The organism is Yimella radicis (assembly GCF_054778255.1).
This window is the reverse complement of record NZ_BAAGZR010000022.1, coordinates 1-42934: the sequence shown is the minus strand read 5'-3', so window position 1 is coordinate 42934 and position 42934 is coordinate 1. Positions and strand designations below refer to the sequence as shown.

The 42934-nt window shown below is 66.9% G+C and carries 38 protein-coding genes and 2 tRNA genes; 21 read left to right on the top strand and 19 right to left on the bottom strand.

All coding sequences use genetic code 11. From position 1 onward, the window contains the following. The 6 genes from ACYU8W_RS12005 to ACYU8W_RS11980 form a co-directional block, all read right to left on the bottom strand. On the bottom strand, window positions 1-137 hold a 137-nt coding region (locus tag ACYU8W_RS12005; protein ID WP_499469348.1), incomplete at its 3' end, for a helix-turn-helix domain-containing protein. A gap of 229 nt (window positions 138-366) precedes the next feature. After that, window positions 367-1200 (bottom strand): ATP-binding cassette domain-containing protein, encoded by an 834-nt coding sequence (locus ACYU8W_RS12000; RefSeq protein ID WP_499469342.1) that lies wholly within the window; start codon window positions 1198-1200, stop codon window positions 367-369. Further along, window positions 1197-2234 (bottom strand): ABC transporter permease, encoded by a 1038-nt coding sequence (locus tag ACYU8W_RS11995; RefSeq protein ID WP_499469341.1) that lies wholly within the window; start codon window positions 2232-2234, stop codon window positions 1197-1199. The genes ACYU8W_RS12000 and ACYU8W_RS11995 overlap by 4 nt, the downstream gene beginning before the upstream one ends. A gap of 3 nt (window positions 2235-2237) precedes the next feature. Then, complete coding sequence (locus ACYU8W_RS11990) at window positions 2238-3242, bottom strand: substrate-binding domain-containing protein (protein WP_499469339.1); 1005 nt, start codon at window positions 3240-3242, stop codon at window positions 2238-2240. A 154-nt stretch (window positions 3243-3396) separates the two neighbouring features. Further along, window positions 3397-4281, bottom strand: a complete 885-nt coding sequence (locus ACYU8W_RS11985) for a TIM barrel protein (RefSeq protein ID WP_499469336.1) — start codon at window positions 4279-4281, stop codon at window positions 3397-3399. After that, window positions 4278-5282: a Gfo/Idh/MocA family protein gene (locus tag ACYU8W_RS11980; protein ID WP_129626338.1), complete on the bottom strand. Its 1005-nt coding sequence runs from the start codon at window positions 5280-5282 to the stop codon at window positions 4278-4280. Before ACYU8W_RS11980 ends, ACYU8W_RS11985 begins: the two co-directional genes overlap by 4 nt. A 177-nt stretch (window positions 5283-5459) precedes the next feature. On the opposite strand from ACYU8W_RS11980, the gene ACYU8W_RS11975 reads away from it, so the two are divergent. After that, window positions 5460-5696, top strand: a complete 237-nt coding sequence (locus ACYU8W_RS11975; protein WP_129626340.1) for a biotin/lipoyl-binding carrier protein — start codon at window positions 5460-5462, stop codon at window positions 5694-5696. A gap of 15 nt (window positions 5697-5711) precedes the next feature. On the opposite strand, the gene ACYU8W_RS11970 is transcribed toward ACYU8W_RS11975, so the two are convergent. Then, window positions 5712-7250, bottom strand: a complete 1539-nt coding sequence (locus ACYU8W_RS11970; protein WP_499469333.1) for a CCA tRNA nucleotidyltransferase — start codon at window positions 7248-7250, stop codon at window positions 5712-5714. Window positions 7251-7308: 58 nt separating this feature from the next. Between ACYU8W_RS11970 and ACYU8W_RS11965 the strand changes: the two genes are divergently transcribed. The 7 genes from ACYU8W_RS11965 to trxA all read left to right on the top strand — a co-directional run bounded on the left by ACYU8W_RS11965 (window position 7309) and on the right by trxA (window position 17552). Next, on the top strand, window positions 7309-7788 hold the full coding sequence (locus ACYU8W_RS11965) for an NUDIX hydrolase (protein ID WP_129626344.1): 480 nt from the start codon (window positions 7309-7311) through the stop codon (window positions 7786-7788). 64 nt (window positions 7789-7852) lie between these two features. Next, on the top strand, window positions 7853-10333 hold the full coding sequence (locus ACYU8W_RS11960) for a DUF6049 family protein (RefSeq protein WP_499469331.1): 2481 nt from the start codon (window positions 7853-7855) through the stop codon (window positions 10331-10333). Continuing rightward, window positions 10323-14183: a murein biosynthesis integral membrane protein MurJ gene (murJ, locus tag ACYU8W_RS11955; protein ID WP_499469329.1), complete on the top strand. Its 3861-nt coding sequence runs from the start codon at window positions 10323-10325 to the stop codon at window positions 14181-14183. The genes ACYU8W_RS11960 and murJ overlap by 11 nt, the downstream gene beginning before the upstream one ends. Beyond that, entirely contained in the window at window positions 14180-14740 is a 561-nt protein-coding gene (sigM, locus tag ACYU8W_RS11950; RefSeq protein ID WP_499469327.1) for an RNA polymerase sigma factor SigM, read from the top strand. The genes murJ and sigM overlap by 4 nt, the downstream gene beginning before the upstream one ends. A 235-nt stretch (window positions 14741-14975) precedes the next feature. Further along, entirely contained in the window at window positions 14976-16118 is a 1143-nt protein-coding gene (locus ACYU8W_RS11945) for an RsmA family anti-sigma factor (RefSeq protein WP_499469325.1), read from the top strand. A 105-nt stretch (window positions 16119-16223) separates the two neighbouring features. Next, window positions 16224-17168, top strand: a complete 945-nt coding sequence (gene trxB / locus ACYU8W_RS11940) for a thioredoxin-disulfide reductase (RefSeq protein WP_499469323.1) — start codon at window positions 16224-16226, stop codon at window positions 17166-17168. A 60-nt stretch (window positions 17169-17228) separates the two neighbouring features. Then, on the top strand, window positions 17229-17552 hold the full coding sequence (trxA, locus tag ACYU8W_RS11935) for a thioredoxin (protein WP_129626355.1): 324 nt from the start codon (window positions 17229-17231) through the stop codon (window positions 17550-17552). Between the two features lie 86 nt (window positions 17553-17638). Here the strand turns inward: trxA and ACYU8W_RS11930 are convergent, their stop codons facing one another. The 8 genes from ACYU8W_RS11930 to rpmH all read right to left on the bottom strand — a co-directional run bounded on the left by ACYU8W_RS11930 (window position 17639) and on the right by rpmH (window position 23318). Continuing rightward, on the bottom strand, window positions 17639-18652 hold the full coding sequence (locus tag ACYU8W_RS11930) for a ParB/RepB/Spo0J family partition protein (protein ID WP_499469321.1): 1014 nt from the start codon (window positions 18650-18652) through the stop codon (window positions 17639-17641). 297 nt (window positions 18653-18949) lie between these two features. Then, window positions 18950-20104: a ParA family protein gene (locus ACYU8W_RS11925; RefSeq protein WP_499469319.1), complete on the bottom strand. Its 1155-nt coding sequence runs from the start codon at window positions 20102-20104 to the stop codon at window positions 18950-18952. 1 nt (window position 20105) lies between these two features. Beyond that, window positions 20106-20843 (bottom strand): 16S rRNA (guanine(527)-N(7))-methyltransferase RsmG, encoded by a 738-nt coding sequence (gene rsmG, locus ACYU8W_RS11920; RefSeq protein ID WP_499469317.1) that lies wholly within the window; start codon window positions 20841-20843, stop codon window positions 20106-20108. A 5-nt stretch (window positions 20844-20848) separates the two neighbouring features. Beyond that, window positions 20849-21349 (bottom strand): Jag family protein, encoded by a 501-nt coding sequence (locus ACYU8W_RS11915; protein WP_499469315.1) that lies wholly within the window; start codon window positions 21347-21349, stop codon window positions 20849-20851. Window positions 21350-21445: 96 nt separating this feature from the next. Continuing rightward, entirely contained in the window at window positions 21446-22474 is a 1029-nt protein-coding gene (yidC, locus tag ACYU8W_RS11910; protein ID WP_499469313.1) for a membrane protein insertase YidC, read from the bottom strand. A 22-nt stretch (window positions 22475-22496) separates the two neighbouring features. Next, complete coding sequence (gene yidD / locus ACYU8W_RS11905; protein WP_499469311.1) at window positions 22497-22757, bottom strand: membrane protein insertion efficiency factor YidD; 261 nt, start codon at window positions 22755-22757, stop codon at window positions 22497-22499. Next, window positions 22754-23128, bottom strand: a complete 375-nt coding sequence (gene rnpA, locus ACYU8W_RS11900; protein ID WP_499469309.1) for a ribonuclease P protein component — start codon at window positions 23126-23128, stop codon at window positions 22754-22756. The genes yidD and rnpA overlap by 4 nt, the downstream gene beginning before the upstream one ends. Window positions 23129-23180: 52 nt before the next feature. Continuing rightward, window positions 23181-23318, bottom strand: a complete 138-nt coding sequence (gene rpmH, locus ACYU8W_RS11895) for a 50S ribosomal protein L34 (protein ID WP_129626369.1) — start codon at window positions 23316-23318, stop codon at window positions 23181-23183. Window positions 23319-23808: 490 nt separating this feature from the next. Here rpmH and dnaA point away from each other — a divergent pair, with 490 nt between their 5' ends. From dnaA to recF, 4 genes are all read left to right on the top strand, one after another. After that, window positions 23809-25260 (top strand): chromosomal replication initiator protein DnaA, encoded by a 1452-nt coding sequence (gene dnaA / locus ACYU8W_RS11890; RefSeq protein ID WP_499469307.1) that lies wholly within the window; start codon window positions 23809-23811, stop codon window positions 25258-25260. A gap of 800 nt (window positions 25261-26060) precedes the next feature. Then, window positions 26061-27191, top strand: a complete 1131-nt coding sequence (gene dnaN / locus ACYU8W_RS11885; RefSeq protein WP_499469305.1) for a DNA polymerase III subunit beta — start codon at window positions 26061-26063, stop codon at window positions 27189-27191. Between the two features lie 38 nt (window positions 27192-27229). Continuing rightward, window positions 27230-28252, top strand: a complete 1023-nt coding sequence (gene gnd / locus ACYU8W_RS11880) for a phosphogluconate dehydrogenase (NAD(+)-dependent, decarboxylating) (RefSeq protein WP_499469346.1) — start codon at window positions 27230-27232, stop codon at window positions 28250-28252. A 214-nt stretch (window positions 28253-28466) separates the two neighbouring features. After that, window positions 28467-29711 carry a DNA replication/repair protein RecF gene (gene recF, locus ACYU8W_RS11875; RefSeq protein WP_141927277.1) on the top strand — a complete coding sequence of 415 codons (1245 nt, stop codon included), beginning with the start codon at window positions 28467-28469 and terminating at the stop codon, window positions 29709-29711. Here recF and ACYU8W_RS11870 read toward each other — a convergent pair. Further along, a complete protein-coding gene (locus tag ACYU8W_RS11870; protein WP_499469303.1) occupies window positions 29616-30179 on the bottom strand; it encodes a hypothetical protein in 564 nt (187 codons plus the stop codon). The genes recF and ACYU8W_RS11870 overlap by 96 nt on opposite strands. Window positions 30180-30181: 2 nt before the next feature. Further along, on the bottom strand, window positions 30182-30565 hold the full coding sequence (locus tag ACYU8W_RS11865; RefSeq protein WP_141927279.1) for a hypothetical protein: 384 nt from the start codon (window positions 30563-30565) through the stop codon (window positions 30182-30184). Between the two features lie 83 nt (window positions 30566-30648). On the opposite strand from ACYU8W_RS11865, the gene ACYU8W_RS11860 reads away from it, so the two are divergent. Both ACYU8W_RS11860 and ACYU8W_RS11855 read left to right on the top strand, forming a co-directional pair. Continuing rightward, window positions 30649-31197, top strand: a complete 549-nt coding sequence (locus ACYU8W_RS11860) for a DciA family protein (RefSeq protein ID WP_499469301.1) — start codon at window positions 30649-30651, stop codon at window positions 31195-31197. Window positions 31198-31289: 92 nt separating this feature from the next. Then, entirely contained in the window at window positions 31290-32072 is a 783-nt protein-coding gene (locus ACYU8W_RS11855; RefSeq protein ID WP_499469299.1) for a hypothetical protein, read from the top strand. A gap of 177 nt (window positions 32073-32249) precedes the next feature. Here ACYU8W_RS11855 and ACYU8W_RS11850 read toward each other — a convergent pair whose 3' ends face one another. Further along, window positions 32250-32678, bottom strand: coding sequence for a GlcG/HbpS family heme-binding protein (locus ACYU8W_RS11850; protein ID WP_129626385.1), 429 nt, complete (start codon window positions 32676-32678; stop codon window positions 32250-32252). Next, the gene (locus tag ACYU8W_RS11845; RefSeq protein ID WP_499469297.1) at window positions 32675-34852 is read right to left on the bottom strand and encodes a malate synthase G; all 2178 of its coding nucleotides are present in this window, start codon (window positions 34850-34852) and stop codon (window positions 32675-32677) included. Before ACYU8W_RS11845 ends, ACYU8W_RS11850 begins: the two co-directional genes overlap by 4 nt. 383 nt (window positions 34853-35235) lie before the next feature. Here ACYU8W_RS11845 and gyrB point away from each other — a divergent pair, with 383 nt between their 5' ends. From gyrB to ACYU8W_RS11810, 7 genes are all read left to right on the top strand, one after another. Further along, entirely contained in the window at window positions 35236-37284 is a 2049-nt protein-coding gene (gene gyrB / locus ACYU8W_RS11840; RefSeq protein WP_499469344.1) for a DNA topoisomerase (ATP-hydrolyzing) subunit B, read from the top strand. A 120-nt stretch (window positions 37285-37404) separates the two neighbouring features. Then, window positions 37405-40071 carry a DNA gyrase subunit A gene (gene gyrA, locus ACYU8W_RS11835; RefSeq protein WP_499469295.1) on the top strand — a complete coding sequence of 889 codons (2667 nt, stop codon included), beginning with the start codon at window positions 37405-37407 and terminating at the stop codon, window positions 40069-40071. Then, a complete protein-coding gene (locus tag ACYU8W_RS11830) occupies window positions 40068-40616 on the top strand; it encodes a DUF3566 domain-containing protein (RefSeq protein ID WP_499469293.1) in 549 nt (182 codons plus the stop codon). The genes gyrA and ACYU8W_RS11830 overlap by 4 nt, the downstream gene beginning before the upstream one ends. A gap of 80 nt (window positions 40617-40696) precedes the next feature. Further along, window positions 40697-40773, top strand: a tRNA-Ile gene (locus tag ACYU8W_RS11825). Between the two features lie 27 nt (window positions 40774-40800). Next, window positions 40801-40953 carry a DLW-39 family protein gene (locus ACYU8W_RS11820; protein WP_499469291.1) on the top strand — a complete coding sequence of 51 codons (153 nt, stop codon included), beginning with the start codon at window positions 40801-40803 and terminating at the stop codon, window positions 40951-40953. Between the two features lie 43 nt (window positions 40954-40996). Continuing rightward, a tRNA-Ala gene (locus tag ACYU8W_RS11815) sits at window positions 40997-41069 on the top strand. Between the two features lie 366 nt (window positions 41070-41435). Beyond that, a complete protein-coding gene (locus ACYU8W_RS11810; protein ID WP_499469289.1) occupies window positions 41436-42755 on the top strand; it encodes a hypothetical protein in 1320 nt (439 codons plus the stop codon). The last annotated feature ends 179 nt before the right edge of the window (window positions 42756-42934 follow it).

The following is a 42934-nucleotide window of genomic DNA, read 5'->3' as shown; positions in this document are numbered from 1 at the left end:
GTCCGCTCGTACTTCGGTGGCCCATCCGAGGCCACCGCCTTGATGACGGTCGTGCGTGAGATCCCCAGCCTGCTGGCGATCTGCGCCTTCGGAACTCCCTCGCCGGCAAGCCGACGGATCAACGCCCGGTCCTCCAAAGTGATCACTCTCCGATCGTGGTGAGTGTTCACTTTTCAAGCGTCGCAACTGTTCAGATTTCGAGCGTTGTCGACAGCGGTCATGGAACTAGAGCTCTCCGGGCGAAGGTGTGTCCGTTACCCCCACCCCCGGAGCGCGCAACAGTTGCGCTCCCAGCGCGAAACTTCGACTTGTTTCGAGCCCGGCTCGCAACAGTTGCGAACTGCGGGGGGCAGGACGGACGGGCGGTCAGTCGCGCGGCGAGGACTCCAACTGCTCGAGCTCGTGCGACAACTGCTCCAGCTCCTCCCCGCCGGCCATCTGCGCCGTCAGCTCGTCCAGCGTGATCTGCGAACGCTCTCGATCCAGCGCCACACCTCCGAGCTTCAGCACGACGAAGTGACTGCCGACGAGGTAGGCGTGGTGCGGGTTGTGGGTGATGAACACGACGCCGAGGCCGGCGTCCCGAGCCTTGATGATGTACTTCAGCACCACACCCGACTGCTTCACACCGAGGGCGGCGGTCGGCTCGTCGAGGATGATCACCTTGGCGCCGAAGTAGATCGCGCGGGCGATGGCCACACATTGCTTCTGGCCACCGGACAGCGCACCCACGGGTCGGTCGAGGTCGGGGATCTGAATGCCCATCTTCGACAGTTCGGCGCCGGTGATCTTCTTCATCTCGGCGATCTTCATCAACCCGAGCGGGCCACGAATCTCCTTGCCGAGGAAGAAGTTGCGCCACACCGACATCAACGGTGCGAGCGCGAGGTCCTGGTAGACGGTCGCGATTCCGGCGTCCAGCGCCTCCCGCGGCGACTTGAACCGGGTCGGCTCGCCGTTGACCAGCATCTCGCCGGACGTGTGCTCGTGCAGTCCGGCCATGATCTTGATCAGCGTCGACTTGCCGGCGCCGTTGTCGCCCAGCACGCAGGTGACCTCGCCCTGCCGCACGACCAGGTCGACGCCGGCGAGCGCCTCGACGTTGCCATAGGACTTGCCGACGTCCTTCAGCTCGACCACCGGGCCGCGTCCGGACGCGTCCGGCGTCTTCTCCTCCAGAGGTGCGCCGATGTCGGTCATCGCTTCTCCGCCTGTCGCCGGATGTAGGTGTTCACCAGAGTGGCGAGCACCAGCATGATGCCGAGGAAGGTCTTCAACCAGTCGGGGTTCCAGCCGGCGTAGGTGATGCCGAGGTTGGTCATGCCGTAGATCAGCGCGCCGAGCGAGGCACCGATCACCGAGCCGTAACCGCCGGTCAACAGACACCCGCCGACGACCGCGGCGATGATGAAGATGAACTCGTCGCCGACACCGATGTTCGACTGCACGCTGCCGTAGTTGAACAGCGTGTGCATGCCCAGCAGCCAGGCGCAGAACCCGACGAACATGAACAGGCCGATCTTCACCTTGGTGACCGGGACGCCGACCGCGCGGGCCGCGTCCGCGTCGCCACCCGAGGCGAGGATCCAGTTGCCGAGCCGGGTCTTGGCGAGCACCAGCGCACCGAGCGCGGTGAGCAGGATCCAGAACAGGACGGTGATCTTCAGGTTCACCCGGCCGATGGTCAGCGAGGCCGCGAAGATGTTCTGCGCCGCGTCGAACCCGTCCATGTCCGAGATCCGCGGCGAGGTGACCCCGCCGGTGATCTTCTTGGTCATCGCCAAGTTGAAACCCTGCAGGATGAAGAAGGTGCCGAGCGTCACCAGGAAGCTCGGCAGCTTCGTCCGCACCAACAACAGCCCGTTGAGGAAGCCGACGAGCAACGCGACCGCGAGCGCCACGATCACCCCGACCCACAGATTCGTACTGAACTGCCAGGCGAACATCGACGCGACCAGCGCCGAGGTCGTCATGGCCACACCGGCGGACAGGTCGAACTCGCCGCCGATCATCAGCAACGCCACCGGCACCGCCATCATCCCGATGGTGGACGCGAGGTACCCGATCGTGCCGATCGCCGCCACCGAACGGAACGGGGGCGCGACGGTCAGGAAAAGGACGAGGACGGCGACCGCTCCGATGAGCGCTCCGACCTCGGGCGTGCTGAGCAGACCGGCGAGCGGCGACCGGGCCCTGACCCGGTCGTCACCCTTCGTCGTCGGTGTGGAACTCATGAATCAGCGGATGCCCTGCGAGGCGTACTTCTCGACCGCGTCGACGTTGCTCTTGTCGATGAACGCCGGCCCGGTGAGCGTCGGCTGACCGCCGCCGACCGTGCTGCCGTTGTACTTGTAGAGCCAGATCGACTGGATCGCGAGGTAACCCTGCAGCCACGGCTGCTGGTCGATCGCGAACTCGATCTTGCCGTCCTTGATCGCCTTCACCAGGTCGGCGTTGGTGTCGAACGTGCCGACCTTCGCCTTCGACGACGCCCCGTCGCGGCCCTTCAGCGCGTTCAGCGACACGTCGGCGTTGAGTCCGATGATCCAGTCGATGTTCTTGGCCTGGGAGAGCTTGGCCTGGACGCTGGTGACGATGTTCGGCAGGTTCTTGCCGTCGACGTACAGCGTCTGGGTCGAGGGGACCTTCGCCTTCACACCGGCGCAGCGGTCCTCGAGGCCGACGTTGCCCTGCTCGTGGATGATGCACAGCGGGGTGGTGGCGCCGGCGGCCTTGAGCTTGTCGCCCACCGCTTCACCGGCGGTCTTCTCCGGCTGACCGAAGAACCCGATGAGACCGAACTCCTTGGCCTTGTCGCTGCCGGAGTTCACGCCGACGACCGGGATCTTCGCCTTGGTGGCGTTGCCGACGGTGCCCTTCATGGCGTCCGGCTTGCCCAGGGTCGTGGCCACCCCGGCGACCTTCTTGTCGACGGCGGCCTGCACCAGCGATGCCTGCTTGGTGCCGTCGGGGTCGGCGGAATACTCGAGCTTGATGTTGTACGTCTTCGCGGCCGTCTCGGCACCCTTGCGGACGATGTCCCAGAAGGTGTCGCCGGGACCGGAGTGGGTGACCAGGGCGACGGTCATCGACGGGGTGTCGACGCCACCGCTGCCACCGGCCGCCTTGGAGGACGCCGATTCGGTGGCCTTCTTGCCACCGGAGTCGCTGCTGCACCCGGTGATCGCGAGCGCTGCGGCGGCACCGACGGCCGCCAGTTTGATTGCAGCCTTGCCAGTCATGGCTGTTCCTTTCCGTCACGTCCTTGGGACGGCGATGAAGAAGTGGGACTTTGTCTGCTGGCGACTATCTCAGTCGCCGCGTTCCGGCGGTCGAATCGACACGGGAAGATAACCGACCGTTGCGTGAACGTTCTGGCCCCCTTCCCCTTCCGGATCAGTCCAGCGCGATCGACATCAGGTAGCCGACCGACCGGCTGACGTCGCCGATTGGTTCCAGATCCGACCCGGCCGGATCGACGTCCAGGATCGTGTCCTGTTCGAGCACGTACCAACCGGTGTAGCCGGACGCCTCCAGACTGCGCACGATGCGATCGATCGGCACATCACCGTCGCCGAGCGGCACATACATCCCCTGCGCCACCGCCTGCATGTAGGTCAGCGAGCCCTCCTGCGCCTGCCGGGCGAGGTCGAGGCGCACGTCCTTGAGGTGGACGTGCCCGATGCGGTCGGGGTGTTGTTCGGCGATCGCCACCGGGTCGCCTCCACCGATCAGCAGGTGCCCGGTGTCGAGGCAGAGCGCGATCGACGAACCCTCGACCACCCGCAGCGCTTCTTGCCCGCTCTCGATCATCGTGCCGACGTGCGGGTGCAGCGTCGCGCGCAGACCGTTCTCGGTCGCGGCGGCGTCGATGCGATCGAGATTGTGCAGCAACGATTCCCACTGCTCCTCCTCCAGCACCGGACGGGCGTCGTAACCGTCCTGGCCGGTGGAGGCGGCGATGACGACGGTCGACGCCTGCGCCAACACCAGCGAGTCGATCGCGCTGAGCACTTCCGGCAACGGGTCGTGGTCCGGGTCATGCAGCACGACCGGCACGAACTGGCCGACCGCCCGTAGGTCGTAGGAGACCAGCGTCTCGACCTTCGCGTCCGGGTTCTGCGGCAGGAAACCGTCCGGGCCGAACTCCGTTGCCTGCAGCCCGATTCCACGCATCTGTTCGAGCACCACCTCGGGCGGCAACTGGTAGCCCCAGCCGGGCACCTCGCACACGCCCCAGCTGATCGGGGCGCCGGCGATGCGGGAGGCGAGGGCGCTCATGCCGTGGCGACCTCGTCCATCGACACCGGGCGTCCACGCATCCGCGACAGTTCGCAGGCCTCGGCGATCCGGAACGCCTCCAACGCGTCCCGCACCGTGCACGGGCTCTCCCGCAGCCCGGACGCGACGTCGAAGAACGCGGTGAGTTCGGCCTGGTAGGCGGGCAGGAAGCGGTCCATGAAGTTGGTGTGCACCGGCCCCTTGGGGAAGTCGACGCCGTCCTCGGCGGAGACCATCGCGAGGGTGTCGTCGAGCCCGACGCACATCGAACCCTTGCTGCCGAAGACCTCCGTGCGCACGTCGTGACCCTGGCCGTTGTAGCGGGTGGAGGAGATCTGGACGACGGTCCCGGAGTCGAGCGTGAGCATCGCGCCGCCGGTGTCGTAGTCGCCGGACTCCTTGAAGAACTCGGCCCCCTGGTTACCGCCGGTCGCGTAGACGGTGGCGACCTCGCGTCCGGACACGAAGCGCACCACGTCGAAGTCGTGGATGTTGCAGTCGCGGAAGATGCCGCCGGACGTCGGGATGTAGGACGCGTGCGGCGGGTTCTGGTCGAGGGTGTGGCTGCGGATCGTGTGGATGAATCCGAGTTCGCCGGCGGCGACGGCCTGCTGCACCCGCTGGTAGCCGTGGTCGAAGCGGCGCTGGAAACCGACGTGCACCGGGGTGTCGGACGCCTCCGCCAAGCGGGTCAGGTCGATCGTCTCGTCCAGCGTGGCGGCGACCGGCTTCTCACAGAAGGTCGGGACGCCGGCCGCGATCGCCTTGCGCAGCATCGGCGCGTGCCCCGGCGTCGGGGTCGCGATCACCAACCCGTCCAGACCGGCAGCGAGCAACGCGTCCTCGCTGTCGACCACCTCGGCGCCTATCCCATCGGCTGCCTTGCGCGCCTGGTCGCCGACGAAGTCGTAGAGCACGAGTTCGTCGACGGATGCGAGGGAGTGGAGCGTGGCGGCATGGAACGCACCGATGCGTCCCACTCCCGTCAGGCCGATGCGCATGGGGTGTCCTTCCGAGCCGTTCGAAGCAGTGGAGCGCCCGGCGGCGCCGCACTCCCAAGCTTTTCGGCCGTCCGGGAGGGTGTCAAGGATTTGTCAGAACAATTGATCATCGACCGCCATCTAGGATCCAAAACTGATACCGGCGGGTAAAGCTCCCGTCGTGCCACGATGGCCGGCATGGCCCCGTTCAAACGCCCCGCCCGCCAGGACATCGTCAGCGATCTGGTCGCCAACGTCGCCCAGGTGCAGGTCGCCATCGGCGACAAGGTGGAGGCCGGTCAGGAACTGGTGCTGCTGGAGTCGATGAAGATGGAGATTCCGGTGGTGCCCGAATGGGAGGGCACAGTCACCGATGTCCGCGTGGTGCCGGGCGACGTCGTCCAGGAGGGCGACATCCTCGTCGTCCTGGAGTGACAACCCCGCGCGGAACTAGGAGGTTCGCGAGGACTCGGGCTGCTCGGCCCACCAGCGCAACAACTCCTCGCGCGCGGCATCCTCGCCGACCGGGCCGGCGTCCAGGCGGTAGGCCAGCAGGTGCTTGTACGCGCGGCCCAGCACTGGGCCGGGCGGGATCCCCAACACGGACGCGATCTGGTTGCCGTCCAGCTCCGGACGCACCTTGCCCAGTTCCTCCTGCTCGAGCAGACGGGCGATGCGGCGCTCAAGATCGTCGTACGTCGCCGCGAGGGAGGCGGCCTTGCGCCGGTTGCGGGTGGTGCAGTCGGAGCGGGTCAGCAGGTGCAGGCGCGCCAGCTGCGACCCGGCGTCGGTGACGTAACGGCGCACCGCGGAGTCGGTCCATTCGCCGCCGCCGTAGCCGTGGAAACGCAGGTGCAACTCGATCAACTTGGTGACATCGCGGATGGTGTCCTTGTCGAAACGCAGTTCCCGCATCCGCTTACGAGCGAGCTTGGCGCCGACGATCTCGTGATGATGGAAGGACACCCCGCCACCGGACTCGAACCTGCGCGTCGCCGGCTTGCCGATGTCGTGCAGCAACGCGGCCAACCGCAGTACCAGGTCGGGTCCATCGACGACCGCGGGTGACTCCAGAGCCTCGACCGACCGCGGACCTTCCAGCGCGATCGCCCGGTCGAGCACGGTGAGCGAGTGTTCGTACACGTCCTTGTGACGGTGGTGTTCGTCGATCTCGAGCTTCAACGCGGGCAGTTCGGGGAGCACCTGCTCGGCCAGACCGGTGTCGACCAGCAGTTCGAGGCCGGCGCGCGGGTCGGGCGCCACCATCAGCTTCACCAGCTCGTCGTGAACCCGCTCCGGCGACACGATCTTGATCGTCGCCGCACGCTCGGTCATGGCCTCGACCACTGACGTCGCGGCGGTGAAGCCGAGCTGTGCGACGAACCGAGCCGCGCGCATCATCCGCAGGGGGTCGTCGCCGAAGGACACCTCGGCCGGCGCCGGCGTGACCAACTCCTTGCGGGCCAGCGCACCGAGTCCGTCGTAGGGGTCGATGAACTCCAGCGACGGCAGCCGCATCGCCATCGCGTTCACCGTGAAGTCCCGGCGGATCAGATCGTCGTTCAGGTTGTCGCCGAACGCCACGATCGGCTTGCGGGTCACGCCGTCGTACGCGTCCGCGCGATAGGTCGTGATCTCGACCTTCCACTGCCCCTTCTGCGCACCGATCGTGCCGAAGTCACGGCCGACGTCCCAGGTGGTGGACGCCCACGGTTTCAGCAAGGCCTCGGTCTGCTGCGGCGAGGCAGACGTGGTGAGGTCGATGTCGACGCTTCCGCGCCCCAGGAACGCATCGCGCACCGGGCCACCGACGAGCGCCAGTTCGTGGCCGGCACCGGTGAAGATCTCACCGAGTTCGGTGAGTAACTTCAGATGGGGCGCGAGGTGGGTGACCGCACGCTCGCGAAGAGCGCGCAGCGACGCCGCTGACTGTGCTGCGGACGGCGCGGCGGACTCTGGGGTCGGGGAGGGGGACTGCTGATCGGGCACCTCCAAAGGTTAGGTCGAAGTCTTCTACCGGGCCGCATCGCCTGGTTACAGTGAACAAATGACCCTCCAAGTTCCTCGAGCCAGTCGCCCGCAGCGGCGACTGCCGTCGTTGGAGGAGATTTCCGCGGGTGGAGTGGTGATCGACGTCCGCTCCGGAGCCGCCTGGCTGGCGCTGATCGCCCGCTACAACCGAGCCGGACGCCTGGAATGGTGCCTGCCCAAGGGTCACGTCGAGCCCGGCGAGACGCTAGTCGAGACAGCAGTGCGCGAGGTCGCCGAGGAAACCGGCATTTACGGTCGCGCCCTGGTCACGCTCGGCACCATCGACTACTGGTTCAGCACCCCTCGATTTCGGATCCACAAGCGAGTGCACCACTATCTTCTCGAGGCACTCGACGGCGAGATCACGGTCGAGAACGACCCCGACCAGGAAGCCGTCGACGCGGCCTGGTTCCGGCTGGACGAGGTCGATTCCCGACTGACCTTCGCCAACGAGCGCCGTATCGCCCACATGGCCTGGCGCCGGCTTGCCGGTTGACCGGCCGATCGACCCGCGATCGGAGACCGTGCAGCCCTCCTCGTTCCCGCGACGGGCACGGACGTTGTCCCTGCTCGTCATGTGTCTTGTGGTGCTCGGCGCGCTGTCCGTCCCGCCGACGCTCGCGGCCACGAAACCTGCGACGGCGGCGGCCCAGACCGACATCCGCATCGGACTCGATCCGACCGCCGTGCCGATCGTCACCGGGGACGACGGCGTCGATGTCGTCGGGTCGATCAGCAACGACTCCGACACCGCGATCGACGACGGCACCGTGCACGTGGCTCTGTCCGGAGCGCTGCTCGACACACCAGGGGCCGTCTCGACATGGGAGGCCGGACGCTCCCAGGCAAAACCCGAGACGGTGGCCAGCGTGTCGGTGGGCGCGATCGCACCGGGCGCCGTCCGTCAGTTCCGGGTGAAGATTGCGGCGGCACGCATCCCGTGGAAGTACCAGTTGGCAGCACTGCCGATGACCCTACGGCTGACCGAGGGCCGCACGGTCACCTCCGCGTCCACCCGTTCCTTCACCCGCACCACCCTGCAGATGCAGCGCGGCGCAGTCGATTCCCCGCTGAACATCGGCTGGGTGATCCCGCTGACCCTGCCCGCCGATCCCGCGCTGTTCGGCCCGAGCGGACCGGATCGTGACCAGGCCTGGGCCCGCGCGATCGGGCCGGGCTCCAGGATCGATCAGCTGATCACCGGGCTGGCCGACCAACCGGTCACCTGGCTCATCGACCCGATCCTGCTCGACCCACCGGCCGCAGCCGACGACAACGTCCCGGCCGGCACCATCGACGACCCGGCCACGTCCACCGACACCTCGGTGGGATCCGACCAGGCCCGGCGTGATGACGCATCCCCCACGCCCTCCGCCACTGCTTCCAGTACGCCGTCCGCCGTCTCGTCGACCACACCGTCCGCCACCTCGTCGCCCACCTCGTCGCCCACCTCGTCGCCCACCTCGTCGCCCACCTCGTCGCCCGCTGCGTCGGCGGACCCGAGCCCGTCCACGAGTGCCTCTGCGACGGCGTCTAGCGGCGAACCGGATCCGAGCGAGTCCACACCGACCTCGGACCCGACCAACCCGCCGCCGGCGGACCCCATCCCGTCCAACACCGTCGAGACCCTCACCGCCGAGCTGCTGACCAAGCTGCGTGGCCTGCCGTCGGACCAGACGATCTGGTGGAGCGGCTACGACGACCCGGACGTGCTGACCTTGCTCCAGCGCGATCCCGCTTTGCTGCAACGGGATCTGCGTCGTCCGCTGCCCCCCGCCCTGCGGGCACTGAGCACGCAGCGCGCTGTGTGGCCCCAGGGTGAGGTCGGCGCCGGCGACGTGCGCAGGATCGCCGGCGCATGGACGTCGGCCGGACAGGCGACCCCGATCGTGGTGCTGCCGCGTCGGGCCGCGGCGGACCCGAGCGCACCGGTCACGGGCAGCGTCCGGAAGGTGGCGGGAACCGGAGGCGTCGTGCTGTACCACGAGGACCTCAGCGCCACCGTGAGCTCGGCCGGCGGCGACCCCGGACTGCGGGCGGCGAAGTTCCTTGCGTCGTCGATCGCGATCTACCAGCAGGCGCCCGGCAGCGACCGGAGCCTGACCGTCGCCGTCCCGAGGCAGGCCACGACGTCCCCGGCGGCGATCAAGGCGACGATCGGGGCGATCCGCAGTTCGGCCTGGATCTTCGACCTGGCCGGTGGTGCCATGAACGGCACGGATCCCAAGGCCCTCTCGACCGCACTGCTTCCTGCACCGGCGAGAGGCCCCGCTTACCCACCCGTGGCTGCGAGTGCCCTCAGCCCGGAGTTGATCGACCGCCTGGGGCGCCAGCGGCGGCGGGTCAACACCCTCGGCACCATCCTGGTCGACTCCGGTGATGTGGTCGACGCCCGTCACCGTGCCCTCGATGTCATCGGCTCGACACGGTGGCGCGGCCACCCGGGCGCCCTGCAGATCGTCAGCCGCACCCAGTCCGATTCGCTGCGAGCGATCTCGGGCAAGGTCAGCGTCAACCCCTCGACGGTGAACTTCTTCGCCGATTCAGGACGCCTGGCGATCACGATCGTGAACGATCTCAATCGCGACGTGCACGATGTCGTCCTGCGACTCCAACCCCGCAAGTACCTGCTGCGCATCGGCAGTCAGCCCGCGCCGCTGGACCTGCCGGCAAACTCCCGGATCGCCGTCCGCAGCGAGGTCGAGGCGATCTCGCCCGGACGCGTCCAGGTCGACGCCCAATTGACGAACGCCGACGGTGCACCGATAGGCGACCCGAACGAGGTGACCCAACTCGAGATCAACGTGCGTCCGACGTCCACCTGGATCTACTGGGTGCTGGGTATCGTGGGCGGGCTGGTGCTGATCTTCGGACTGTGGCGCAGCCTGCGCCAGGGCCCGCGACGCACCACGCTCGATCCGACCAGCACCAAGGCGACCCCGCCGGACGCGATCGTCGCGACCGCGCCGAGTCGCATCGGGCAGCCGGACCCCGACGACGAGTCCCCGACAACGAAGGCATCACCACCCGATGAGCGCTGAGGCATCCAGACCGTCCGTTCTGCGTTCGAGCGCGGTGATGGCCGCGGGGACGATGGTCTCCAGAGTTCTGGGTCTGGTCCGCACGATCCTCCTGGCCGGCGTCCTCGGCGCGACCACGCCGGTCGGTAACGCCTTCGCGACCGCGAACACGCTGCCGAACATGATCTACATCCTGCTCGCGGGCGGGGTGCTCAACGCCGTGCTCGTGCCGCAGATGGCGCGGGCGCTCAAGCACGACGACGGCGGCCAGGGTTACACCGACAAGCTGCTCACGCTGGCGATGTCGATCCTGCTCGTGGTGACGATCGTCTTCACGGTCTCAGCCCCGCTGGCGTACTTCGTCATGGACTTCTCGGGCGCCACACCGACGACGCTCGGTATCGCGTTCGCCTACATCTGCATTCCGCAGATCATGTTCTACGGGATCTACACGCTGCTGGGCGAGAACCTCAACGCGCGCGGCCGGTTCGGTGCGTTCATGTGGTCGCCGGTGCTGGCGAACGTCGTCGCGATCGCGGGCCTGGTCTGGTTCTGGTTGGGCACGCACCCGGACGAGGTCGCCGACCCCGAGCGGTGGACCTGGAAGATGATCGCGGTCCTGGCCGGTAGCGCCACGCTCGGCATCGTGGCCCAGGCGCTCGTGCTGATCATCCCGCTGCGCCGTGCCGGGTACACCTTCCGACCCAACTTCCACTTCCGCGGTGTCGGGCTGCGCACGGCCTCGACCATCGCGATCTGGGCGTTCGCCGCGGTCATCGTCCAACAGTTCGGTCTGATCGTCAGCACGAACGTGCTCAACGCCGTGCCGGAGGGGTTCGGCGGAACCCTGGCCCAGCAGACGGCCTTCCTGCTGTTCATGCTGCCGCACTCGATCGTGACGATCAGCCTGGTCACCGCGCTGTACACCCGGTTGTCCCACGCGGCCGCCGAAGGACGCACGACGGCGGTCAAGGACGACCTCGACACCGGGCTGCGGCTGTCGTCGCTGGCCAGCATCGCGGTCACCGTCGGCTCGCTGGTGTTGGTGCGTCCGCTCACCGAGGCTGTCTGGGGTCCGGTCGACGGCGCCGCGATCGGCACCATGACCATCGCAATGATGCTGGGTCTGGTGCCGTTCACCGTGTGCGTGCTGGTGCAGCGCGTGTTCTACGCCTACGAGGACGCGAAGACGCCGTTCTGGATGCAGCTCGGCTGCACCGCGGTGGCCGTGGTGCTGACCATGTTCGCGCTCCTGCTACCGAACGCCTGGATGGGCCCGGGCGTCGCGTTCGCGCAATCGGTCAGCTACCTGGTGCAGGCGGTGATGGGCTGGTTCCTGCTGCAGCGCCGCATCGGACACATCCCGATCACCGGGGCCGTACGCACCTACCTGCGTCTGACGGTCGCCGCGATCGTGGCGGCGTCGGTGGCCGCGATCGCCCGTTTCGGTATCGAGTCGGTGCTGGGCGACGGACGCACCGGCAACATGGTCACCGTCCTGGTCGGCGGCGGGCTGTTCCTGCTGGTCTACATGACCCTCGGCCGCCGGTTCGGGGTGAGCGAGATCAACCAGCTGCTCGACCCGGTGCTGTCCCGCATCCCCGGCCGCGCACGACCCGCCGCCACACCCGCCGCCACACCCGCCGCCACACCGGCCGAACCGCAGTCCGGTACGCCGGAGCAGAACGAACAGACAGAACAGATGCTGGACGAGGCTGCGACCGGGGAAACGGTCGCTGCGGCGGCCATTCCACCGGAACGGCGCTACTTCGCCCCCGACGTCGACTCCACGCAGACCGTCCCCGTGGGCGGCCAGGACTACTCGGGTTCGGCCCGTCCGCTCGACCTGCGGATGCCGTTGCCGCGGGTGACTGCCCGCGTCGACCGGCCGAACTCCGACGATCACACTCGCAGCCACACCCGGAACGGCTCTCCGGAGAACCCACGGTCCGCGGCGGACGCGCCGACGAACCTTAAGATGGGCCAGGCTGCGGCAGGGGAGACGCCGACAGGTGCTCACGAGACGGCTGCGACCAACCGGTCCACGAATGAGGGAGAACACGTGCAGGGCATCGAGTCCGGCCAGGAACTGGCCGGCCGCTACCTCGTGCGTCAGGCCATCGCGTCCACCGATCTGAAGCAGGTCTGGACCGCGACGGACCAGACGCTGAGCCGCGACGTCACGGTCACCGTGTTCGACGCGAACGGCGAACACGCTGCCGCAGCACTCGACTCCGCGCGCCGCGCAGCCGCCGTGGAGGACCGCCACCTGCCGCGAGTTCTCGACGTCGGCACCCAGGACGACATCTCCTACGTCGTGTCCGAAGCGCTCGGTGGTTCGGAATCGATCGCGTCGATGCTCCAGTTCGAGCCGCTGCCGGCCGAGGAGGCCCGCCGCATGGTCGGCGAGGCAGCGACCGGTCTGCACGTTGCCGCCGGGCGCGGTCTGCACCACCTCGCGCTCACACCGCACGAGATCGTCCGCGGACACGACGGTTCGGTCTACGTACTCGGTACCGCCACCGAGTCCGCGCTCGCCGGTGCGGATGACGTGCCGTCGGCCGACGCGTCCCGCCAGGACACCGTCGGGCTCGTCCAGGTGTTGTATGCGGCCCTGACGGGTAAGTGGCCGGGCGAGGACGAGGTTCGCGGAGTACCGTCGGCGGCCCGAAACTCCGACGGTGACGTCGCGCCGGCGACCTCGCTGCGCCGCAATGTCCCCAAGGACATGAACTCCCTGTGCCTCGCGGTGCTCGGCGACGACGCGGGTCCGCGGACACCGGGCGAACTCGCCGCACAACTGGCGCCGTGGTCGTCGGAGATCGTGCGCGACGAACCCCAGGAACAAAGCGTCGCGGCAAAGCCCGACAACACCGACGAACTGTCCAAGGCCGGTGCCGGCAAGACGGGTGCCGGCGGTGCCGCCGGTGCCGCCGGTGCGGCTGCGCTGGGTGCGAGCGCCGCCACGGGTCGCCCGTCCTCGGTGGTAGGTGGCTCCGACCACGACGACAGCAGCGACGACAGCAGCGACGACAGCAGCGACGACAGCAGCGACGACACCGCGCACTTCACCCCCGCGCCGACCGACCCGGACGCGACCCACACGTTCGACGCGACGGCGATGGCCGACCAGCGCCGTGCGGACGACGACTACGACCCGTCGTTCAGTGAACTCGACCCGCCGCTGCCGATGCTCAACACCGGCCACGACGACCCCGACCACGACACCAGCAAGCTGGCTCTGGCGATCGTCGCGGCATTCTTGGTGGCTGCGCTGGTGCTCGGCATCATCGGTATCAGAGGCCTGTTCACCGGTGGTGGGGACGATGCCGACAGCGCCTCACAGCGTCCGGGCGTCACCACGTCCGCGCCGTCCGGATCCGGCACGTCCGGCGCTGCATCACCCTCGACTCCGTCGACTCCCCGTGGTCAGAAGCTTCCCGTTCAGTCGGTCACCAGCTTCGACCCGCAGGGCGATGGTGACGAGCGCAACGAACTGGCGAGGAACGTCCTCGACGGCAACGTCGACACGGTGTGGATGTCTCAGGTCTACGGCCGCGCCGACTACCAGGGCGGGCGCAAGAAGGGCGCCGGACTGCTGCTCGACCTGGGCAAGCCGACACAGGTCGGATCGGTGAAGATCCACACCGTCAACAACCCGTCGACCATCCAGGTCTTCGTGACCGACCGGAAGGATTCCGTCGAAGGGCTGCAGCCGTTCGGTGAGATGACGGACAAGGTCGGCGAATACACGGTCCCGGGAAAGACCCCGGTGACCGGCCGGTACGTCATCCTCTGGGTGACCAAACTGGCCGCCGGCAACCTTGGTGGTTTCCGGGAGCGCATCGCAGAGGTGGAGGTTCTTTCGTGACGCACCTGGAGGATCTGGGGCAGCGGACGGACCGTGACCTGCTCGCGGCCCACTGTGCCGGTGACGCAGACGCCTTCGGCGAGCTGTTCAAGCGGCACAAGGATCGCATGTGGGCTGTCGCCGTACGCACCTGCCGCGACCCGGAACTGGCGGCGGACGCCGTCCAGGACGGCTTCATCTCCGCCTTCCGGCGGGCCGACTCCTTCCGTGGCGACGCGCAGGTGACCACCTGGCTGCACCGGATCATCGTCAACGCCTGCCTCGACCGGTTGCGCCGGGTGAAGCCGACCTCCGAACTGCCGGAGTACGAGCTCGCCGACCGCCGCGACGCGCACTCCAGCACGGTCGTCCGACTGGACGTCCAGGAAGCGCTGGGCAAGATCCCGGAGGCGCAGCGGCTGGCGCTCACGCTCGTCGACATGCAGGGCATGTCGGTCGCCGAGGCGGCCGAGGTGCTCGAGGTCGCCGAGGGCACGATCAAGTCACGCTGTGCGCGCGGACGTGCCGCACTGGCCGAACTGCTGGTCGACAAGCACGGCGAGGGTTACGTCCGCTGACGCTTCTACACCTGTAGTCGAGGGATCCGAGCGTGGCGTCCTTGACCCGCATGGGCGGATCGTCGCGGCGGGCCGACGACATCGGACGACAAAATGAGTTGAACCCGCACGGAACCAAACCGGAACCTGGGAACGTCGGACCACCTGACAGGCCTGGAGCACACCCTTGTGCTGCAGTCACTCGGACCGGTGAACGCGCCGGGACGACGGACATCACGGAAGGAACGACGTGAGCATGAAGCCACCTCAGGGGCTTGACGCTGCGTTCGAGGACGACCCGCACGGCGTCCGCGAACTGCTGCGCGGCCTGCCTGCTCCCGGCCCGATGCCCGCCGACGTGTCCGGCCGTATTCGTGACGCGCTCGCGCAGGAGCGCACTCCTGCCGATGGCGAGTTGCATGGCGTCGACATCGGCCACTACGGCGCACCATCCGATGACGAGCGCGTCCGTGAACTGCTGCGCGAGTTGCCCGACCCCGGCCCCATGCCCGCAGGCATCACCGACAGCATCCTCGCCGCGTTCGCCGCGCAGCGATCGGGCCACCGGTCGACCGACGACAGCACGGACGAGAACGCCGATCCCAGTGGAATCCGCGACCTGCTGCGTGAACTGCCCGACCCGGGTCCGATGCCGACTGCGGTGTCCAAGCGCATCGAGTTCGCGCTGGCCGACGAGCGCGCGACTGCGCACGACGCCGACCCGACCGGAATGCGCGATCTGCTGCGCGAGTTGCCCGAGCCCGGGCCCATGCCGAGTTCGGTCGCCGACCGCGTCGAGGCTGCGCTGGCCCATGAAGCCGGCCGCCGTGACGAGCGCCCGGACAACGTGACCCCGCTGCGCGGCCGTACCGGTGGTTCCCGGGCGGCGTCCACGCCGCCGGCGACTCGACGCACCGGCATGCTGCGGCTGGTCGGTGGCGCGGCTGCGGCCGCTGTCGCGGGTGTGATCGCCTTCGGTGCCTTCCAGTCGATGGACAACGACGCTCCGCCCACCCAGGCTGTGCCCACCAAGTCGGTCGACGCCACCAACGTCGCCGACAAGGTGCACGTCACCAGTTCGGACAAGAACTACACCGCGGCGTCGTTCCGGACCGACGCGGCCGCGCTCGCCAAGGCGGACGTCGGGCCCGGCCTGGCGCCAGCGGACGCGAACAAGCTGGGGTCGGTGGCGACCAAGGACGGCGCGCTGAGCTGCGCGTCCGCCATCGGCAAGGGAGTGCTGGACGAGTCCTCTCGCATCACCGTCGACATCGCCCGGTACGAGAGCAAGCCGGCCCTGGTCGTCGTCGTCACCAAGGACGGAAAGTCGACCGGTTGGGTGCTCAACCGCAACTGCGATTCCAACCAGGCGCCGGTCGCCGGTCCCACCCAGGTCTGATCTGCTCGCGGGTGCTCACCCGGTGATCGGTGGGGGAATGATTCCCGCCTACCATCGGTTGAGCACATCGCCGTCTTCAGCCGATCCGACAGGGGCATTTCTTCCGTGAGCAACGACCTGGTGCGCAACCTCATCATCGTCGGATCAGGGCCCGCCGGTTACACCGCCGCGGTCTACGCCGCCCGCGCCAACCTCGAACCCCTCGTCTTCGAGGGTTCGGTGACTGCCGGCGGCGCGCTGATGAACACCACAGAGGTCGAGAACTTCCCGGGATTCCGCGACGGGATCATGGGACCCGACCTGATGGAACAGATGCGCGCGCAGGCCGAGCGCTTCGGCGCCGAACTCGTGCGTGACGACGTCACCGCCATGGAACTCACCGGTGACATCAAGACCGTCACCGACGGTGAGGGCAACGTCCACAAGGCACACGCGGTGATCCTCGCAATGGGGTCGGCCTACCGAGAGCTCGGGATCGAGGACGAGAAGCGCCTGTCCGGCCACGGCGTCTCCTGGTGCGCCACCTGCGACGGTGCGTTCTTCCGGGACAAGGACATCGCAGTGGTCGGCGGTGGCGACTCCGCAGTCGAGGAAGCGACCTTCCTGACCCGCTTCGGCAAGTCGGTGACGATGATCCACCGTCGCGACGAACTGCGCGCGTCCAAGATCATGGCCGAGCGAGCCCTGTCCAACGACAAGATCCGGTTCGCGTGGAACAGCGAGGTCGTCGGCATCACCGGCGACTCCAAGGTCGAGAAGCTCGCCCTGCGCGACACCGTCACCGGCGACACCAATGAACTGGAGGTGAGCGGCCTGTTCGTCGCCATCGGGCACATCCCGCGCAGCGAGTTGGTCGTCGGACAGGTCGACACCGACGGCGAGGGCTACGTGTTGGTGCAGGGCCGTTCCACCCATACGAACATCCCCGGCGTCTTCGCGTGCGGCGACCTGGTCGACCACACCTATCGTCAGGCGATCACCGCCGCCGGTTCCGGTTGTGCCGCCTCGCTGGACGCAGAGCGTTACCTCGCCGACACAGTCGGCCACTGATCTCCCCAATTCCATTCATCCACAACTGTTTTCACTGACCAACTGATTGGAGATTCACCCATGGGTGCTATCAAGCAGACCTCGGACGCGACCTTCGACGCGGACGTGCTGAAGAACGACAAGCCGGTCCTCGTCGACTTCTGGGCGCCGTGGTGCGGCCCGTGCCGCCAGGTCGCCCCGATTCTGGAGGAGATCGCCAAGGACCACGACGGTATCCAGATCGTGAAGCTGAACACCGATGAGAACCCGAAGGTGTCGGCCAAGTACGGCATCACCGGCATCCCGACGATGAACGTGTACGTCAACGGTGAGGTCGTGAAGACCCTCGTCGGCGCGCTGCCGAAGCCGAAGCTCGTCAAGGAACTCGGCGACTACCTCGGCTGAACTCGACCAACCGAGCACTGAAGGCCGCTGAATCCCACTGGGGGACAGCGGCCTTCGGCGTTTCTTGGGAAGAACTGGTCGGACGCTCAGCCCGTCTTGATGCCCAGTGTGTCCAGGATGCGGTGCAGGTCGTCCGCTCCGGCGAACTCGACGGTGAGCTTGCCCCGGGAGCGGCCCGAAGTGATGGTCACCCGCGTGTCCAGCTTGTCCGCAAGTCCCAAGGCGATGTCGTCATACTCCGGCACATCCTTACGCGTCGACGATGCACGCTTGGCCTTCTCCTGCTGACCACCGAGCGACACGATCTCCTCGGTGCTACGCACAGACAGGCCTTCGGCGACGATGCGCTGGGCCAGACGCTCCATGGCCGCGGCATCCGACAGCGCGAGCAGTGCCCGGGCGTGCCCGGCGGAGAGCACACCGGCCGCGACCCGTCGGGCGACGAGCGGGGGCAGCTTCAACAACCGGATGGTGTTCGAGATCTGCGGACGGGAACGGCCGATTCGACTGGCGAGCTCGTCGTGGGTGCAGGAGAAGTCGTCCAACAACTGCTGGTACGCGGCCGCCTCTTCCAACGGATTGAGTTGGCTGCGGTGCAAGTTCTCCAACAGCGCGTCGCGCAGCAGATCGTCGTCGCCGGTGCTGCGAATGATCGCCGGCACCGTCTCCTTACCGGCCGCCTTCGAAGCACGCAGTCGGCGCTCACCCATGATCAGTTCATGGGTGATCGAACCCTCGGGTTCGGCGAGCGGACGCACCACGATCGGCTGGAGCACACCGATCTCACGGATGCTGTGGGTCAGTTCGGCCAGGTCGTCCTCGTCGAACACCTCACGCGGCTGGCGCGGGTTGGGACGAACCGCCGCGACGGGTACCTCGGCAAAACTGGCGCCCGGCACCTGCTGGAGGCCGTCTGATCGTTCTTCGGGAGCCGGTTTCTCGGCGGTTCCTTCTTCGGACGAGTGGTTCGACGCATGGTTTCCCGTGAAACCAGAGCCGTAGAACACGTCACTCGGCCGAGCCGGCGCCGGACTTCCGTCGCTGGTGGGGATGAGGGCTCCGAGCCCTCGACCTAGTCCGCGCTGCCGCTTGTCACTCATGAGGAGCAAGTTTACGCGGCGTCGTCGACGGCGCTCCTCCGGCCCGTTCCACGTGAAACGGGACCACGAGCAATGGCGCCGCGACAGGAACGCAGGACTTTCGCCGCACGATTGCGCCGGACACCGGCGCGTCCTTGCTGGGTACACGCCTATCTGTGCGCGCTCCTGCGATGTTGGTTGGCGGGACAGCTGGGTGTCGTATCGCCTTCCGGCGGCAGGCCATACGACACCGGTCAGATTCTCAGTTGTCGGCGCTACAGAACTGTCCTGTTTCACGTGCGACCATCCAGCGGTTGGTCAGGCGGGTGCGACTCCGGCCTGAGCGAGTTCGGTGGCAGCCTCGAGGTAGGACAGGGCGCCGGTCGAAGCGGGGTCGTAGGTGATGACCGTCTGTCCGAAGCTGGGGGCCTCGGAGATACGGACCGAGCGGGGGATGCGCGTCTTGAGCACCTGCTCCGGGAAGTGCTCGCGCACCTCGGCCGCCACCTGGGCGGACAGTCGGGTCCGTGCGTCGTACATCGTCATCAGGATCGTGCTGACCGTCAGCGCCGGATTGAGGTGTTTACGAATCAGCTCGATGTTGTTGAGCAGCTGTGACAGACCCTCCAGCGCGTAGTACTCGCACTGAATCGGAATGAACACCTCGGTCGCCGCCACGAACGCGTTCACCGTCAGCAGACCCAGACTGGGAGGACAGTCGATGAGCACGTAGTCGAATCGCTGCTCGTCGGACATCGACTCCAGGTGACGAGTGATGGCCGTCTTGAGTCTGCTCTCCCGCGCGACCAAGGAGACGAGTTCGATCTCCGCGCCGGCGAGATCGATCGTCGCCGGTGCACACCACAGGTTCGTGACATCGGGGCACGGCTGGATCACGGATGCCAACTCGTCGCCCTCGACGACCACGTCGTAGATGCTCGGCACCTCAGCGTGGTGATCGATACCGAGCGCGGTGGAGGCATTGCCCTGCGGGTCGATGTCGATGACCAGTACTTGCAGACCCTTCTGCGCGAGGCCGGCGGCGATGTTGACCGTGGTCGTCGTCTTGCCGACGCCACCCTTCTGGTTCGCAACCGTCATGATCCGGGTCGATGCGGGACGGGGGACGTCTGCTGCCAGGACCTTCTGCCGCCTGACCGACTGGTCGGCCATCGCGGCGAGGATGGGGGAGTCGGCGGCCTCGTCCGTCACCGGAGTCTCAGGAACCTCGGGGACGGACGTGGAGTCGTCCGATGAGAGGGCGGCGAGGGTCGGCTCGACCGATTCGGACGGATCCTCGCAGGCCTGCTCGTCCGCCACCGGCGTTTCACGTGGAACTTCGTGCGCCGGCGCAGCGGAAGGAACGCGGTGGACGTCGTCGGTCACGACGGGCGCCTGCCACCCGATCGGCGTCGGTGAAGCGGGAGCAGTCGATCCCTGCCATCCGGTGGGGCTCTGCGTCTGCACCGTCATCTCACTTCCGCTTGTTCTGTCGGTCGGGACCTCGCTTGGCCGACTGCTTGCCCGCTCGGGACTTCCTGGATGGGGCCGTCCGTCGCTCCAGGCGGTGTTGTACTCGAACACTGACGATCGCGGTCGGTGGGTCGACCACCGCAGCTCCGCAGGTCAGCACCTCGACATCCGAGCCTCCCATGGACTCGATCTGCGAGAGTGCCTCGTCGACCTCCTCCTGGGCTGAGCTGCCTTTGAGCGCGAGCATCCGGCCACCTGAGCGCAGCAGCGGTAGGGACCACTGGGACAAGGTCTCCAGTCGGGCGACGGCACGGGAGGTCACGACGTCGACTTCCAGGTCGGTGCACTGCTCGGCTCGCGACCGGACGATGGTGACATTCTCCAGGCGCAGATCAGAGCGCACGGCGTCCAGCCAGTTCACGCGGCGCAGCATCGGTTCGACGAGCGTCACCTGCAGATCCGGTCGCGCGATCGCGATGACCAACCCCGGCAACCCGGCACCCGAGCCGACGTCGGCCACGTGGATGCCGGGCTCGATGAGTTCCTGCACGCCCACACAATTGAGTACGTGCCGCTCCCACAGACGCGGTACCTCGCGTGGACCGATCAGTCCGTGCGAGACGCCGGTGTCAGCGAGATGCTCGGCGAACCGTTGCATGAGCGCGAACCGATCGCCGAGGTACTCAGCCGCAGCGGCCGGCGCCTCGGGGAGGGGTTCAACCTCGCGATCCGGTTTCACGTGAATCAGGCGGGGAGCACCACGACGTAGCGACGCGGCTCGGCACCCTCGGACTCCGAGGACAAGCCCGCGGCCAGCACGGCATCGTGCACCACCTTGCGCTCGAAGGCGCTCATCGGATCGAGTGATTGCTTCTCACCGGAGTCCTTCGCCTTCGCCACCGCATCCTTGGCGAGTGAGACCAGTTCCTCACGCTTCTGTGCGCGGTAGCCCGCGATGTCCAACATCAGCCGGCTATGGTTGCCGGTCTCGGCCTGGACCGCGAGGCGAGCCAGTTCCTGCAGCGCGTCGAGCACCTTGCCGTCACTGCCGACCAGGCGACGCGGCACGCGTCCCTCCTCGGAGTCGACGATCGAGACCATCGCGCGGTCGCCGTCGACGTCGACGTCGATGTCGCCGTCCAGGTCGGCGATGTCGAGAAGGTTCTCCAGGAAGTCGGCGGCGATCTCTCCCTCACGCTCCAGGATCTCGGCGGCGTTGTCCGTCTGGGTCTTCTGGTCACTCATTGTCAGCTCGCATTCTGCCGGTGATCATCGTTGATCACTCGCTCCAACATCAGGAATGAGGGCGGACGCCGACGCGCCCACCGGGGGTCGATCGGGTCAGCGCTTTCGGCGCTTCTGGTTCTTGCCGCGTTTGTTGCTGGCCGGCTGCACACGCTGGCCGCTCTTCTTCACAGCCGACGATCCGGATCCGGTCTTGGTCAGCGACACCTTCTCGCCGTCCGGTTCCACCGCATCGTCATCGTCGTCCGGGGAGGAGTTGAGGCCCGGGATCGACAGCTTCTTGATCTCCTTGCCCTTGGCGCGGCGACGCGCCTCGAGGGCCTTCTCCGCGTCCGAACCAGGGGTGGGCATGCGGCGGATCACGTAGAACTGCTGGCCCATCGTCCACAGGTTGGTGACCACCCAGTAGATGAGGACACCGATGGGGAAGTTCACACCGGTGATCGCGAAGAACACCGGCATGATGTACATGATGTACTTCTGCTGCTTGGCCATCGGGTTGTCGAGGGCCGCAGCAGGCATGTTGCGCCGCATCAGCTGGTGCTGGGTGATGAACACCGACACCGACATCAGGATGATCATCACGACCGTGAGGATCTTCACCGACAGCTGGTCCGACCCGAGGAAGGTCGAGCTCAGGGACGCGCCGAACAACGTCGACGTCTCTGCCTGGCTGGCGAGGTCCTTGGTCAGCAGACCGATCGGCTCACGCTTGCCGGCCGCCATCTCGTCCAGGTTGTTCAGCACGCGGAACAACGCGAAGAAGAACGGCGACTGCAGCAGGATCGGCATACAGGAGCTGAACGGGTTGGTGCCCGTGCGCTTGTAGAGCTCCATCGTCTCTTCCGTCATCTTCTGACGGGACTCCGGATCCTTCTTGCCCTTGTACTTCTTCTGGATCTTCTGCAGTTCGGGCTGGATCAGCTGCATCCGGCGCGAGCTCTTGATCTGCTTGACGAACAGCGGAATCAGCAGGATTCGCAGCACGACCACGAGACCGGCGATGGACAGCGCCCAGGTCCAGCCGGACTCCGCCCGCATTCCGATGGCGGTGAACAGGTTGTGGAAGCTCACCATGACGAAGGCGACGAACCATTCGAGCGGGAAGAGCAGAGTGTCGAGCATGATGTCCTTCAGTCAGCGGATGTCATGAAGTATGCGGTACGCCCTTGGCGGGCTTTTCGGGCACGTGATCGACCCCACCGGGGTTCCACGGGTTACAACGACCGAGCCGGCGAATCGTCAACCAGCTGCCCTTGATCGGTCCGAATCGCTGCAGTGCCACCAAGCCGTACTCCGAACAGGACGGGGTGAACCGGCAGGTCGGCGGCAGCATCGGCGAAATCAGCTTGCGGTAGATCTGTACCAACCCAATGAGTGGTGCGGCGAGGATCTTGTTGAAGTTCATCGCACACCGGCCAGGACTCGCGGCAGCAGGCGGTCGAGTTCAGCGCCGAGTTCGGCGCTCGTCGCCGTCGCGGCACCCGATTGAGCACGGACCACGACCAGTGACCCGGCAGGCAGCCGGTCCAGTCGAGCGTTCATCAGATGGCGCAGCCGACGCTGCGTGCGGTGCCGCACCACCGAGTTACCGACCGCTTTGGACACGACGAAGCCGACACGGCACGGGACCGTGTCGGCAACATCGGTGTTGACTGAGGTCTCAGGCATCCGCAGGTGCACGACCAGCAGCTTGCTACCGGCGCGTCCGCTGGTCCGTGACCGCAGGACAGCTGCGAAGTCGGCGCTGGAGCGCATCCGGTGCGCGGCCGGCAGCACGATCAGGCGGCCGATACGAGCCGGGCCGGCGAACAGCCGAGGCTGATGTGGCTCAGGCCGACAGCTTCTCGCGGCCCTTGCGGCGGCGCGAGGCGAGGATCGAGCGGCCGGCGCGGGTGCGCATGCGCAGGCGGAAGCCGTGGGTCTTGGACCGGCGGCGGGTGTTCGGCTGGAAGGTGCGCTTGCTCACGTCATTACTCCGTCACATGGGTCGGGCCGGGGCCCGTCGTACTGGCTTGTGGTGTGCCGTTCCGTCGCACACTGACCGCGGTCAGCCACCGCCGAAACTGCGATGTGGGGACGACACAAAAGGTCAGTCGACAACTTTACGGCCCGCCCGGCACGCCGGTCAAACCGAGCGAGCGGGACGGGTTGCGCCGGTCCAGAATCAGCGCCGAACGAACCATCGGAGCATCTCGCGACACGTCGACAAAACCGACACGCCGTGAACTTCCCGGGAATCTTCCGGAGCGGGTTGCAGGGTGCCGGTCCGAGTTGTTAGCGTCGGCGCTTCCGGCCCAGGTCACGGTTTACTCACACTCTGTGTATAACTCTGTGGATAATCGTCGTACCATGGCTGCCGGCCGAGATCCGGTCACCGATGTTCCGCCTGTGCAAGCAGGGAAGAAGCCCAGGTTTCGGCACGTCACGAGACACCTGAATCGAAGGGGAGTCCGGCCTTGACCGAACCTGATGTCGACCTGGCCCACGTATGGCACGCCACACTGCTGGGACTGGAAGATTCAGGAATTCCGGCTCGCGATCGCGCCTTTCTTCGCATCGCCCGTCTGGTCGGCATCGTCGGTGAGACCGCGCTGCTGGCGGTTCCGTACGACCACACGAAGGTCTTCGTCGAACAGACGCTGAACGACCCCGTCTGCGAGGCGATGGGGGCCGAACTCGGCCACCCGGTGCGCCTTGCCGTGACCGTCGACACCTCGCTCGCGACCGTCGAGCCCGAGGACGAACCGGACGGCCCGAGCCTGGTCGAACCGGAGCAGGACGACGAGCACATCGGTCAGACCGAACTCCAGGTCTCCACCTCCGCGCCCCGCCAGAACGTCACCGTCAACCAGTTGGACGACGCCCGCCTGAACCCCCGCTACACCTTCGAGACGTTCGTGGTCGGGCACGGCAACCGGTTCGCGTGCGCCGCCGCGCAGGCGGTTGCCGAAACGCCGGCACGGTCGTACAACCCGTTGTTCGTCTACGGGTCCTCCGGTCTGGGCAAGACGCACCTGCTGCACGCGATCGGCAACTACGTCCGCAGCTACTACCCGCAGCTTCGGGTGTTGTACGTGAACTCCGAGGAGTTCACCAACGACTTCATCAACTCGATCCGTGACGAGGCGGGCCGCTCCTTCCAGAAGCGGTACCGCGACAACGTCGACGTCCTGCTGATCGACGACGTGCAGTTCCTGCAGGGCAAGGAGTCGACGCAGGAGGAGTTCTTCCACACCTTCAACGCGTTGCACAACAGCCAGAAACAGATCGTGCTGTCCAGCGACCAGCCGCCCAAGAAGCTCAACGGGCTGGAGGACCGGCTGCGGTCACGTTTCGAGTGGGGCCTGACCACCGACGTCACCCCGCCCGATCTGGAGACCCGTATCGCGATCCTGCGCCGCAAGGCCGACGCGGAGAAGATGCAGTTGCCGGCCGATGTGCTGACGTTGATCGCCGACAAGGTGGCGACCAACATCCGTGAGCTCGAGGGCGCGCTGATCCGGGTGACCGCGTACGCGTCGGTCTCCAAACAGCCGGTCACGGTCGAGAGCGCCTCGCAGGTGTTGAAGGACCTCATGGTCGGCAACGCCGCCGGTCAGATCACGATGTCGCTCATCATGGACAAGACCGCAGAGTTCTTCGACGTCACGATCGACGACCTGTGCGGCTCCTCCCGCTCGCGCACGCTCGCGAACGCTCGCCAGATCGCGATGTACCTGTGTCGCGAGCTTACCGACGAGACGCTGCCGGCGATCGGCCGGTATTTCGGCGGACGCGACCACACGACCGTGCTCTACGCCGACCGGAAGATCCGTCAGCTGATCGGCACCAAGCCGCACCTGTTCGACCAGATCACCGAGCTGACGTCCCACATCCGTCGCGCCGCGAACGAGCTCGGACGCCGCTGAACCGCAGCCCAGGGCAACACCCGAACCGCGCTCGCATCCGGTCACCGGGGTTCTTTCTCGAGTTGTGCACACAGTTATCCCCAGGTGGGGGTACCCGTCGGTCACCATGGCCATCAGTCGCGGAGTTCTCGGTTCCCACCCGCGTCGGGGCGGCGAAAATCCCGAAACGGTGCGGATCATCGTCCGCAGCGCAGAACGCTGAACGGCCGGGCAACAGGACGCGTCCGACGTGCCGTATCCGAGCAACCACTCACCGCGTCATCAACACCCTGTGGAGAACCGGATCCGCTCCGTCGGCACTCAGCCGCACGGATAAAACTGCGTTGTTCCACACCCGACCTGTGGATAACCACGTGAAACTGTGGAAATCGGCCCAGGTTATCCACAGAATCGGCAGACCTGGTGTGGAGCCGAAATCGTCGTCCACAGCCGATGGTGGTTCACCGACGAAGTTTCCACACGAGTACCAACACCCCGACAGAGCCGCTGACCTGCGCAAACGGGCTTCATCCCCAGGTTTCACAGGTGCTACTACTACGACCAACCTTCTACCAACCATCGATCCGTGCTCCGCGAACTGCGATCGGCTGTGCACAAACGACAGGTCCTGGATGCGATCAGCGCAGATCCGAAGTCATCCCGCAGTGGTGTCCGCAGCAGCCGGAAGGGCTAGTCTCGGCCTGCGACGATGTGACTACCATCGGCGCACAGTTTGTGTGGTGCCTGCGCCCGGTTCGAGCCATCGACGAGATCGCTCGAACCCGGATACCCGGGCACCCAACCCCGATCGAAGGAATGACGTGAAGCTGCAGGTCGAACGCGACGTCCTGGCCGAAGCCGTTACCTGGGCCGTCCGTGGCCTGTCCCCGCGTCCGCCGGTGCCGGTGCTGTCCGGTGTGCTGCTGGAAGCGACGCAGGACGGCCTGACCCTGTCGGCGTTCGACTACGAGGTGTCCGCGAAGGTCACCGTGGCGGCGTCCGTTGACGAGCCCGGCATTGTGCTGGTGCCCGGCAAGCTGCTCGGCGACATCTCGCGCTCGTTCAAGAACAAGCCGGTCACGCTCACCGCCGACGGCAACAAGGTCGAAGTGGTGTGTGGCACGAGCCGGTTCGCGCTTCCGCAGATGCCGGTCGCCGACTACCCGACGTTGCCGACCTCGCCCGAGCCCTCCGGCACGATCGCCGGTGACGTGTTCACCAGCGCCGTGTCGCAGGTAGCAATCGCGGCCGACCGCTCCGACACGCTGCCGATCCTCACCGGCGTCCGGATGGAGATCGAGGGCGAGAAGGTCACGCTGCTGGCCACCGATCGCTACCGCCTCGCGATGCGCGAGTTCACCTGGCAGCCGGCCGCCACCGACGCCTCGCACGTCGCACTCATCCCGGCCCGCACGTTGCATGACACCGCCCGCGCACTCGGAGCCTCCGGCTCGGTCAACCTCGCGCTCGGCACCGCCGCCGGTGGCGAGGGGCTGGTCGGGTTCGAGGCCGGTCAGCGCCAGACCACCACCCGGCTGCTGGACGGTGAGTACCCGAAGGTCACCTCGATCTTCCCCACCAGCGTCGACACCAGCGCCGTCATCAAGACCAGTGAACTGGCCGAGGCGGTCAAGCGCGTCTCGCTGGTCGCCGAGCGCAACACTCCGGTACGTCTGCGCTTCAGCGAGGCACAACTGATCATCGAGGCAGGTCAGGGCGACGACGCCCAGGCCAGCGAGGCCGTTGAGGCCACGCTCACCGGCCCGGACATCGAGATCGCGTTCAACCCGCAGTTCCTGCTCGACGGCCTCGGCGCCGTCGGCACCGACTTCGTCCGCCTGTCGTTCACCCAGCCCAGCCGTCCGGCCGTGATGTCGGGCCAGGCCGAGCAGGACGGCGAGGCCGATGAGAGCTTTCGCTATGTGCTGATGCCGGTCCGCTTCGCCAGCTGACCCAGCCGCACGACGCACCGCACCAAACCGACCACGACATCGACCACAAGCAAGGAGTCAAGAACATGCAGATGGGTCTCATCGGTCTGGGCAAGATGGGCGGCAACATGCGTGACCGCCTCACGGCCGCCGGTCACGCCATCGTCGGGTACGACCGCAACCCCGACATCAGCGACGCCACGGATCTTCGTGACCTCGTCTCCAAGCTGGACGCCCCGCGCGCCGTCTGGGTGATGGTGCCGGCCGGCGACCCGACCCGCGACACGATCAAGTCGCTGGCCGAGCTGTTGGACGAGGGCGACATCATCGTCGACGGCGGCAACTCCAAGTTCACCGACGACCAGGCGAACGCCGACATGCTCAAGGAGCACGGCGTCGAGTTCGTCGACTGCGGCGTCTCCGGTGGTATCTGGGGCAAGGACAACGGCTACGGCCTGATGTGCGGCGGCGAGGAGAAGAACGTCGAGCGCCTCATGCCGATCTTCGACGCGCTGCGCCCCGAGGGTCCCCGCGAGGAAGGTTTCGTGCACGCCGGCGAGGTCGGCGCGGGCCACTACGCGAAGATGGTCCACAACGGCATCGAGTACGGCATGATGCACGCCTACGCCGAAGGCTTCGAACTGCTCGAGGCCAAGGACATCGTCAAGGACGTCGAGGGCTGCTTCCGCGCTTGGAGCCGCGGCACCGTCGTGCGCTCCTGGTTGCTCGACCTCATGGTCAAGGCGCTGGAGGAGACCCCGCACCTCGAGGGCATCAGCGAGTACTCCACCGACTCCGGTGAAGGACGCTGGACGCTGGAGGAGGCCATCAACCTTGCGGTCCCGATGCCCGTCCTGGCGTCTGCACTGTTCGCGCGCTTCACCTCGCGTCAGGAGAACTCCCCGCAGATGCAGGCGATCGCCGCGTTGCGCGGACAGTTCGGCGGTCACGAGGTCATGCAGTTCGGCGACGAGCCGTACCGCAAGGCCGCCAAGGAGGGCCAGGCCGAGGTCAGCCCCGCAGCGGAGAAGAAGGACACGTCCGGCGAGGCGACCCCCGGCGCGAAGAAGTCGGACAACTGAACGACGCAGCTGCGAAGCAGCGCTGTTGATCCTGTGGCTGGTTGAGCCCTACGGATGAGGAACGAATCCGTAGGTGCCGAAACCGGGTTCGCTCGACGGAGCACTCGCCCGCGCCGGTCGAACAACGCAGACGCATAGGCGACCGATCGAGCCCTCGGCGCCCGCTGCTTCGTCGTGGTCTTCCGGGCGACCCGCCCGCGATTACGCTGACGCAGTGCATGTACGCCATCTGTCCCTGATCGACTTCCGGTCCTATCCGGAAGCCGAGGTGGCGTTGGCACCCGGCATCACGACGTTCGTCGGACTCAACGGCCAGGGCAAGACGAACCTGGTCGAGGCGGTCGGCTACCTGGCGACGCTCGGCTCGCACCGTGTCTCCAACGACGCGCCCCTGGTCCGGGCCGGCGCGGAGAAGGCGTACATCCGGGCGGCGGTCGTTCGTGAGACCCACGAGCAGCAACTCGAACTCGAGATCAACCCGGGACGGGCCAACCGGGCCCGTCTGGGTCGGGCGGCGTCCACGCGTCCGCGCGACATCCTGGGAACGATCCGGACGGTGCTGTTCGCGCCGGAGGATCTGGCGTTGGTGAAGGGTGACCCGTCGACCCGCCGTCAGTTCCTGGACGATCTGCTGGTTGCCCGTCAGCCGAAGTGGGCAGGCGCGCGCAGCGACTACGAGAAGATCCTCAAGCAACGCAATGCGCTGCTGAAGGCGGCGCGCACCGGCCAGGACCGCGGCGCACTCGACGCGACCCTCCCGGTCTGGGACGAACACCTCGCCACGGTCGGCGCCAACCTCACGTACGCGCGCCTGCGCCTGCTGCGCGACCTGTGTCCGTTCATCGCGGACGCGTACGACGAGGTCAGCGCCGGGCAGGGCGATGCGCGGTTGACCTACCGCAGTTCGTTGCACGTGAAACTGTCCGATGAACTGGGGTCGGGTGAGGTGCCGCCGGTCGAGGAGATTGCGGCCGGCATGCACGAGACGTTCGATCAGATGCGTCGTGCCGAGGTCGAGCGTGGAGTCACGCTCGTGGGCCCGCACCGCGACGAGGTGGTGCTCGGTCTGGGAGACCTGCCCGCGAAGGGGTACGCCTCGCACGGCGAGTCCTGGTCGTTCGCGCTCGGTATGCGTCTGGCCGCGTTCCAGTTGTTGCGCACCGATCTCGGCACCGACCCGGTGCTGGTGCTCGACGACGTCTTCGCCGAGTTGGACGCCGGCCGCCGGGCCCGGCTGGCGGCGATGGTCGGCGACGCCGAACAGGTGCTGATCACCGCGGCTGTCGCGGACGATGTCCCGAAAGCCTTGAGCGGCAAGCGGTTCGACGTCGTGAGGGGCAAGGTCTCGGCTGCGGACGGGAGCTCAGAAGGGCAGACCGGGCCGGTCGTCGGGAACGATGAGGATGCCGGCGATGCGATCCCACCCGTCCCAGGCGACGCGTCCGTGCCAGGCGCCTGATTCACACTCCAGGGTCGTCGCGACGACGACGTCCCCTGCGAGTTCGGTACCAGTGTCGGCGGGCGTCCGGACCGCAAGTCCGCGGCAGCGCACCAGCGGGCCGTCGGCTCGTTCGACCGCGGCCCAGGTCGCTTCCATGTCGCGCACCGCGAGGACGGCGGCTGCGACCGGCGTCATCCTTTCGACCAGCGAGGCGGCCCGACCGTTCGCCAGGTCGGTGAACACCGCTTCGGTGGCGGCGATGAGTGGTTGCACAGCCCGCACCGGAGCTGCGCCGGTGTGTGGGTCGGGCTGCCCGAAGCGTTTGAAGACAGCCTGGCGCGACATCCCGAGTACCTGCCCGATCGTCTGCCAGGAGGCACCGTCCGCCCGGGCCGCGGCAACCGCCTCGTCCAGTGCGATCCGCGCATGGTCGAGACGTTGGTCGGCCACCAGGACCCGGTCGAGCGACCGGTCGGCATCGGGCACGGTCAGGAACGGTCCTTCCCGGTGGAAGCCGAGGCGGCCGGCAGGAGGACGCCGGCGATGATGAATCCGACAGCCCAGAAGGAGTTCTCGCCGGTGAGTGTTCCGACGATCGATCCGGCGACCACGCCGAGCAGACCGGCGATCGCGTAGGACCTCGGCTCCACGATGCCGCGCCGCTCCTTGTGGCCATAGCTGCCGGCGAGGAGCATCCCCCACAGCGCGAGCGCCAGGATCGCCCCGATCAGTGGGTAGGCCCACCACATGTCACCGTCGCCGCCGTTGATCACGAACATCGCGATGCCGGTGACCGCTGCGATCGCAGTGCCGACCAGCAGGTTGGGGACGGTGGGATTCGTCGTAACAGTCTTCTCGCCTCGTGCCGTCATGACTTCCACTGTGCGCGTCCACCGTCCAAGTGTCAACCTTTGGTTGACATGGTCTGATCGGGGGACGGTCGTACGCTGGGCAGGTGACCGAGGCGAGCGATGCGCAGCAGGACGACGTCATCGGCGACGAGCCGGACGACGTCGACTGGCGTGACGCGGCCCGCGAGGCGCTGGCCCGCGCCCGTCGATCGGCACGGGAGAAGGGGTTGCGACCGGGGCAGCAGCCGGTGCGTCGGCGTCCGTTCGGCGAAGCCGCGCGCACCAAGGACGACGGCCGTGACCCGTCCGCACTGGGTGACCAGATGGAGCGGATGCTGTCCGAGCGCGGGTGGAAGGTCGACGTCGCGGCAGGTTCGGTACTCGCGAAGTGGCCCGAGATCGTCGGCGCCGAAGTGGCCGCGCACGCGCAGGCGACCGGGTTCGAGGACGGCGTGCTGACCGTCCGCGCCGACTCCACCGCCTGGCGCACCCAACTCGGTTACATGACCTCGACCATCCTGGGCCGTATCGAGGAGGCGATCGGTCCGAACATCGTCACCGAGCTGCGTTTCCTGGGCCCGTCCGCGCCGTCCTGGAGCAAGGGGCCGCGTAAGGTGCACGGCGGACGTGGCCCTCGCGACACATATGGCTGATCGGGCCTTGGTGAGTAGACTCGAAAGGATGTAGCCCCGGGGAACGCCGGCTCCAGCAGTCGGCGAATCGAGGAGAAAGCAGGACCGCGATCGTGACCGACCCGAACGACGCCAACAGCCGACCGGACGACACCTTCGACAAGTTCTTCCGCCCGCGCCGCGACGGCAGCTTCGATGACAGCTCGAATGACGGACGCGGCTACGACGACGCCACCGACCCCGGCGTCCCGTCCGCGCCGTACGCCGATCAACGCACTCAGCAGGCTCCGGCGGCGGGCGCGCAGTACTACCAGCAGCCTGACCAGGGTTCGGGTTACCCCGAGCAACCGCCCGCTGCGCAGCAGGGACCCGGTCGCAAGACAGCCTTGTTGCTGCCACTCATGATCCTGCTGGCCTCGCTCGGCGTTCTGTCCTTCGTCGGCTACCTGTTGGTGGTCAACAACGACAAGAACGACGCGTCCGGCAACCAGAACTCTGCACCTGCCGCCACCAGCAGCATCACTGAGGGTACGGGCGCCCCGACGACCGACCGGCCGAGTTCACCGAGCACGGACCCGCGTACGAGTTCGCAACCCAGCAGCCCGACGTCCAGCCCCAGCACGCCGATCGCCCTTCCGGCCGGCAGCGACACCGGCTGTGGCGATGCCGCCTTCTCCACCAGCCCCGGGGTCACCTGTGCCTTCGCTTCCGGAGTTGCATCGCAGGCCCGCGCCATCCAGGCCGGCAGTTCGCAACAGATCGGCGCCAGATCGTCCGCCACGGGCAAGCAGTACGTCTTCGACTGTAACCATCCGGACGGCTCCTTCATCACCTGTGTGGGCACCTCCAAGCCCGACGACGGACGCCGTCCGACGGTCTACGTCGTGCCTGGCTGAGAGCGCCTCCCGGCACCCCAGGTCGAGGTGCCGGCGAAAAGGATGCTGGCGACGGCCAAGGAGGAGCGGTGGAAGACCGCGACGAGATAGGCCGACAGCCCGACCGCCCAGATCACCCAGGCACGCCGGGCCTCGGTCGCGGCGCCCAAGCCCAATCACCCCGGGGTCACCCCGGGGTCACCCCGGGTCGGGAGTGAGGTCGACCGCCTCGATGCCGGCGACGGCGACGGCCTCGTCACGGTCCGAGGTGTCACCCGAGACGCCGACGGCGCCGAGGACGCGCCCGTCGGCATCGCGGACCAGCACCCCGCCGGGGACGGGCACCAGCGAGCCGCCGATCGCCGACGTGACTGCGGCGATGAAGTAGGGCTGCTGCTCGGCCCGCTCCATCAGCGCCCGCGAGCCCATGCCCAGGGACAGCGCCCCGTGCGCCTTGCCAAGGGCGACCTCGAAGCGCTTGTTCGACGACCCGTCCTCACGCTCGACGGCGACGACGTGGCCGCCCGCGTCGATGACGACGACCGTCATGGGCTTGCAGTCCAGGTCGCGGGCGTACTTGCGACCCTGCGTGATGATCGTCCGGGCGGTCTCGAGGTCGATGTTCATCGGGTGCTCCTGGTGGTGGCCTTGTGGGCGAGACGGTGGCGGTGGAGGATCGGCTCGGTGTAACCGCTGGGCTGGTTGCCGCCCGCGAGCAACAGTTCGCGCGCCGCGAGGAAGGCGGCCCCGTCGAACGCTGGTGCCATCGGCTGGTAGGTCGGGTCGCCCTCGTTCTGAGTGTCGACGACGCGGGCCATTCGCCGCAGGGACTCGTCGACCTCCTCGGTGGTGACGACGCCGTGGAGGAGCCAGTTGGCGACGTGCTGCGAGGAGATGCGGCAGGTGGCGCGGTCCTCCATGAGCGGAGTGCCGCTGAGATCGGGGACCTTGGAGCACCCGACGCCGGCGTCGATCCAACGCACGACGTAGCCCAGCGTGCTCTGGACGTTGTTGTCCAGCTCGGCGCGACGCTCTTGCTCCGACCACGACGCCGGGTCGCCCAGCGGGATCGTGAGCAGATCAGTCCTGCTTGCCGGCTCACGGCGGGCGACCCGCTGCTGAACCTCGAAGACGTCGGTCTCGTGGTAGTGGATCGCGTGCAGCGTGGCGGCCGTCGGTGACGGTACCCAGGCGCAGGTGGCGCCGGCGCGCGGGTGCTCGCCCTTCTTGGCGAGCATGTCTGCCATGTTGTCCGGCGCCGCCCACATGCCCTTGCCGATCTGGGCCCGCCCCCGCAAACCGCAGGCGATGCCGACGTCGACGTTGTTCGCCTCGTAGGCGCGGATCCACGCCTCGTTACGCATGTCGTTCTTGCGCACCATCGGCCCGGCGTGCATGGAGGTGTGGATCTCGTCGCCGGTCCGGTCGAGGAATCCGGTATTGATGAAGACCACGCGATCCCGGGCGGCTGCGATGCACGCCTTGAGGTTCAGCGTCGTGCGCCGCTCCTCGTCCATGATCCCGACCTTGATCGTCTGCGGGGGGAGCCCGAGAGTCTGCTCCACCCGAGTGAAGAGCTCGCAGGTGAAGGCGACCTCGTCCGGGCCGTGCATTTTCGGCTTGACGGCGTACATGGAGCCGGTGCGGGAGTTGCGCAGCCGGGTGTTGCCGCGCAGGTCGTGGGCGCTGCCGAGAGCCGTGACGAGCGCGTCGAGGATCCCCTCGGGGACCGCGTTGCCGTCCCGGTCCAGCACCGCGTCCGTGGTCATTAGATGACCGACCTGCCGGATGAACAGCAGGGCGCGGCCGTGCAGGGTGACCGACTCGCCCGACGGGGACACGCAGGAGCGGTCCGGGCTCATCTCTCGGACGAACCTCGCCCCGTCCTTCGCGACCTCGGCCTGCAGCGTGCCCTGCATCAGCCCGAGCCAGTTGCGGTAGCCGACCACCTTGTCGCCGGCGTCGACGGCGGCAACGGAGTCCTCGAGGTCCATGATCGTGGAGACGGCCGCCTCCAGCACCACGTCCTTGACGCCCGCAGCGTCCTGCGAACCGATCGGGTGATCTCGGTCGATGAGGATCTCGACGTGCAGCCCGTGGTGGACCAGGACCACCGCGTCCACCGTCTCCGGCGCACCGCGGTAGCCGACGAGCTGGCCCGGGGACGCCAGCCGCAGCGTCTGGTCCCCGACCTGGACGACCAGGCCGTCCGGGTCGACGGCGTACCCCGTGGCGTCCGCGTGCGAGCCACCCTCGAGGGGAAAGTGCTCATCGAGCAGCGCGCGGCCGCGGGCGATGACCTCGGCGCCGCGAGCAGGGTTGTACGACGACGACCCGCGCGCCAGCTCGCCCTCGTCGGGGATCACGTCGGTCCCGTACAGGGCGTCGTAGAGCGAGCCCCACCGGGCATTGGCGGCGTTCGCCGCGAACCTGGCGTTCAGGAGTGGGACCACCAGCTGCGGGCCGGCCTGGCCGGTGATCTCGGTGTCGACGCCCGAGGTGGTGACCTGGACGTCGGCGGGCTCGTCGGCCAGGTACCCGATCTCGCGCAGGAAGGAGGTGTACACCTGCGGGTCGGGCACGCCCGGACGCGACCGGTGGAACTCGTCGATCTGCGCCTGCAGCTCGTCGCGGCGCGCGAGGAGAGCGCGGTTGCGAGGGGTGAGGTCGTGGATGAGCGCGTCCGCGCCCGACCAGAATGCCGACGGCTCGACGCCGGAACCCGGCAGTGCCTCCTCGGTGATGAAGCGGTGCAGCGGCTCCGCGACGCTCAGCCCACCGATTTGTACCCTTCCCTGCATCCCAAAGCCTCATTCCGTATCGTGGAATCAATGTTCGCACTACGGAAGATATGGTTCTTCGGTCGGCGCTGTCAACGGCCGGGCCGCAAACATGAGGTTTGCTCCAACGACCACCGATCGAGCACCGATCGCACAGAACTCGCCCAGAGCGTTCTGAACCCCCGGTCGACGTATCGGGAGTTGGAGACGGTCCTGAAAATGGCTTCTGGGTGCCCTGCAGCGCGTCAGAGGGTGTCCTGGGGATGGCGACAAGGTAGACTTTCCAAGGTTTGGGTCAGGTCTATTCGAGGAGCACTGTGACCGACAGTTCGCAGCAGGGCAATGGCAAGCAGGACGATCCGGAGGACCTTCCGCAGAACACGGTCGAAGAGGCTGTCGTCCACGTGGGGCCCGACGGCGAAGTCATCTACGACGCGTCCGCAATCCAGGTGCTCGAGGGGCTGGAGGCTGTCCGTAAACGTCCGGGCATGTACATCGGCTCGACCGGTGCGCGTGGCCTGCACCACCTGGTCTGGGAGATCGTCGACAACGCGGTCGACGAGGCGCTCGCCGGGCACAACGACCGCGTGCTGGTCACCCTGCGTGAGGACGGCGGTGTCGAGGTCACCGACCACGGTCGCGGTATCCCCACCGGCATGAACGAGCAGTACGGCATCAGCACCGTCGAGCTCGTGCTCACTCAGTTGCACGCGGGCGGCAAGTTCGGCGGCGGTGGATACAAGGTCTCCGGTGGCCTGCACGGTGTGGGTTCCTCGGTTGTCAACGCGCTGTCGTCCCGGCTCGATGTGCAGGTGCGCCAGAACGGCCGCGTCTTCGAGATGTCGTTCACCAAGGGTGAGCCCGACGCGCCGCTGGCCGACGTCCGCGCGATGGAGAAGGACGAACCGTCCGGCACCACGCTCACCTTTTGGGCGAGCGAGGAAATCTTCGACACCACCGACTACGACTTCGAGACGATCCGCTCCCGCTTCCAGCAGACGGCCTTCCTGAACAAGGGGCTGACGATCTCGCTCACCGACGCCCGGGTGCAGGCCGACGCCGCGGACGACGAGGGTCTGGACGACCTGAAGGAGATCGGCGAGGAGGCGTCCGACGCCCCCGAGGAACAGGCCTCCGCCAAGGACAAGAAGCGCACGGTCACCTACCGCTACGACAACGGCCTGCTCGACTACGTCAGGCACCTCAACAGCTCCAAGCGCAACGAGCCGGTCAACGACGAGATCATCGCGTTCGAGACCGAGGACGCCTCGCGCATGCTGTCGGTCGAGATCGCGATGCAGTGGACGACCTCGTTCAGCGAGTCGGTGCACACCTACGCCAACGCGGTGAACACCCACGAGGGCGGCACCCACGAGGAAGGCTTCCGCGCGGCGATGACCAAGCTGGTCAACGACTTCGCCCGCGACCAGAAGCTGCTCAAGGAGAAGGACGACAACCTCACCGGTGACGACATCCGTGAGGGTCTGACCGCGGTCATCTCGGTGAAGCTCGGCGAGCCGCAGTTCGAGGGTCAGACCAAGACCAAGCTCGGCAACTCCGAGGTCAAGGGTTTCGTCCAGGCCGCGGTGCGTGACGAGTTCGGGCACTGGCTGCAGGCGCACCCCAACGACGGCAGGAACATCGTCCGCAAGGCGATCCAGGCGTCCGCCGCCCGGATGGCCGCCCGCAAGGCGCGGGAGGCCACCCGCCGCAAGGGCCTGCTGGAGTCCGGTGGTCTGCCCGGCAAGCTCAAGGACTGCCAGAGCAACGACCCCACGATCTCCGAGGTCTACATCGTGGAGGGCGACTCCGCCGGCGGTTCGGCGGTGCAGGGGCGCAACCCCTACAACCAGGCGATCCTGCCGATCCGCGGCAAGATCCTCAACGTCGAGAAGGCCCGCATCGACAAGGTGTTGGCCAACAACGAGGTGCAGGCGTTGATCTCCGGCTTCGGCACCGGCATCGGCGAGGACTTCGACATCAGCAAGGCGCGCTACCACAAGATCGTGCTGATGGCCGATGCCGACGTCGACGGCATGCACATCCGCACCCTGCTGCTGACCCTGCTGTTCCGTTTCATGCGTCCGCTGATCGAGGCCGGCTACGTCTACCTCGCTCAGCCGCCGTTGTACCGCATCAAGTGGAGCAACCACGAGCACCAGTTCGTGTTCTCCGACAAGGAGCGCGACGCTGCGGTGCGCGAGGGCCTGTCGCAGGGCTGGCGGATGCCGAAGGACAACGGGGTGCAGCGCTACAAGGGTCTCGGCGAGATGAACTACCAGGAACTCTGGGAGACCACCATGGACCCCGACCACCGCACCCTGCTGCAGGTCACGCTCGACGACGCCGCCGCGGCCGACGAGATCTTCTCGATCCTGATGGGCGAGGACGTCGAGAGCCGGCGCGGGTTCATCCAGCGCAACGCCAAGGACGTCCGCTTCCTCGACATCTGAGTTCATGCACTCCGGTTTCGCCGCGGACCAGCGAGAACTGACCAACTCCGCAGGTGCCGAAACCAAGGTGACGCGCCACGCAAACCTCAACGCATTTCGCTTCTCTGACAAGGGAATTCAATGACTGACAATGACGGCACCGGCAACAACACGATGGACGAGAACGGCGTCGTGACCGGCAACCGGGTCGACCCCGTCGACCTGAACACCGAGATGCAGCGCAGCTACATCGAGTACGCGATGAGCGTGATCGTCAGCCGCGCGCTGCCCGACGTCCGCGACGGCCTGAAGCCGGTGCACCGCCGGATCATCTACGCGATGTACGACGGGGGTTACCGCCCCGACCGCGGTTACAACAAGTGTTCGCGCGTGGTCGGTGACGTGATGGGTCAGTACCACCCGCACGGTGACTCGGCGATCTACGACGCGATGGTGCGCCTGGTCCAGCCGTGGTCGCTTCGGTACCCGCTGATCGACGGCCAGGGCAACTTCGGTTCGCCGGGCAACGACGGTGCGGCCGCCCCGCGATACACCGAGTGCAAGATGGCGCCGCTCGCGATGGAACTGGTGCGCGACATCGACCAGGACACCGTCGATTTCGAGCCCAACTACGACGGTAAGACACTGCAGCCGACCGTGCTGCCCGCGCGTTTCCCGAACCTGTTGGTCAACGGCTCGGCCGGTATCGCGGTCGGTATGGCCACCCAGATCCCGCCGCACAACCTGCGTGAGGTCGCCGCCGGTGCTCAGTGGTTGCTCGACAATCCCGAGGCCGACCGCGAGGAACTGCTGGAGAAGCTGCTCGAGATCATCCCGGGGCCTGACTTCCCCACCGGCGCCCTCATCCTGGGCAAGAAGGGCATCGAGGACGCCTACCGCACCGGCCGCGGGTCGATCACGATGCGCGCGGTCGTCAACGTCGAGGAGATCCAGGGCCGCCAATGCCTGGTGATCACCGAACTGCCCTACCAGGTCAACCCCGACGCCCTCGCCGAGAAGATCGCGTTGCTGGTCAAAGAAGGCAAGATCGCCGGCATCGCCGACCTGCGCGACGAGACCTCCGGGCGCACCGGCCAGCGCCTGGTCGTCGTCCTCAAGCGCGACGCCGTGGCGAAGGTGGTGCTGAACAACCTCTACAAGCACACCCAGCTGCAGCAGAACTTCGGCGCCAACATGCTCGCCCTGGTCGACGGGGTGCCGCGGACGCTGCCGATCTCGGCGTTCATCCGGCACTGGGTCGACCACCAGATCGACGTCATCGTCCGCCGTACCAAGTGGCGTCTGGCGCGTGCCGAGGAGCGCATCCACATTCTGCGTGGTCTGCTCAAGGCGCTCGACATGCTGGACGAGGTCATCGCTCTCATCCGGCGCTCGGCGTCGGCCGATGCCGCACGCAGTGGCTTGATCGAGTTGCTCGATGTGGACGAGATCCAGGCCAACGCGATCCTGGCGATGCAGTTGCGTCAGCTGGCCGCACTGGAGCGTCAGCGCATCATCGACGAGCACGACGAATTGCAGACCAAGATCGACGACTACAACGACATCCTGGCCAAGCCGGAGCGCCAGCGGCAGATCGTCAGTGACGAACTTGCCGACATCGTCGGCAAGTACGGCGACGACCGCCGTACCCAGATCGTCCCCTTCGACGGTGACATGTCGATGGAAGATCTGATCCCGGCCGAGGACGTCGTCGTCACCATCACCCGGGGTGGTTACGCCAAGCGGACGAAGGTCAGCGAGTACCGTGCGCAGCGTCGCGGCGGCAAGGGAGTGCGCGGGGCCACCCTGCGCGGCGACGACGTCGTCAGTCACTTCTTCATCACCAGCACGCACAACTGGCTGCTGTTCTTCACCAACAAGGGCCGGGTCTACCGGATCAAGGCGTACGAGTTGCCCGAGGGCAGCCGCGACTCCAAGGGCCAGCACGTCGCGAACATGCTCGCGTTCCAGCCCGACGAGAAGATCGCCGGCGTGATGGCGCTGACCAACTACGAGGCGTCCGACTACCTCGTGCTGGCCACCCGTCGCGGACTGGTCAAGAAGACCCGCCTCACCGAGTACGACTCCCCGCGTTCGGGTGGTCTGATCGCGGTCAACCTGCGAGACGGCGACGAACTTGTCGGCGCGGGCCTGTGCTCGTCCAGCGACGACATCCTGCTGGTCTCGCGCAAGGGTCAGTCGGTCCGCTTCCACGCGACCGACGAGACGATCCGTCCGATGGGACGCTCCACGTCCGGAGTCACCGGCATGAAGTTCCGCGCGGGCGACGAACTGCTGTCGATCTCGGTCGTCGACGAGGGCACCGATCCCGACTTGTTCGTGGTCTTCGTCAACGGTCTCGCCAAGCGCACCGCGGCGTCGGAGTACCCGGTCAAGGGACGCGCGACGCTCGGTGTGAAGGTCGCCAACATCTCCGATCGCGGCGGTGAACTCGTCGGCGCACTCACCGTCGAGGAGGGTGACGAGGTGCTCGTCGTCATGGAGAAGGGAAAGATCGTCCGCTCGCGCGCGGACGAGGTGCGCCGCACCGGCCGCTCCACGCAAGGGGTGCAGTTCGCGACTCCCGACAAGGGTGATGCGATTGTTGCCGTGGCGCGCAACGCCGAGAGTGACGTTGTCGCCGAGGAAGTTGTAGGTTCGACCGAGTCGCCGGAGGAAGAAGCTCTGGTCGACGGTACGACGCAGGACCTCACCGTCGCACCGGCGGACGAGCCCGCGGACGAGGCCATGAATGACGTGGCCGACGATGTAACACCTGAGACCGACGGAACTGGAGACCAGGAGTGAGCACCCCCACCGGCGGTCGCCGGACCACCCCGGCCGACGCGGCGAAGAGGTTGCCGGCCGGCTCGCGCAGCGAACAGCGCGGCACCGGTGAGCGACGCCCGGCTGCGGCCGGTCAGCGACCCGCGCAACGGCCGGGTCAGCGTCCTGCAACCGGTCGTCCGGCGCAGCGGCCGGGACGTGCGACTCCCCGGCGCGTCCGCCTTACGGTCTCGCGGATCGACCCGTTCTCGGTGTTCAAGATCAGCTTCCTGCTGTCGGTCGCGATCGGTATCGCCGCCGTCGTGATGGTCGGCGTGCTGTGGACGGTGTTGGCCGGCATGGGTGTCTTCGACAACCTCAACGAGTTGCTGCGCACCCTCGACAGCGAGGGGTCGAACTTCGATTTGATGGACTACATCGGCTTCGGCAAGGTGCTGTCTCTGTCAGTATTGATCGGGGTGATCGACGTCATCTTGATGACGGCGATCGCGACACTGATGGCGTTCTTGTACAACATCTGTGCCTCCCTTGTCGGTGGTTTGCAGCTCACGCTGACGGACGACTAGGCACCGTTTTGGAGCCCTGTGCACGCATGGGGTAACCTCATTCGGCGTTGCCCTAACGGGCAACTCGTCGAATGGCGGACGGGCCTATAGCTCAGTCGGTTAGAGCGCTTCCCTGATAAGGAAGAGGTCACAGGTTCAAGTCCTGTTAGGCCCACCACCGTTCGAACAACTCAAGGAGACACCCATGAGGAAAGCACTGATGGTCGTCGCAGCTGCCGGCGCAGCCGCGTTCGCGAGCCAGAAGTATAAGCAGGGTCAGGTCGGTAAGGACATGTGGTCCAAGGCTTCCGACAAGCCCGGCGAGAAGAGCTTCGACGCCACTGGCACCGCCAGCTGACGTCCCGGGTCACGCGGGTTTTCGGACGCGGGTGGCCCACTCTGGGGGTATGGCGCAATTGGTAGCGCACCTGCTTTGCAAGCAGGGGGTTAGGGGTTCGAGTCCCCTTACCTCCACATATTGATTGTTCGAGTCGCTCCGTCAGTTCGCTGGCGGAGCGACTCACTTCGTTCGTCCGCTCGCCTGCGACCTTGACTGCGCGACGTCTCACACAGTCCGCTTCTCGTGGTTTGAGGAACCGTGTTGGTGGCCTATCGCTCAGCGGTCGTGGGAGCCTGATCCTCGCTGAGTCAGTTCGCCGGCGGAGCGACTCACTTCGTTCGTCCGCTCGCCTGCGACCTTGACTCGAGTAACCGTGTCGGTCGCCTGAAGCTCTCTGTCCGTGGGACCTTCTTGACTGAGTCAGTCGTTCAACTGCGATCGCAGTGACGGGTTTTCCGCAACCGCTTGACCGGGTGCTGAGACGGCCTCATGCTCCAGGTATGCCTCGCACACTCCTCACGGTCGCAGCAGCCTGCGCGCTCGCGTTCTCCGTCTCCGCTCCGATGACGCACGCGTCAGCCGACACCCAGACCAACGAGGGTCGGTTCCACAAGACCGCCGCCACCCGGCTGATCGACACCCGCCTGTCCTCCGGTCCGGTCGCCAAGGGCGGATCGCTGCGTGTCCCGGTCGCTGGGACATCGGGTGTTCCGGCGGTCGGTGTGAAGGCTGCCGTCGTCAACATCACCGCCATCGACACCTCGGCCACGGGCTGGATCACCGCGTACGCCACCGGACAGGCAAAGCCGTGGACGTCCGCGGTCAACTTCGAGCGGGGCTGGACCGGAGCGACGACGGCAACCGTCCCGGTCGGTTCGGACGGATCGATCACGCTGTCACTCGGGAACGCGTCCGCGAATGTCGCCGTCGACCTGATCGGTTACTACTCCACTGCGGCCGACACCACCGAGCTCGGTTCACTGGCGCTGATCGCCGACGGGTTCCGCTTGAGCGATACCCGGCAGACCACCGGTCCGGTACCTGGCGGGGCGACGATGCTTCAGACCTTCCGGTGGGACAACCCGATCGCCAAGCCGACCTCCGTGGCGGTGAACCTCACCGCCGTGAAGCCCGAGGCGTACGGCTGGCTCACCGCCTATTCGGGCGCCACCGTTCCCAAGACGTCGTCGGTCAACTTCACCACCGGACGGACGGTGGCCAACTACACGATCGTTCCGGTCACCGACCTGGGCGGGGGCACCTACGGGTTCTCGGTCCACAATGGTTCGGCCGGCGCGACCGACGTGGTGGTCGATCTGCTCGCGGCCTACTACGACAACCCGAACGGCCTGGGCTTCGTGTACAACAACGTGGCTCCGCGCCGCATCATCGACACTCGCGTGGGTATCGGTGCACCGAAGGCTCCGATCGGTCCTGACTCGGTCCTGGTCACTGCGCCGCCGGCCGACCTGTACGGACAGTTCACCCTCGGGTTCACCGGCACGATCACCGGGGTCAAGCCCACCGCCAACACGTACATCACGCAGTACAGCGGGATGAACGCCGACCCCGGCACCAGCAACCTCAACCTCGTTGCCGGGCAGAACCAGTCGAACGGTTTCGGCACGACGTCCCGGATCGACGACCAGCACAAGCGGTACCTCAGCCTCTACAACCAGAGCGGTTCGGTCGACGTGGTCGAAGACGTCACCGGTCGCTTCGACGCCAGCCCCGAGTTGATCGCCAACTGGCCGAACCTGCCCGGTCTGACCCAGCCGGCCAAGGGATTCTCGGCCCCAGCACCGCGCATCGTGCGTTGACCCTTCTGCCGAGGGCACGCTGAATGCATCAGGGAACTCCGTATACGCAGTTCCCTGATGTGTGATGTCTCGTGACTTCTGGGTGTCCCGGATGTCATGACATTCGGGACACCCGAGTGTCGTGACATCCGGGACACTCATCAGGCATGGCTGATGAGATCTCGCGTGTTGTTCGTGAT

Coding starts and splice junctions, on each gene's coding strand:
- ACYU8W_RS12000 (WP_499469342.1), bottom strand. CDS start 1,200: ATGACCGACATCGGCGCACCTCTGGAGGAGAAGACGCCGGACGCGTCC.
- ACYU8W_RS11995 (WP_499469341.1), bottom strand. CDS start 2,234: ATGAGTTCCACACCGACGACGAAGGGTGACGACCGGGTCAGGGCCCGG.
- ACYU8W_RS11990 (WP_499469339.1), bottom strand. CDS start 3,242: ATGACTGGCAAGGCTGCAATCAAACTGGCGGCCGTCGGTGCCGCCGCA.
- ACYU8W_RS11985 (WP_499469336.1), bottom strand. CDS start 4,281: ATGAGCGCCCTCGCCTCCCGCATCGCCGGCGCCCCGATCAGCTGGGGC.
- ACYU8W_RS11980 (WP_129626338.1), bottom strand. CDS start 5,282: ATGCGCATCGGCCTGACGGGAGTGGGACGCATCGGTGCGTTCCATGCC.
- ACYU8W_RS11975 (WP_129626340.1), top strand. CDS start 5,460: ATGGCCCCGTTCAAACGCCCCGCCCGCCAGGACATCGTCAGCGATCTG.
- ACYU8W_RS11965 (WP_129626344.1), top strand. CDS start 7,309: ATGACCCTCCAAGTTCCTCGAGCCAGTCGCCCGCAGCGGCGACTGCCG.
- murJ (WP_499469329.1), top strand. CDS start 10,323: ATGAGCGCTGAGGCATCCAGACCGTCCGTTCTGCGTTCGAGCGCGGTG.
- ACYU8W_RS11945 (WP_499469325.1), top strand. CDS start 14,976: ATGAAGCCACCTCAGGGGCTTGACGCTGCGTTCGAGGACGACCCGCAC.
- trxA (WP_129626355.1), top strand. CDS start 17,229: ATGGGTGCTATCAAGCAGACCTCGGACGCGACCTTCGACGCGGACGTG.
- ACYU8W_RS11930 (WP_499469321.1), bottom strand. CDS start 18,652: ATGAGTGACAAGCGGCAGCGCGGACTAGGTCGAGGGCTCGGAGCCCTC.
- ACYU8W_RS11925 (WP_499469319.1), bottom strand. CDS start 20,104: ATGACGGTGCAGACGCAGAGCCCCACCGGATGGCAGGGATCGACTGCT.
- ACYU8W_RS11915 (WP_499469315.1), bottom strand. CDS start 21,349: ATGAGTGACCAGAAGACCCAGACGGACAACGCCGCCGAGATCCTGGAG.
- yidC (WP_499469313.1), bottom strand. CDS start 22,474: ATGCTCGACACTCTGCTCTTCCCGCTCGAATGGTTCGTCGCCTTCGTC.
- yidD (WP_499469311.1), bottom strand. CDS start 22,757: ATGAACTTCAACAAGATCCTCGCCGCACCACTCATTGGGTTGGTACAG.
- ACYU8W_RS11865 (WP_141927279.1), bottom strand. CDS start 30,565: ATGACGGCACGAGGCGAGAAGACTGTTACGACGAATCCCACCGTCCCC.
- ACYU8W_RS11850 (WP_129626385.1), bottom strand. CDS start 32,678: ATGAACATCGACCTCGAGACCGCCCGGACGATCATCACGCAGGGTCGC.
- ACYU8W_RS11845 (WP_499469297.1), bottom strand. CDS start 34,852: ATGCAGGGAAGGGTACAAATCGGTGGGCTGAGCGTCGCGGAGCCGCTG.
- gyrA (WP_499469295.1), top strand. CDS start 37,405: ATGACTGACAATGACGGCACCGGCAACAACACGATGGACGAGAACGGC.
- ACYU8W_RS11820 (WP_499469291.1), top strand. CDS start 40,801: ATGAGGAAAGCACTGATGGTCGTCGCAGCTGCCGGCGCAGCCGCGTTC.
- ACYU8W_RS11810 (WP_499469289.1), top strand. CDS start 41,436: ATGCCTCGCACACTCCTCACGGTCGCAGCAGCCTGCGCGCTCGCGTTC.